Raw genomic sequence first — 57,671 nt, 5'->3', positions numbered from 1 at the left:
CATCGCCTCGGCGCCGACGTCGACCCGCACCCCGGCGACCTCGCCGGAGCGCAGCTTGCCGCCCGGGCGGTCGGTCGCCTCGAGGACGAGCACCTCGTGACCGGCCTCGGCGAGGTCGCGGCCCGCGGTCAGGCCGGCGACCCCCGCTCCCACGACGATGGTGCGGCTCATGGGCCCAGCCTAGAGAACGGCCCTCAGGCCTGGGTGGCGACCCGGTCCTCGAGCAGCGAGGCGGACACGTCACCGGTGACCCCGCGCGAGGCAGCGGCCCGGCCGACCACGAACACGTAGGCGAGGAAGACCAGCTCGGCGACGACGCCGATCGCGATCCGGGCCCACGTGGGCAGCGGCGACGGCGTCACGAAGCCCTCGATGATGCCGCTGACGAACAGGCACACGGCCAGCCCGAGCGCGACGGTGACCGACGTCCGTCCGGCCCGGGCGAGGGACTGGGCGCGCGAGACCTGCCCGGGTTCGACCCACGACCAGAACAGCCGCAGGCCCACGCCACCGGCGACGAAGACGCAGGTGAGCTCCAGGAGGCCGTGCGGGAGGATCAGGCCCCAGAACAGGTCGCCGCGGTCGTGGCGCATCATGATCGACCCGACGATCGCCAGGTTGGCGATGTTCTGGAACAGCAGGTACAGCACGGGCAGGCCGAGGATCCCGAGCGCGATGCACAGCGCGCTCACCCACGCGTTGTTCACCCACACGTGGGTGGCGAAGGCGCCGGCGGCGTTCTCGCTGTAGTAGCTCTCGAAGTCGTTGCCGACCAGCTGGTCGATCTCCTGCGGGGAGAGCAGGTTCTGCTCCACCTGGGGGTGCTGGCCGAGCCAGACCATCATCACCGCGGTGACCACGACGTTGCCGGCCAGGCAGCCCAGCCACCACCAGCGCAGCTGGTAGAGCGCCGCCGGGAACCGCTCGGTGAAGAAGCCCGCGAACCCCCGCCAGCTCGGCACCCGGGAGGCCAGCATCGCGATCCGCGCGCGACCGAGCAGCGACGACAGGTGGGCGACCAGCTCGCCGTCCGGCGCCGACGTGCGGACGACGGACAGGTGGGTCGCCACCTGCTGGTAGCGGTCGACGAGCTCGTCGGCCTCGGCCCCGGTCCGGTGCCGCTGGCGCACCAGCTGGTCCAGCCGCGCCCACGAGCCCCCATGGGCGGCGACGTAGGCGTCGAGGTCGATCCGGGGCACGTGGTGAGGCTATCTCCTAGGGTGGGTGGCGATGCCCACCTCCGACTTCGCCACCGTCACCGCCGACGACCTCGTCACCGGCGAGGGCGTGGCGCTCGACCTGCCGGCCGCCTCGCTCGGCCTGCGGATGGCGAGCGGGCTGATCGACGTGGTGCTCACCTTGCTGACGCTCGTCGTGCTCTCGATCCTTCTGGTGGTCGGGGCGTCGGTCGCCCGGGACGAGGCGCTGGTCGGCGCGGGCGTGGTGCTCACGTCCGTGGTGGCGTTCCTGGTCGTGCCGACCGCGCTGGAGACGCTGACCCGCGGCCGCTCGGTCGGCAAGCTGGCGCTGGGCCTGCGCACGGTCCGCGACGACGGTGGCCCGATCAGCTTCCAGCACGCGCTGGTCCGGGCACTGATCGGGTTCGTCGAGATCTATGCGTTCTCGGGCGCGCCGGCGTTCTTCTCGATCATGCTCAGCACCCGCGGCAAGCGGCTCGGCGACTACGCGGCCGGCACGTACGTCGTGCGCGAACGGGTGCCGCTGCGGCTGCCTCCGCCGCCGCCGATGCCGCGCGAGCTGGCGGCCTGGGCGCGTCGCCTCGACCTGGCCACGCTGCCCACCGGCACCGCGCTCGCCGTACGCCAGTTCCTCGGCCGCCTCTCGACCCTGGACCCGGCGTCCCGCGACCGCGTGGGCCGGACGCTGCTGGCCGACGTCCTCCCCTACCTCGCCCCCGCTCCGCCGCACGGGGCGCCGCCCGAGCTGGTGCTGATGGCCGTGGTCGCCGAGCGCCGCGAGCGCGACCTGGCCCGCCTGCGGCGCGACGACCAGCTCCGCGAGCGGCTGCTCGCCGAGGGTCCTGCGCACCAGGGGTGATCCGCCCGGCCGCTGGGTAGGTTAGGCGCCATGACGCAGGTCAACGAGTCGCCGACCCACCCCGCCGGCTCCCCGCGACGCGCTCCCGCCGACCCGTCCACCCCGCTGACCACCGACGAGCTGGCGCACGCGACCGAGGCGGTCGGCCGGATCTCCGAGGCGTTCTCCAGCCGGGTCGTGGGCCAGCACCAGGTCCGCACGGCGCTGCTCGTCACCCTGCTCGCCGAGGGCCACGTGCTCCTCGAGAGCGTGCCCGGCCTGGCGAAGACGCTGGCCGCCTCGACCCTGTCGCAGGCCGTGAGCGCCCGGTTCGCGCGGATCCAGTGCACGCCGGACCTGCTGCCCAGCGACATCATCGGCACCCAGGTCTACGACCCGCGCCGCCACGAGTTCGAGACCCAGCTCGGTCCCGTCCATGCCAACTTCGTGCTGCTCGACGAGATCAACCGGGCCAGCGCGAAGACCCAGTCGGCGCTGCTCGAGGCGATGCAGGAGCGGCAGACGTCGATCGCCGGCACCATCCACCCGCTGCCCGACCCGTTCATGGTGCTGGCCACCCAGAACCCGATCGAGGAGGAGGGCACCTACGTCCTCCCCCACGCGCAGATGGACCGCTTCCTGCTCAAGGAGGTCATCGACTACCCCACCGACGAGGACGAGCTGCTGGTCCTCGAGCGGATCGACGACGGCACCCTCGGCCAGCACATGAGCGACGTCGCGCCGGTGGTCACCCCGCAGCAGGTCGCCGACCTGCAGGGCCTGGTCCGGCGGGTGTACGTCGACCCGGCGATCCGCCGCTACATCACCTCCCTGGTCCGGGCGACCCGCGACGCCACCCGGCTGCTCGGCCCCGAGCTCGGCAACTACGTCGAGATCGGCGCGAGCCCCCGCGGCTCGATCGCGTTCTTCCAGGCGGCGCGGGCGATGGCGGTCGTCCAGGGCCGTCACTACGTCATCCCCGAGGACGTGCGCGAGCTGCGGCACAGCGTGCTGCGGCACCGGCTCCACCTCAGCTTCGAGGCGCTCGCCGACCGAGTCCGCCCGGAGACGATCATCGACGCCGTGTTCCGCGCCGTACCCACCCCGTGAGCCGCGGATGACCGCGCACCTCACCCGGATCAGGTCCCGCCTGGCCATCCACGCCCACCGCAAGGTGTGGGGCCTGCTGGAGGGCGAGTACGCCGCGATCCACGTCGGGCGCGGGATCGACTTCAACGACCTGCGCGAGTACGTCCGCGGCGACGACGTGAAGGACATCGACTGGAAGGCGTCGGCACGCAGCCGACAGCTCCTGGTCAAGAGGTACGTCGCCGAGCGCAAGCACACGGTGCTGCTGTGCGTCTCGACCGGCCGCAGCATGGCGGCCCTCAACGACGCGGCGGTGGCCAAGCGCGAGCTCGCGGTCCTGGCGGCGGGCGTGCTGGGCTACCTGGCCGTCCAGCACGGCGACCTCGTCGCCCTGGTCCACGGTGACGCCGAGCGCCACCACGCCGAGCGCCCGCGGGCCGGCGAGCTCCACCTGGAGCGGCTGCTCGCCTCGGTCCACGACGCGATCACCCCGGACGGTCCCCACAGCGACCTGCCCGCCCTGCTGCGCCACGTCGTGCGCTCGGTCCGCCGGCGCACGATCCTCGTCGTCGTCTCCGACGAGGTCGTCCTCACCGAGGAGTCGGCGATGCTGCTGCGCCGGCTCACGGCCCAGCACGAGGTCCTGTTCCTGACCGTCGGCGACCTCGACCCGACCCGCCGCGAGATGGCCGGCCGGCGGCTCGTCGACATCGACGCCGACGCCGAGGTGCCCGGCTGGCTGCGAGGCGATGCACGCCTGCGCGCCGAGTACGCCGCGCTGGTCGACGAGGAGGGCCGGCGGATGCGCCGCCGCCTCGACCAGCTCGGCATCGCCCACGAGGCGGTCCGCGACCCCGACTCCGCGATCACCGCCGTCTTCCGGCTGCTCGAGAGGCACCGCCATGCTCGCCGGCGTTGAGGTCCTCGCGGTCGAGCTGCCCGAGGAGTTCACCGGTCCGGTCGGGTACGCCGAGCGGTGGGTGTGGATCGGCATCGGGCTCGCGGCCGCCGTGGTCCTCTACTACCTGGGTGTCTGGTGGTTCACCCGCGCGCCGCGGCAGCCGGACCTCGCCCGGCCCGGCGTCGCGCTGCCCGACGTACGCCAGCAACACCTGGCCCGGATCGACCGGATCGGCGCCCGCGTCCGGGCCGACGAGATCACGCCGCGCGAGGGCCACCAGCAGCTCAGCGAGGTGGTCCGCGACTACGTCGGCACGGTGACCACCCTGCCGGCCAGGACGATGGCGCTCGCCGACTTCCGCGGCCGGGCGCCGGTCCCGCTGGTCGAGGTGCTCGAGCTGGTCTATCCGCCGGAGTTCGCGCCCGACGACGAGGTGGCACGCGACCTGTTCGAGACCGCCGTCTCCCGGGCCCGAGGCCTGGTGGCGACCTGGAACCCGGTCTGGAGCGCGGCCTGATGTGGGACACCGAGACGACGACGTTCCGCTGGCCGTGGCTGGCGCTGGCGCTCGGCGCCCTGGTGCTGGTGCTGCTCGTGGTGTGGCTGCGACCGTGGCGGCGACCGCCCCGGGCCGGGACGGCGTACGTCGCCCACACGGCGCGGCTGCAGTCCCTGCCCCGCTACCGGGTGCTCGTCCGGCGTCAGGTCGTCCTCGGCGCATGCCTGACCCTGGCGTCCCTGGTCGCCTGCACCGGCGCCGTGCTGCTGGCCGGGCGGCTGCAGCAGCGGCAGACGATGACCCAGGAGGACCGCACCCGCGACATCGTGCTGTGCCTGGACGCGTCCGGGTCGATGGCCGAGGTCGACGCCCAGGTGCTGCGGGAGTTCCGCGACATCATCGCCGGGCTGCGGGGCGAGCGGATCGGGCTGACGATCTGGAGCGGGGCCGCGATCACGGTGTTCCCGCTCACCGACGACTACAGCTATGTGCTCGAGCAGCTCAACGCCGCCGAGAAGGCGTTCGCCTCCGGCGACGTCTACAGCGACGACTACGCGATCTTCACCGCCGGCACCGTGCTCGACTGGGACATCCAGTCCCAGATGGGCGACGGGCTGGCCTCCTGCGTCCAGCGCTTCGACCGCAGCGAGGAGGACCGCAGCCGCGCGATCGTGCTGGCCTCCGACAACGAGCCGATCGGCACGGGCATCTTCAGCGTCCCCGACGCGGCGGCGTACGCCCGTGAGAAGAAGGTCGTCGTGCACGGCATCGCCGCGCCGGCCACCGGCGAGCGCCCCGACGCCGCGCGGCAGTTCGAGGCCGCCGTGACCAGCACCGGCGGCACGTTCTCGCTGCTCGGCGCCGACGGGAGCACGAAGGCGGTGATCGACGCGATCGCCGACCTGGACGCGAAGCCGATCGAGCGGCCTCCGCTCGTGCAGGTGCTCGACCGGCCCCAGCTCGGCACCGTCGTCGTCGGCATCGGCCTCGGCGGGCTGGTCCTGCTGTGGGTGGCCCAGGGCGTGCTCGTGCTGCGCGACCGCGGCGCGGCGCGCGGCGGGGAGGACAGCCGATGACCACCTCGACCGCGCTCGTGCTCGCCCGGCGGATCGGGATCGTGCTGCTGTTCGTCGTCATCCTGCTGCGTCCCGGTGTCGGGCGCACCGAGGTCCCGACGCAGCTCTCCGACCTCGACGTCGTCGTCGTGATCGACCGGACCCGGTCCATGGCCGCGCTCGACTACGACGGCAACCAGCCCCGCATCACCGGCGCCAAGGCCGACCTCACGGCGCTCGCCGCGGCCCTGCCCGGCGTCCGGTTCGCGATGCTCGCCTTCGGCACCGACGCCCGGGTGGTGCTACCCCTCACCTCCGACAGCGCGGCGTTCGACGCCGCGGTCGAGACGCTCTACCTCGAGAAGCCGAAGGACGGCATCGGCTCGCGGGCCGACCGCCCGGTGCCGGAGCTGAAGGACCTGCTCGAGCGGGCCGCCCAGAAGGCCCCGCAGCGGCGGCGGATCGTCGTCTACGTCGGCGACGGCGAGGACACCACGAGCGAGGGCCGCGACGAGACCTACACCGACGTGGCCGACCTGGTCGCCGGCGGCGTGGTGCTCGGCTACGGGACCGCCGACGGCGCCCCGATGCCCGAGGACGACGAGCTCGACGGCGACCTGGGCCTGGTCCAGGACCCCGAGACAGGTGACACGGCACAGTCGCACGCCGACCTCGGCAACCTCGAGCAGGTGGCCGACGAGCTCGGCGTCCCGCTCGAGCACCGCACCCGCCCCGGCGGCGTCGACGAGCTCGCGGCGGCCTTCGCGGCGTCGTACTCCGACGGCGCCGGTGACCGCACCCGCCCCGCCCAGCACGACCTGACCTGGCTCGCCGGGGTCCTGCTCCTCGCCCTGTTGCTGCTCGAGCTGCACGCCGGCTGGCGGGCGGTCTGGGCGTCGCGGACCGTGCTGGCCCCGCCCCGTCCCGCCCGGAAGGAGGCGGCCCGATGAGCGCCCCCCGCCCGCACCTGCGGCGGACCCTGCTCCTGGCCGGGTTGCTGCCGGTGCTGCTGCTGGCGGCGTACGCCCTCAAGGTGACGCTGATGCTGCAGGCCAACGCGTCGGGCCGCGACGCCTTCGACCGCGGCGACCTCGACGGGGCGGCCGCCGAGTTCGCCGGCACTCGCAGGCTGAACTGGTTCGAGTCCTGGGTCGCGGCGTTCGACGAGGGCGCGGCCGACCACGCCCAGGGCGAGTACGACGACGCGATCGCCTCCTACCGGGCGGCGCTCGCGGACGTGCCGCACCGCGACGAGTGCACCGTCCGGATCAACCTGGCGCTGGTCCACGAGGCACTCGGCGACGCCGCGCTCGAGGCCGGGGCGGGCGAGGACGCCCGCAAGGCCTTCCAGGAGGGCATCGACGTCCTCGCGGCCGGCGAGTGCCCGCAGGACTCCGGACGCGGCGCGGAGCAGAGCGCCGACGCGGGCGCGGTCGACGAGCGGCTGCGCACCAAGCTGGAGCAGAACCCGGACGAGCCGCAGGACTCCGACCAGCAGCCTCCGGAGCAGCAGGAGCAGCCGCCCCAGGATCCCGGGACGCCCGACGACCCTCGTCGCGACCGACTGCAGGAGCAGAACGACCGCGGCGCCGACCAGCGCCACGAGGACCAGGGCCTCTACGACAACGACGACTACACCCGCCCCGACGCCTGGTGAGCGCCCGCCCGCCGCGAGAGCGCGACGGGCGCTCGCTCAGCGGTGGCGGCAGCGGCGCAGCAGGGCGATCCCGACCACCACCGCCAGCACGGCGGCGATCTGCTTGCCGTAGGTCTTGACCAGGATCGGCAGCACCGCCGAGCCGAGGTCGAGGGCGTCGTCCTCGGCCGCTCGTGGTGCCGCGCCCCATGCGTTCTGGTCGGGTTTCGGCGCGTTCGAGGACGAATCCGCATGGGGTGCGGTGGGTACCGCGGCCGCCGGCTCGGGATCGGTCCCGGCGGCCGCGGTGTCGGTGGGGCCCCCGGCACCCGCAGCAGCGCCGGCAGCCGCAGCGGGCGCGGCCTCGCCGGCGAGACGCTGCTCGAGGCAGGACACGAACTGTCCGAGCAGCTTGTCGGACACGTCCTGCATCACGCCCCGCCCGAACTGGGCGGGCTTGCCGGTGATCGCGAGGTCGGTGACGACGTCGACCTGGGTCGCCTCGCCCGTCCCGGCGGCCGCCATGGTCACGGTGACCGTGGCGCCCGCCGTACCGTTGCCGCGCTTGTCACGGCCCTTCGCGTCCACGACGAACCGGCGCCCGGCCTCGTCGCGCTCGACGAACCTGCCGGAACCGGCGTAGACGAGCGCGATCGGGCCGAGCTTGACCTTGCAGGTCCCCTCGAAGGTCGGGGCGCCGTCGTCGTCGGCGCCGACCGAGGTGACCTGGGCGCCCGGGAAGCACTCGGCGAGGGCGCCGATGTCCTGGAAGTGCGCCCAGGTCGCGTCGAGCGACGTGGGGACGGTGAAGGAGTGGCTGAGGTCCAAGGTCAGCCCCTCCCGGCCGCGGTGAGCACGGCCCGCCGGGTGAGCACCGTCGCCAGGTGGCGGCGGTAGTCGGCGTCGCCGTTGAGGTCGCTCGGCGGGTTGGTGCCGTCGGCGGCGAGGGCGGCCGCTCCGGCGATCCCCTCCTCCGTCGCCGGTACGCCGACCAGCGCGGCCTCCGCGGCCCGGGCACGCACGGGCGTGGAACCCATGTTGGTCAGGCCGATCCGTGCCTCCGCGATGGTGTCGCCCTCCATCCGCACGGTCGCCGCGACCGCGACGATCGGCCACTGGTGGGCGATGCGCACGAACTTCTCGTACGCCGCCCCCCAGCCGTCGTACTTCGGGACCCGGACCTCGGTCAGGATCTCGTCGTCGGAGATCGCGGTCTCGAAGAGGTCGACGAAGAAGTCGGCGGCGGGGACCTCCCGGGTGCCGCCGGGGCCTTGGACCACGAAGGTCGCGTCGAGGGCGAGGGCGGGCGCCCCGAGATCGCCGGCCGGGTCCGCGTGGGCCAGGGCGCCGCCGAAGGTCCCGCGGTGGCGCACCTGCGCGTCGGCGAGGTGCGTGATCGCCTTGCTGATGAGCAGCGCGTGCTCGTGGACCAGCGGGTCCTGGCCGACGTCGTGGTGGGTCGTCATCGCGCCGATGGCGAGATGGTCCCCCCCGTCGCGGACACCCCGCAGCGAGGCGATCCGGCCGAGGTCGATCACCCACTCCGGCGCGTTGAGCCGCATCCGGAGCACCGGCAGCAGGCTCTGCCCGCCGGCGATGATCTTGGCGTCGTCGCCGTGCTCGGCGAGCGCGGCGAGCGCCTCCTCCACCGAGGCCGGGGCGACGTACTCGAAGGCTGCGGGGATCACTGGGCTGCTCCTTCCGACTCGTCGAAGTGGGGCGCGGCAGCCTGGGTCGTCTCTCCCCCGGGCCCGCCGCTGTTGATCGCTCGCCAGACCCGTTCGGGCGTGCAGGGCATCGCGACGTCGTGGACGCCGTACGGACGCAGTGCGTCGACGACCGCGTTGACCACCGCCGGGGTGGACGCGATCGTGCCGGCCTCGCCGACCCCCTTGGTGCCGAGCGAGTTGGTCGTCGCCGGCGAGGTGGTGTGGTCGAGCTCGAAGCTGATCGTGTCGGCCGCGGTGGGCAGCAGGTAGTCGACGAACGACCCGGTCACCAGGGTGCCGTTGTCGTCGTACACCGCCTCCTCCCACAGCGCCTGGGCGATGCCCTGGACCAGGCCGCCATGGACCTGGCCGGACACGATGAGCGGGTTGATGACGTTGCCGATGTCGTCGCAGCAGGCGTACTTCCGCATCCGGACCTGCCCCGTCTCGGTGTCGATCTCGACCGCGCACAGGTGGGTGCCATGCGGGTAGTTGAAGTTGACGGGGTCGTAGGTCGCCTCCGAGTCGATCGACGCCTCGACGCCGTCGGGGAGGTTGTGGGCGGCGAAGACGGCGGTCGCGACCTCGGTGATCGCGACGCCGGAGTCGGTCCCCCGGACGGTGAACCGACCGTCGGCGAACTCGAGGTCGTCGGCGGAGGCCTCGAGCAGGTGGGCCGCGACCGGCCGCGCCTTCTCGATCACCTTGTCGACCGCCCGCACCAGGGCCTCGCCGCCGACGACCAGGCTGCGCGACCCGTAGGTGTCCAGGCCCTTGTGGGAGATCTGCGTGTCGCCGTGCAGCACCTCGACGTCCTCGAAGGGCACGCCGAGCCGGTCGGCCACGATCTGGCTGAACGCCGTCTCGTGGCCCTGCCCGTGGGCGGACGCCCCGGTCACGACCTCGACCTTGCCGGTCGCGAGCATCCGGACCTCGGCGTGCTCCCAGCCGCCGGCGCCGTAGTTGAGGCTGCCGAGCACCCGGGAGGGGGCCAGGCCGCACATCTCGGTGAAGGTCGAGACGCCGATCCCCAGCTGGACCCGGTCGCCGCGGGCGCGCCGCTCGGCCTGCTCGGCCCGGAGCGCGTCGTACCCGAACATCTCCTTGGCTCGCGCGGTCGCGGCCTCGTAGTTGCCGGAGTCGTACTCGAGGCCGGCCACCGTGGTGAACGGGAACTCCTCGTGCTTGATCCAGTTCATCTCGCGGACCTTGAGCGGGTCCTTGCCGAGCTCGTGGGCGAGCTCGTCCATCAACCGCTCGATGGCGAACGTCGCCTCGGGCCGGCCGGCGCCGCGGTAGGCGTCGGTCCAGGTCTTGTTGGTCAAGACGTTCGTGGTCTGGAACTGGTAGGCCGGGAACTTGTAGATCGCGTTGAACATGAACGCCCCGAGCACCGGCACGCCGCCGCCCACGATGGCGACGTACGCGCCGAGGTCGGCGAGCAGGTCGACCTTGAGGCCGGTGACGTGGCCGTCCTTCGTCGCCGCGAGCGTGAGCCGCTGCCACTGGTCGCGGCCGTGGTGGGCGGTGAGGAGCGACTCGCTGCGGGTCTCGGTGAACTTCACCGGCTTGCCGAGCTTGCGGGCCACCGCGAAGGTGATCATCTCCTCCGGCGTCTGCTGCAGCTTGCCGCCGAAGCCGCCGCCCACGTCGGGGGCGATCACCCGGATCTTCGACTCCGGTACGCCGGTTGTCGCGGCGATCGCGAAGCGCAGGATGTGGGGCACCTGGGTCGCCGACCAGACGGTGATCTGCTCGCCGGTCGGGTCGACGACGGTGCTGCGCGGCTCCATGAACGCGGGGATCAGCCGCTGCTGGCGGTACTCCCGCTCGATCACGATGCCGTTCTCACGGGCCTCGGCGATGGCCTGCTCGACGTCGCCGCCCGTGCCGGCCTCGGCCGAGTCGAAGCGCCACACGGCGCTCACGTTGGTGCCGAGGTCCGGGTGCGCGAGGACCTTGTTGTCCGCCGACTCCTTGAGGTCGAGCGCGGCCGGCAGCTCGTCGTAGTCGACCTCGACCAGCTCGGCGGCGTCGCGGGCCTCGGCGGCGCTGCGGGCGACCACGACCGCGACCGTCTCGCCCGCGAAGGCAACCCGGTCGGTCGGCATCGGCAGGTGCGCCGGCGTCACCTGGTCGGGTACGACGGGCCACGCGTTGATGCACGCGCCCTGGCCCTCCCCCAGGTCGGCGCCGGTGAACACGGCGACCACGTTGGGCGCGGCCTTGGCCGCCTCGGTGTCGATCGAGGTGATCCGGGCGTGCGGGAACGGGCTGCGGACCATCGCCAGGTGCAGCATCCCGGGCAGCGTGATGTTGTCGGTCCAGCGGGTGCGGCCGGTGATGAGGCGCTGGTCCTCCTTGCGACGGCGGTCGCGGCCGATCTCGCCCCGCGTCGGCTCCTGGGTGGCGGTCATGCCGACGCCCCCTCCGCCGTACCCGCGGCGTGCTGCACCGCGCGGACGATGTTGTGGTAGCCGGTGCACCGGCACAGGTTGCCCTCGAGGCCGAGCCGGATCGCCTCCTCCGACGGGCTGGGGTTCTCGGCCAGCAGGTCGACGGTCTGCATGATCATGCCGGGCGTGCAGAACCCGCACTGCAGGCCGTGGCACTCGCGGAAGGCCTCCTGCACCGGGTGCAGCGTGCCGTCCGCGCCGGCCAGCCCCTCGATCGTGGTGACCTCGGCGCCGTCGGCCTGGACCGCCAGGACGTTGCAGGACTTCACGCTCCTGCCGTCCAGGTGGACCGTGCAGGCGCCGCAGTTGCTGGTGTCGCAACCGATGACGGTGCCGGTCTTGCCGAGCTTCTCGCGCAGGTACTGCACGAGCAGCATCCGCGGTTCGACGTCGTCGACGACGTTCTGGCCGTCGACGGTGAGGCTGATCCGGGTCATGACTCTCCCTTGAGCGTGAGGGACCTGTGACCTGGCTCACGCTAGGGAGGCGTGGTTGGCGGCGGGTTGGTGGCCGCCTCTCCACAGCCACCGTGGGAGGTGGGGGCCCAGCGGGCCGGCGCCTGCCAGCCTCCTGGGATGCCGCGCCACCTCGACTTCAACCATCCCGCGCTCCAGCAGCTGCTGCGCTGGGAGCAGAACGGTGTCGTCGCCCGCACCCAGCTGTGCGAGCTCGGCGCGACCGACCAGGACATCGCGCGGATGATCCGTCGTCGCGAGCTGCACCCGGTCGAGCCCGGGGTGTACGTCGTCCACAACGGCGCCCTCGACCGCGCCCAGCGTGAGTGGGTCGCAGTCCTCGCCTGCGCTCCCGCGGCCCTCTCCCACGACTCCGCCACCCCCGGCCTCGCCCCGGGCCAGGTCCATGTCGTCATCGCTGCGACCCGCACGGTGCGGCCGATGGCGAGCGTCGTCGTACACCGCTCGCGGCACCTCGACACCCGGGTGGAGTGGAACCAGCGACCACCGCGCGTGCGACCCGTCCACGCCACGATCGACGTCGTGGAGGACCGGATCCGGGACGGCGACGTCGCCGGCGCCTATGCCGCGCTCGCCCGAGCCACCCAGACCCGGCAGGTCTGGCCCCGGGTCCTGCGGGAGGCGGTCGAGGAGCGCGCACGGATGGTTCGCCGCGACCTGGTCACCGCGATGATCGACGACATCGAGTCCGGAGCGGACTCGGTCCTCGAGCGCGGCTATCTCCAGCTCGTCGAGCGCGCGCACGGCCTGCCCCGCGGGAAGCGTCAGCAGTCCAGCCGGTCGACGGGTCGGCGCACCTACATCGACGTGCACTACGAGGCGTACGGCGTCATCGTCGAACCCGACGGCCGCGCCTTCCACGACTCCCCGGAGGCGCGCAACGCCGACGCCCGCCGCGATCTTGCCGAGCGCGCCGTGCGGGACGCGGTGACCGTCCGGGTCACCCACGCCCTGGTCTTCGACGAACCCTGCGCGACCGCGGGCCGGCTGGCGGTCATCCTGGCCCGACGCGGGTGGACCGGTCCCGGGAAGCGATGCCCGCGGTGCCCGTGAAATGCCTTGTGCTGCGCTCAGCACTCACCTGGTGAGTGCCGAGCGCAGCACAGTGGCCCGAGAGTCGGATCTCAGCCGAGGTCGACGATGGCGGCGACCGGGCCGCCGCCCTCCGGGCCCTGGTGGGCGGCGGAGACCGAGACGAAGACCGCCGGGTCGCCGGTCACGGCGGCGGTGACGCCACCGACGCACGACTTGATCTGACGGTGCCAGTGCACGTCGGAGTCGTCGAGCATCGCGTTGCGGCGGCCGCGGACCTCGCCGTTCTGGGACGCCTCGCACTTGAGGAAGACGTTGACCAGGCGGCCCTGCAGGTCCGAGGAGTGCGGGCGCTCGGGCAGGTCGAGGCCGGCGTCCTTGATGGCGTTCCAGATGCCGTCCTGGTCGAGGGCGTCGTTCATCACCGAGTGGCCGATCCGGTAGCGGCCGCCGACGCCCGTGGCGTTGCCGACCACGACGATCTGGGCCACGTCGAGCTCGACACCCGAGGAGCAGGAGGCGACCGAGGAGTACAGCGCGCGGTTGTTCATGACGTCGGCGTCCGTCGGCATCTCGATCTCGCCGAGCGCGACGGCGATGCCGAGGCCGGTGACGCCGTTGGAGAGGTCCATCGACTCGTGGGTGTGCTCGGTCCAGACCTGCTTGCCGCGGCTGTGCGCGTCGCGGATGGTGTGGATGGTGAGCAGCGGGGTCTTGGTCTGGACGTAGTGGACGTCGGCCGGGTCGGTGATCCCGGCGCGCTCCATGGCGACCTTCACGCCGGCGGCGACCTTCTCGATCATCGCGACGTACCCGATCTCCTCGGGCAGGATCGGCTCGCTCATCGCGAAGCCGACGGTGAGACGCTGCTCCTCGCGGCTCGGGTCGTCCTCGGCGACGTCGACGGTCGCGAAGATGGTCGCGTGGGGGCTGATCACGCCGTCGGTGCCACCCGACCACACGATCGGGACCTGCTTGACCTGGTCGGCCGGGGCGCCCTTGTCGACCAGCACCTCGCGGAAGGCACGGTCGGCGATGATCCGGGTGTAGTCGTTCACCCCGCCGTTGCCCTCGGTCTTGCCGATGATCGCGATGACGCGGTCCGCCTTGAAGACGCCCTCGTCGATGAGCTTGGCCAGCTCGGAGGCGTCGGCGACGGAGTGGATCGGGACCTTGCGGACCTCGATGGCAGAAGGCATGGTCGGGTTCCTTTCGGGGTTCTTCAGTTGGGGGTGACGATGGTTCCGGCGCGGCCGTCGGCGGCCGCGAGGATGCTGTGCAGGTCGGTGATGACGCCGCGGCGCCCGGACGCCTCGACGAAGCGGCAGACCGCGTCGACCTTGGGACCCATGGAGCCGCCGGCGAAATGACCGTCGGCGGCGTAGGTCCGCATCTGGTCGAGGGTGACCTCGCCGATGTCCGCGGCCTCGGGGGTGCCGAAGCCGAGGACGGCGTGCGCGACGTCGGTGGCGATCACGAGCAGGTCGACGTCGATCGCCCGGGCGAGCAGGGCGGCGCCCAGGTCCTTGTCGATGACGGCCTCGACGCCGCGCAGGCTGCCGTCGGGGTCGCGCACCGTCGGGATGCCGCCGCCGCCGTTGGCGATCACGACGAAGCCGGCCTCGACCAGGGCGACGGCCGCGGGGGCGTCGATGACCTCGAGCGGCTCCGGCGAGGCGACCATGCGCCGCCAGCCGCGCTCGCCGCGCTCCTCCCAGGTCTCGCCGTGGTCGATCATGGTGCGCGCCTCGTCGGCCGGCAGGTACCGGCCGACGGGCTTGCTCGGCTTCGCGAACGCCGGGTCGTCGGCGTCGACGCGGGTCCGGGTGACGAGGGCCGCGGTGGGCCGGGTCAGTCCGCGGGCGGCCAGGGCGCCGTCGAGGGCGTTCATCAGGATGTCGCCGAGGGTGCCCTGGGTCTGGGCGCCGCACCAGTCGAGCGGGACCGGCGGGACCACCGTCGCGGCGAGCTCGTTCTTGACCAGCAGGTTGCCGACCTGGGGGCCGTTCCCGTGCGTGATGACGACGTCGACACCGGCCGCGACCAGGTCGGCGACCGCGTCCATCGCCTCGGTCGCGGCAGCGATCTGGTCCTCCGGTCGGGCCTTGCCGTCCGGGGACGTCATCGCGTTGCCGCCGAGCGCCAGCAGGATCCTCATGAAGCGAACCTAGTGAGCCGGATCACCGTCGTTCATCGTGAGGAACAGCCAACTCCGGCGGTCAAGGCTGGCAACACCTGCCAGCCGGGAGCTCCCGGGCCAGGACGTCGGCGACCGACGCCGGGCGACGCCCGAGCAGGGCGGCCAGGGGGACACCGCCGGTGGGCAGGCCGTGGGCGTCGTAGTAGTCGAACATCGCCCGCAGCCAGGGATGCACGTCGGCCCCGGCCGGGATCCGGCGGGCGGTGGTGCCGGCCGCCGCGGCCACGTCGGCGACCGAGACGAGGGCGGGGCCGCCGAGCTCGTAGGTCGCCCCGACGTGCCCGGCGCCGGTCAGCACGGCCGCGGTCGCCGCGGCGACGTCGCGCAGGTCGACCATCCCGAACAGGGTGTCGACGGAGTACGGGACGTCGAGGGTGCCGGTGCGCAGCCCGGGCAGCAGGTTCTGCAGGTAGGCGCAGGGCTGCAGGATCGTCCAGTCCAGCCCGGAGCGACGGACCAGGTCCTCCGACTCCGCCTTGCCGAGGTGGTGCGGCATGGCGGGGACGTACGGCGAGGCCACCGAGTGGTAGCTCACCCGCCCGACGCCGACCCCGGTGGCGGCGGCGAGCACCGTGGCGACGTACGCCGGCTCGTCGGGGTGCAGGTTGGGGGCGATGACGTGCACGGCGTCCGCGCCGGCCAGGGCGGCCGGGAGGTCGTCGAACGCGGCCCGACCCAGGGGGCGTGTCGCCACGCCCGCCTGGGCCAGGGCCGCGCCGACGGCGCGACCGGTCTTGCCCGATCCCCCGAGGATCGCGACCTTCATGTGTTCCCCGCGCTTCCTCAGAGCACGTCGACCGCGGCGGCCGCGGCGCCACCGGCGAGCACGCCGTAGCCGGGGCCACGGTCGAAGAACGCGTCGTCGGCGGCCGGCACCGGACGGGAGGCCCGCTCGGCGGCGGTCGCGTCGGCGTCGTACCCGAGGGTGTCGTCGTCGAGGGAGCCGGTGAGGACCACGCCGTAGTCGGCGAGCGCCGCCTCCGGGGAGACCTTGCGCCACACGACGTCGCGCACGACCAGGGCCGGGTCGCGGTCGGCCGGGTTGCCCCAGCCGCCACCGCCGGTGGTGCGGATCCGGATCACCTCGCCGGTCACGACCGGCTCGGAGTCGGCGAGGGCGTCGACCTCACGCTCGTTCGGGCCGCCCGGGTCGATGGTGACCTGGAACGGCTTGCCGGCCTTGCCGCCCTTGACGCCCCAGCAGGCGAGGATCGAGCGGTCGGCGATGGACATGAAGTTGGCGTCCTTGAGCATCCGGATGTGCTTCTCGTAGCCCAGGCCGCCGCGGAACTGGCCGGCGCCGCCGGAGTCCATGGCGAGACCGAGCGACTCGACCACGAACGGGAAGCGCGACTCGGTGAACTCCGTGGGCAGGTTGCGCGAGTCCGGGACGACGTGGATGGTGTCCTCGCCGTCGGCGTAGTAGCGCCCGCCGGACCCGCCGCCGAGCACCTCGCGCATGAGGTACGAGCGGCCGTCGAGGTCCTCGCCGTAGACCCCGGTGTAGCGGATCGTCTCCTGGTCGGCGGGCATCTTGCCGTCGACCGCCTTGGCGATCACACCGGCGAGCACGCCCAGCAGGCGCAGGATGACGAAGGTGCGGGCGTTCGTCGGCGCCGGGAAGACCGGCGTCAGCAGCGTGCCCGGCGGCGGGAACCGCATCTCGATCAGCGGCACCACGCCCTCGTTGACGTCGAGCTCGGCCATCCGCTCCGGGGTGTCGGCCAGGTTGCGCAGGATCGGCGCCAGCCACTTCTTGAGGAAGACGCCGTCGGAGTAGTCGCCGCAGTGGTTGATCGGGCCCTTGGCCTGGGGACCGGTGCCGTCGAAGTCGAGGATCAGCCGCTCGCCCTCGGGGTCGTCGGCCGGCGTACGGGTCAGCGTGATCCGCTGCGTGTGCAGCTGCGGCTCGTCGACGCCGTCGTGCTCGGCGTAGTCCTCCCAGGTCCAGGTGCCGACCGGGATCTTGGAGAGGATCTCGCGACGGTAGGTCTCGGTGGAGCGGTCGATGATCGCGTCGAAGCAGGCCTCGACGGTCTCGATGCCGTAGCGGTCGAACAGCTCGCCCAGGCGCCGCGCGCCCATCAGGCAGGCCGAGCACTCGGCGTCGAGGTCCGCGGCCAGCGACTCGGGCATCCGCGAGTTGCGGGTCATGATCCGCAGCGCCGCCTTGTTGGGCACGCCGGCGTCCCACAGCTTGATCGGGGGAACGGCGAGGCCCTCCTCGAACACGCTGGTGGCGTGCGAGGGCATCGAGCCGGGCACCGCGCCACCGATGTCGTCGTGGTGGCCGAAGGCCTGGATGAAGCCGACCACACGGCGCTCCCCCTCCGGCCCGGCGAACACCGGGACGGTCACGCACAGGTCGGGGAGGTGGCCGATCCCGCCCTCGGAGAGGTAGACGTCGTTGTGGAAGAAGACATCCCCCTCCTGCATCTCCTCGATCGGGAAGTCCCGGGCGACGGGGTGCACGAGCGCGGAGTACGAGCGGCCGGTCAGCTTGCGCAGCAGGCGGTCGTGGATGCCGGCGCGGAAGTCGTGCGCGTCGCGGATCATCGGGCTGCGGCTGGTCCGCGCGATGGCGGTCTCGACCTCGTGCTCGACGGCGGCGAGCGAGCCCTGGACGATCTCGACGAGCACCGGGTCGGCGCTGCGGCCGGCGTCGGCGGTCAGGGTGCCGAACGGGAACTGGGTGGGCGCCCGGCGCGACCCGGACTCCGCGTCATGGGTGTGCCCGGCCGGCGTGGTGCCGTTGTGGACGGTCTGGCAGCTCAGGCACATGTCAGCTCTCCTCCGAGCGCGTCACGATGATGTTGGCGTAGTCGTCGACCCGGGCGGTGAAGCCGGGGTGGATGGGCACGGTGGAGCCGAACTCCTCGATGATCACCGGGCCGGTGAGCACCTGGCCCGCCGGCAGGTCGGTGCGCCAGAAGACCGGCGTGTCGACGTACCCGGCCTCGGCGTCGAAGCAGATCGAGCGCGAGCCCGTCTGCTGCGGCAGCGGCTTGGCGCCGTCGGCCCGCAGGATCTCGGGGCGCTTGATCGGTCCGACGCCGGAGACGCGCAGGTTGACGACCTCGACCTGCTGCGAGGCGTCGCCGGAGAAGTCGTAGCCGTAGAGCACGCGGTGCTCGGCGTGGAAGCGCTCGGCCACCGTGGCGAGGGTGTCCTCGGTGATCGGCCCGTCCGGTACGCCGACGCGCACCTCGAAGGCCTGGCCGAAGTAGCGCACGTCGGCGGTCCGCACGAACACGTGGTCGGCCGCGGCGAAGCCCTCCTTGGTGAGGGCCTCGGCGGCACGGGCGGTGAGGACGTCGTACTCCTGCTGGAGGTCGGCCGGGTCCAGGTTCTCCTGGAGCGCGACGTGGGTCTGCACGTAGTCGTTCTTGACGTCGACCGTCAGCAGGCCGAACGCCGAGACGTTGCCGGGGTTCGGCGGCACCAGCACGGTCGGCACGTTGAGGATGTCCATCAGCCGGCACAGCAGCAGCGAGCCCGAGCCGCCGAACGTGGTGAGGGTGAAGTCGCGGACGTCGAGGCCGCGCTTGACGGTGACCTGGCGCAGCGCGTTGGCCTGGTTCCACGCGGAGATCTCGAGGATGCCCGTGGCGCAGGCCTCGGCGGAGATGCCGAGCTTGCCGGCCAGCTGCTCGATCGCCGCGCTCGCGGCGTCGACGTCGAGCGGGATCTCGCCACCGAGCAGGTGGGGAGGGATCCGGCCGAGGAAGACGTGCGCGTCGGTGATGGTGACCTCGGACCCGCCCTTGCGGTAGCAGATCGGGCCCGGGTCGGCGCCGGCCGAGTGCGGGCCGACCTTGAGGGTGCCCTCGGGCGAGAGCCACGCGATCGAGCCGCCGCCCGCGCCGACCGTGACGACGTCGATCATCGGGATCTTCGAGGGGTAGACGCCCACGCTGCCCTCGGTGGTCAGCGTCGGCTCACCGTCGATGACGACCGAGACGTCGGTCGACGTACCGCCGCCGTCGGAGGTGAGCACCTTGTCGAAGCCCGCGACCTTGGCGATCAGCGCGGCGCCGAGGGCGCCCGCCGCCGGGCCGGACAGCACGGTGGTGATCGGCTGGTGCACGACCTCGTCGGCCGAGAGCACGCCACCGTTCGACTTCATCACGTAGAACGGGACCGCACGGGGGGCTTCGCCCCCCGTGGCCCCCCCAACCCCCTGGGCGGCTGCGGCCTGCTGCGCAAGGCGGTCCTTGATGTTGTTGACGTAGCGGCTCAGCTTCGGCTTGACCGCGGCGTCGACCAGCGTGGTCATCGAGCGCTCGTACTCGCGGTACTCGCGCAGCACCTCGCTGGAGATGGAGACGACCGCATCCGGGTGCTCCTCGGCGATGATCTCGCGCATCCGCTCCTCGTGCGCCGGGTTGGCGTACGCGTGCAGGAAGCACACGCCGAGCGTGTCGATGCCCTTGTCCTTGAACCAGCGCGCGACCGCGCGGGCGCCGTCCTCGTCGAAAGGGCGGATCTGCGCACCGGTGAAGTCGAGCCGACCACCGACGCCCTTGACCAGGTCGCGCGGGACGATCCGGTCCGGCTTCACCCAGAAGTACGAGTTGCCGTAGCCGTCCGGCACCGACTGCCGGGCGATCTCGAGCATCGCCTCGTAGCCCTCGGTCGTGATGAACCCGAGCGCGTCCACCTTGCCCTCGAGGAGCTGGTTGGTCGCGACCGTGGTGCCGTGGCTGACGGCCACCACGTCGTCGAACTGCGCCCCGGCGATCCCCAGCACCTTGTCGATGCCGGCCAGGAACCCGTCGGCCGGGTTCCCCGGCGTGCTCGGGGTCTTGGTCGTGACGACCTCACCGCTGTCCTCGTCGAAGGCCACCACGTCGGTGAACGTGCCGCCCGTGTCGATGCCGATCCTGATCCGCCTCGCTGTCATGACTCACATTCAAGTGAGCCACGTCGCCAGGCACGATGGCATCATCTGCCGAGGGACGGGCCGATCGTGGGCAGATGTTGACCGCTGGTCGGTGAGTGGGCCGGAGACAGTTTCACCGGCCGGCCGGTGATTCTGTCTTTTTCCCCGCCCAGATCAGCCCGCAGCCAGCCCCTCCACCGCGAGCGCCACCTCGAGCAGCTGCCGGTCGGCACCGTGGCGGGCGACCAGCTGGACGCCCACGGGGAGCCCCGAGGAGGTGGTGCCGAAGGGGACGGAGATGGCGGGGCAGCCGGTGACGGTGATGAAGTACGCCGACCGCATCCAGTCGAGGTAGGTCGCCATCGGCTTGCCGTTGATCTCGGTGGGGAACTCGCTGGTCGCCGGGAACGGCGGGACCTGTGAGACCGGGAGCACGAGCACGTCGTGGTCGCCGAAGAACGACCGCATCGTCTCGGACAGGGCCGTGCGCTGGGTGTAGGCGCGAGCGACGTCGGCACCGGTCAGCGCCTCCCCCAGCCGGATGTTGTCGGCGAGCGAGGGCTTGAAGGCGTCGGGGTGCGCGGCGAGCAGGGAGCCCAGCTTGGCCTGGAAGTGCCAGGCGCGCAGGGTGCGGAAGGTGTCCTCGGCGAGCGTCAGGTCGGGGTACGACGCCCCGACGGCCGCGCCCGCCCCGGCCAGGGCGCGCCCTGCGGCCTCGACGACGGCCGCCACCTCGTGGTCGACCTCGAGCGCGCCGCCCAGGTCGACGCTCAGCGCGACCCGCAGTCCGGCCAGTGGGGCCGGCACCGGCGCGGCGAACGACGCCCCCGGATCGCCCAGGGCCTGTGGGGCCCGCGGGTCGGGGCCGGCCATGACGGAGAGCAGCAGGGCGAGGTCCCCGACGTTGCGGGCCATCGGTCCGCCGACCGATGTGGTCTCCCACTGGTTGTACAGCGGCCACTCGGGCACCCGCCCGAGGCTGGGCCGCATCCCGACGACGCCGCAGAAGGACGCGGGGTTGCGCAGCGAGCCGCCCATGTCGGAGCCGTCGGCGAGGGGGACCATGCCCGCCGCCAGGGCGCAGGCCGCTCCCCCGCTCGACCCGCCGGCGGAGCGGGTGGGGTCGACCGGGTTGAGCGTGGTGCCGAAGACCTTGTTGAAGGTGTGCGACCCGGCCGCGAACTCCGGCACGTTGGTCTTGCCGATCGTGAACGCGCCCGCGGCGCGCACCCGCTCGACGATCAGCTCGTCGCGCTCCGGCACGTTGTCGGCCATCACCGTGGATCCGTACGTCGTGCGCCAGCCGCCCACCGCGTGGGTGTCCTTGAACGCGAACGGCAGGCCGTGCAACGGCCCGACGTCGGCACCCGACGCGAGCAGCTCGTCGGCGGCGGCGGCGCCGGCCCGGGCACGCTCCTCGTCGAGCGAGACGATCGCGTTCAGCTCGGGGTTGCGCGCGGCGATCCGGTCGAGGTGCAGGTCGAGCAGCTCCCGGGCCGAGATCTCCCGACGACGTACGGCGGCCGCCTGGTCCCGTGCCGTCGAGTCGACCGACAGCGAGGCCGTGGGGTGGCTCATCGCCGACGGCCCAGCAGCCCGCCCACGATGACGCCGGCGAGCACGAGGCCGCCGCCGACGGCGACGCCGAGCAGGAACGACTCGCCCCCGGCAGCGGACGGAGCAGCAGCCTTCGGCGCCGCCGCGTAGACCGGCGCACCCTCGGCGGAGACGGCCGGCTCGGCGGCCGCGACGGCGGCGGGCAGCCCGCCGGCGATCACCTTCTCCACGTTGCCGAAGAACTCGGCGGCCATCCGGCGCGAGACGCTGGTGAGCATCCGCTGGCCGACGCCGCCGATCATGCCGCCGACGACCGCGTCGGCGTCGTAGGAGAGCACGGTCTGGGCGCCGTCGTCCTTGAAGCTCACCAGGACCGTCGCGTCGATCGTGCCGGGCGCACCGGCGCCCTTGAGCTTCATGGTCAGGCCCTCGCCGTGGCGCAGGTCCTGGAGCAGGCAGGAGCCCGAGTAGGTGCCCTTGATCGCGGCGACGCCGGCGCTGACCGTCATGGCGTAGGCGTTCTCGCCGGTGGCCTCGAGCTGCTCGCAGCCGGGGATGGTCGCGACCAGGACCCGCGGGTCGAGGATCGCCTCCCAGACCTTGTCGACGGGGGCGGCGATGGCGTTCTGACCGGAGATCTTCACTTCGACTCCTGAGCGTGGGGGGCGTGGGTCGCGCGGAGCGCGAACAGCTCCGACGGCGAGATGGGCATGGCGGTGATGGGCAACCGCTCGGCGTCCTCGATGGCGGCGGCGAAGGCGGCGGACCCGGGGATCACGCCGGCCTCCCCGGCCCCCTTGATGCCGAGCGGGTTGAGTGGGGACGGGGTCTCGAGGTGGTCGATCTCGATGCTGGCCGGCACCTCGGTGACGTAGGGCATCAGGAAGTCCATGAAGGAGGCGTTGAGCAGCTGGCCGGACTCGTCGTACGCCATCCGCTCGTAGAGCGCCCCACCGACGCCCTGCGCGACGCCGCCGTGGATCTGGCCCTCGACGATCATCGGGTTGATCAGGTGGCCGCAGTCGTGGACGACGGCGTACTTGAGGATCCGGATCTCCGCGGTCTCCACGTCGGTCTCGACGATCACGGCGTGCATGCCGGAGGCGAAGGTCGAGCGTGGCGGCGAGTAGAAGTCCTTGCCCTCCAGGCCCGGCTCGTCGTCCTCGGCGACCGGCGGCTTCGTCGGGTCGCCGACATTGAACTGCGTGGCGGCCTTGGACGCCTCGTCGAAGGCGTAGCGCAGCGGGTTGGACAGCACGGCGACGGTCCCGAGCGGGATCGAGCTGTCGGTGCCCTTGACGCTCACGACGCCGTCGACGATCTCGAGGTCGTCGACGTCGGCCTCGAGCGCGTCGGCCGCGATCCGCAGCGCCTTCTCCTTCGTGCGCTTGGCGGCGAGGTGGATGGCGGAGCCGCTCATCACCGCCGCGCGCGAGGCGAAGGTGCCCACGGCGTACGGCATCCGGCGGGTGTCGCCGGTGGTGATCTCGACGTCCTCGAACCGGACGCCGAGCTCGTCGGCGACGATCTGCGCGAACGCGGTCTGGTGGCCCTGGCCCTGCGAGGTGAGGCCGGTGGCGACCTTGACCTTGCCGGAGGTCTCGATGTGCACGTGCGCGCCCTCGTAGGGACCGACGCCGGTGCCCTCGACGTAGCAGGCCAGGCCGAGGCCGACCCGCTTCCCCTCGGCGGCCTTCGCGGCACGGAAGTCCTCGAAGTGGTCCCAGTCGACGAGCTCCTTGATCTTGGCGAGCATGGCCGGGTAGTCGCCGGAGTCGTACTTCAGCTCGCGCCCGTCCTGGAAGATCAGGCCCTGGTCGTAGGGGAACTCGTCGGGCTGGATGAAGTTCACGGCCCGCACGTCGGCCCGGTCCTTGCCGAGCTCGGCGGCGATCGCGTCCATGGTCCGCTCCATCACGAAGCAGCCCTGCGGCCGGCCGGCGCCGCGGTAGGGCGTGACGATCACGGTGTTCGTGTAGAGCGAGTCGAACTGCACGTGGTAGGCGCCGGGCTTGTAGGGCCCGAGCAGCTGCGTGGAGGTGATGATCGGGACGATCAGGCCGTACGGCGTGTACGCGCCGTGGTCGTGCCAGAACCTCACGTCGAGCCCGAGCACCCGGCCCTCGTCGTCGAAGCCGACCTCGACGTGGTGCATCTGGGCGCGCTCGTGGGCCGAGGAGATGAAGTGCTCGCGCCGGTCCTCGGTGAACTTCACGGCCCGGCCGAGCCGCTGCGCGGCGAGCGGGACGAGGAGCTCCTCGGGCCACGGGTGCACGATCTTGACGCCGAAGCCGCCGCCCACGTCGGGCGTGATCACGTCGACCTGGCCGAGGTCGAGGCCGAGCTTGGCCGCGACGGCGGCGCGGACGCCGGTCGAGGTCTGGGTCGAGGTCCACACCTGCAGGCGGTTCTGGTCGGGGTCCCAGCGGGCGACGGTGCCGCGGCCCTCCATCGGCATGCAGGCACTGCGCTCGATCTTCAGGTCGAGCGAGAGCGTGTGGGGCGCGGCGGCGATGGCCGCGGCCGCGTCGCCGTTGGACTGCTCCATCCGGGCGGCCACGTTGCCGGGGACGTCGTCGTGGACCAGGTGGGTGGCCGTGCGGGCGGCCTCGATACCGACGACGGCGGGCAGCAGCTCGTACTCGACGACGATCCGCGCGAGGGCGTCCTCGGCGACGTACCGGTCGTCGGCGACGACGAAGGCGATCGCCTCGCCGACGTGGTTGACCTCGTCCTTGGCCAGCGCGTACTGGGTGCGGCCGTGGGTCAACGTGGGGTGCGGGATGAGCAGCGGCAGCGGCTCGGCCATCGCGCCCTCGAGGTCCTCGTGGGTCCACACCGCGTGCACGCCCTCGACGTCGAGGACGGCGTCGACGTCGATCGACACGATCCGCGCGTGGGCGTGGGGGCTGCGCAGCACCGCGGCGTGCAGGGCGTCGGGGGCCACGTCGTCGACGTAGCGTCCGGTGCCGCGCACCAGGCGGTCGTCCTCGACCCGCTGGACCTTGGCGCCCATCATCTTGGTCGTCACCGGACGGCCTCGCTCTCACGGGCGATCTCGGCGGCGCGGCACACGGCCTTGACGATGTTCTGGTATCCCGTGCAGCGGCACAGGTTGCCGGCGACCATGTCGCGCGCCTCGTCCTCGGTGGGATCCGGGTTCTCGGCGATGCCGGCGGTGATCGTGGTCAGGAAGCCGGGGGTGCAGAAGCCGCACTGGAGGCCGTGGCACTCCCGGAACGCCTGCTGCACCGGCCCGAGCTCGCCGTCGGGCCGGGCGAGGCCCTCGACGGTGGTGATCTCGTGCCCCGCAGCGGAGACCGCGAACATCAGGCAGCTGCGCATCGGCTGGCCGTCGACCAGGACGGTGCAGGCGCCGCAGACGCCGTGCTCGCAGCCGACGTGGGTGCCGGTGAGGCCGAGGTCGTGGCGCAGCGCGTCGGACAGCAGCCGCCGGGCGGGCACGGCCGCCTCGTGCTCGACGCCGTTGACGCTGAGCCTGATCTCATGGGTCTGCTCGGTCACGACTGCTGCTCCTCGCGTGCGTTCTCGTAGGCCGCGGTCACGACCCGCGCGGTGAGCACCCGGGCGAGGTGCGCGCGGTAGTCGGCCGTGGCGTGGATGTCGGTCTCGGGGTCGAGCTGCTCCAGCGCGACGTCGGCGGCCGCGGCGAGGGCCGTGTCGTCGACCGATCCGTCGAGCGCCTCGGTCAGGTCGACCACGGTCGGGATGTCGGAGACGGAGAGATAGCCGGCCGACGCCTTCACCACCCGGTCGCCCTCGACGGCGACCACGGCCGCGACGCCGCACATGGCGTAGTCGCCGTGCCGGCGGGCGATCTCCTCGAACGCCACCCCGCTCCCGCCCGGCAGCGCCGGGAAGAACGCCTCGACCGCGATCTCGTCGTGGTGGAGGCTGGACTCGAGCGGGCCGACGTAGAGCTCGTCGGCGGGGATCGTACGGCGGCCGCCGGGGCCGGCGACGTCGAGCGAGCCCTCGAGCAGCCGCAGCACCATCGGCATCTCCGCGGCCGCGTCGGCGTGGACCAGCGAGCCGACGGTGGTGCCGCGGTTGCGGATCGTCGCGTGCGCGACGTTGGCCAGCGCGAGCGGCACCAGCGGCTGCACCCGGGCGACGTCGGGGTCGCGCAGGACCGCGGCGTGCCGGGCGAGGGCGCCGATCCGGACGCCGTCGGCGACGACCCGGACGTGGTCGAGGTCGGGCAGGTCGTTGATGTCGACCAGCACGGCCGGTGCGGCCAGCCGCATCGAGAGGAGCGGGACGAGGCTCTGTCCTCCGGCGAGGACCTTGGCCTCCGGGTGCCCGGCCAGGGCCTGGAGGGCTTCCTCCAGGGTCCCCGGCCGGACGTAGTCGAACGGTGCGGGCTTCACAGCCTCTTGGTCACCTCTCCCGATGTGGCGTCGGCGGTGCGTCCCTTGACGGCGTGGAAGAAGACGATGACGAGGATGGTGCCGAGGGCGATGCCGCCGAGCTCGAAGTCGTCGGTGATCTTGAGCGTGACGCCGCCGATGCCGGCGATCAGACCGGCGGCGAGGCCGACCATGTTGACCGGGTTGCCGAAGTCGACCTTGTTCTCGACCCAGATCTTGGCGCCGACCAGGCCGATCATGCCGTAGAGCACGACGGTGATGCCGCCGAGGACGCCGCCCGGGGTGGCGTTGACGATCGCGCCGAACTTCGGGGACAGCCCGAGCAGGATCGCGACCGCACCGGCGACGTAGTAGGCCGCGGTCGAGTAGACCTTGGTCGCGCCCATGACGCCGATGTTCTCGGCGTAGGTCGTGGTCGGCGAGCCGCCGAAGAGGCTCGCCAACGCGGTCGCGGCACCGTCGGCGCCGATCGCGCGGCCCATGTAGGGGTCGAGGTTCTCGCCGGTCATCTCGGCGACGGCCTTGACGTGGCCGGTGTTCTCGGCGATGAGGGCGATGACGCCGGGCAGGACCAGGAGGATGAAGGTCAGCGAGAAGCTCGGGCCGTGCACGACCGACACCCCGTCGGCGAGCTGGCCGCTCGGGAAGCCGATCCAGTCGGCGGCCTTGACCGCATCCCACGAGACGCGGTCGTGGGCGACGGCCTCGGTGGCGCCGCCGGGGACCGAGGTGATCTGGCCGAAGACCTTGTCGGCCACCACCGAGGCGACGAAGCCGAAGACGAGGGCGAGGAAGACCGCGATCCGCGACCAGAAGCCCGGCAGCAGGACCGAGGCGCAGACCATGAACGCCGCGGTGGCCAGCGCGATCCACTGGTCCTGGGGCCAGTAGACGCCGGCCACGACCGGGGCCAGGTTGAAGCCGATCAGCATGACGACCGCGCCGGTCACGGCGGGCGGCAGGATCTTGTGGATCAGTCCGGCGCCGGCGAAGTGGACGGCGACGCCGATCGCGGCGAGCACCAGGCCGGCGACCAGGATCGCGCCGGTGACGTCGGCCGAGTCACCGCCCTGGGTGCGGATGGCGGCCACACCGGCGACGAAGGAGGCGCTGGTGCCAAGGTAGCTGGGCACCTTGTTGTTGCAGATCAGCAGGAAGCCGATCGTGCACAGCCCCGAGAACATGATGGCCAGGTTCGGGTCGAGACCCATGACGAGCGGGAACACGAAGGTGGCGCCGAACATGGCCACGACGTGCTGAGCGCCCAGGCCGACGGTCCGGCCCCACGGGAGTCGCTGGTTCGGCGCGACCGGTTCGCCGGGGGCCGGGTTCACGACCTCCCACTTGAACATCGACATGCTGGATCCTCCTGAACTGGGGGGTGCACTGCTGGGGCTCCGAGAGGAACCAACCTATTGAGGGCCAGATCACACCTCACTGGCCACATTCGCCAAAGGATCCCGGGGAACTGCTGGCGGAAGTTGCCCGCGATTCCGCGCCGGTTCACATCGACGACATCACGCCGTTCACCGGCTGACGACCTCGAGCACCTTGAGCGCGACCGCGACGTCGAGGCGCAGGTTCTGGTCGGACGCGACCGGCCCGAGCATCCGCTCGAGCTTGCCCACCCGGTAGCGCATCGTGTTGTAGTGGAAGAACTGCGTGCGAGCGGCCTCGGCCACGTTGAAGTTGGTGTTGAGCAGGACCTGCAGGGTCTCGCGCAGGGTCACCGCCTCCTCCGACGACCCGGCCAGCTCGCCGAGGACGTCGTGGGCGAAGGCCCGCAGCTCCTCGGTGTCGGGCACCATCGCGATCAGCCGGTGCAGGCCGAGGTCGTCGAACCAGGTGGTGGTGCTCGTGCCGCGGAACCGGCGACCGACCTCGAGCGCGCGACGTGCCTGGGAGTAGCTCTCCGGCAGCCCGGACGGGCTCGACGCGGCCCGCCCGACGCCCGCGGTGAAGGGGCGGCGACCGCCGCCCTTGTCACCGGCGACGGCGACCACGAGTCGTCGTACGAGCGCGGTGGCGGCCTCGGGGTCCTCGGCCGGCAGCACTGCCACCACCTCGGAGCCGAAGTCGGCGATCGGGATGGACCGGTCCACCGACGCCGCCACCTGGCGCCAGGCGTTGGCGAAGCGCTCCTGCCAGTGGCGGCGGTCCTCGATCGACGCCGGGGGCTGGTACGACGGCTGCGGGTCGATCTGCGCCGCCAGCACGACCGTCGGCCCGGTCAGGTCCCAGCCGAACCCGGCCACGTGCTCGCGCACGAAGTCGTCGGTTCCGGCGCGGCCCAGGAAGGCGTCGCGCAGGAAGTCGCCGCGGTACTTGTGCTCGACGGCCGAGACCGCCTGCTCGCGGGTGATCGAGAGCGAGACCGCGGTGCCCGCGCGCTGCAGCGCGACGACCTGCTGGGGGGCCATAGCGCCCTCGGCGATCGCGACCAGGTGGCCGAGGGCCTGGTTGGGCGCGGCGAGCGGCTCACGGTGGACGTGGGCGTCGGTCACCGGCTGGCCCTCGTGACCGCCGCGGTCCCCCAGCCACTCGACCCGCAGCCGCCCCGTCTCGTCGGTCAGCCCGGCGGCGGTGATCCGCTCGCGCATGGCCGCGTCGATGCGCGCCGCGAGCTCGCGCCCGTCGGTCGTCGTGACGGCCACGTGCACGCCGAGGGCGTCGCCGATCGCGGCGACCAGGTCGCCGAGGTCGGCTCCGGCCAGCACCAGCTGGGCGAGCGACTCGGCAAGCTCCTCGACGTCCATGACGCCATCGTGCGCGACACCGCCGCCCGCGGTGGCTATCAACTCTTGCCCGACTTCTGCTCGGACGTTGGCAATGCTCACCATTCGATGCACCTTATCCCTGCCGTTAGCGTCCCAGAGGTGCAACGGGTCGATCAGGTCGTCGGGAGTGCCGCTTCGCCGGCGCTACGCGCCCTGCTCGACGGCCCGCGGACGGCCGGGCGGGTCGTGCACGCCGGTCGCCAGGCGGTGTACGCCGACCTCGGCTCGCGGGTCGTCGGCGTGCTGGCCCGCGGCGCGGTGCACGTCCCCTGCGCGGCGCAGACCGCGCTCACCGACCTCCCCGAGGTCGCCCTCGGCGCCCCGGTCGTCGCGGGGGCCGGCCTGCTGCGGGTCGGCCCGTTGACCGTGGCCGTGACCCGCCTGGTCCGGTTCGCGGTCGCGCCGCTCGGCCCCGGCGCGGCGCGTCGGCTGAGGGCCGTGCCCGCCGACCTCTCCCCCGCACGCGACCAGCTCCCCGCCGGGGCCCTCGACCGGCTCGCCTGCGGCGACCCGGCGGCCGTGCCCGCCCTCGTCGGCCGCGGCGACGGGCTCACCCCGGTCGGCGACGACGTGCTGGCCGGCTGGCTGGTGGCGACCCGCGCGGCCGGCGGCGACACCGGCGCCGTCGCAGAGGCGCTCGCCGACCAGCTGCCCCGCACCACCGGCCTGTCCGCCGCGCTGCTGCGGCACGCGGCCGACGGCGAGGCGATCGCACCCTTCCGCCGCGCCCTCGCCACGGGCGACGCCGACGCGGTCGCCGTACTCCTCGCGGTGGGGCACACCTCGGGCGCCGGGATGCTCCTCGGCGCCCACCTCGCACTTTCCGCATCCATCACCCACGAAGCCCTTGAAGGGAGCACTCGATGACGCATCAGCACGTCGAGATCCGACCCGGTGCCTATGCCGACAGCGTCGCGCTGCTGCAGGTCAGCCGGGACGTCGCCGCCACGCCCGGTGTCGCCGCCGCACAGGTGGCGATGGCCACCGAGCTGAACGTGGAGGTGCTGCAGGGCATGGGCTTCACGCTGCCCGCCACCAGCACCAACGACATGGTGGTGGCGCTGCGGCTCGACGACGAGGCGGCGCTGCCCGCGGCCCTGGCGGCCGTCGACGCGGCGCTCGCCGCGGCCCGCAAGGGCTCCTCGGGCGGCGCGGTCACCGAGCCGCCGCGCACCACCGGCTCCGCGCTGCGGCGTGCGGGCGGCGACCTGGCGCTGGTGTCGGTGCCCGGCGCCTCCGCGCTGGTCGAGGCGATGGACGCCCTCGACGCCGGGGTCGACGTGATGATCTTCAGTGACAACGTCCCGGTCGAGCAGGAGCTCGCGCTCAAGCGGATCGCCCGCGACCGCGGCCTGCTGGTGATGGGCCCCGACTGCGGCACCGCGGTCGTCGGCGGTGTCGGCCTCGGCTTCGCCAACACCGTCACCCCGGGCAGCGTCGGCATCGTCGCCGCGTCCGGCACCGGCTGCCAGCAGGTCCTCGCGCTGCTCGACGCCGCGGGCGTCGGGGTGGCCGCGGCGCTCGGCGTCGGTGGCCGCGACCTGTCCGCCGCGATCGGCGGCATCTCCACCACCACCGCGCTGCGGCGCCTCGACGCGGACCCGAGCGTCGAGCACGTCGTGGTCGTCTCCAAGCCGCCGGCCGCCGAGGTGGCCGCGGCCGTCGAGAAGGACGCCACCGACCTCGCCACACCGGTGCGGTTCGCGCTGCTCGGCGCCGGCCAGCCCGACCTCACCACGCAGGTCGAGGCGCTGCTGGGCGACCTCGGGGTCGCCGTACCGCAGTGGCCGGTGTGGGGCACGCCCGCCGTCCGCAGCGCGTCGGGCGGGAGCGCCCTGCGCGGCCTCTTCGTCGGCGGCACCCTGTGCGACGAGGCGATGCTGATCGCCGCGGCCGACCTCGGCCCGATCCGCAGCAACATCCCGCTGTCGCCCGAGCTCGAGCTCGATGCCGGTCTGCTCAGCCCGGGGCACCTGATGATCGACTTCGGCGACGACGGCCTCACCCGCGGCCGGGCGCACCCGATGATCGACCCGACGCTGCGCCTCGAGCACCTCGCCAAGGTCGCCGCCGACCCCGAGACCGCTGTCGTCCTGCTGGACGTCGTGCTCGGCCACGGCGCCCAGGACGACCCGGCCGCCGAGCTCGCGCCCGCGATCGCCGCGGCCCGTGCCGTGCGCGACGTGCCCGTCGTCGTCGCCTGCGTCGGTACGTCGACCGACCCGCAGGGCCTCACCCGTCAGGCGGAGGCCCTGGCCGCCGCCGGCGCCGAGGTCCACCTGTCCAACGCCGCGGCGACCCGCCGCGCGATCGCTCTCGTGAACGGAGCCGCCCGATGACCGCCTTGCCCAGCGTCGCCCCCACCGCCGTCGCCGCGGTCGGCGCCGACATGTTCGCCACCGCCGTCGCCGGCCAGGCCGTGCCCGTGGAGCGGGTCGACTGGAAGCCGCCGATGGACGGCACCGCCGACGACCTCGCGACCGTCGCCGCCGACCCGCTGCGCCGCGACGCCAACGCGCTCGCGGTCTCCCGGATGCTCGACGTGCAGGCGATGCTCGTCGGCGTCGCGCCCGCCTCCGAGCTGCTCGGCCTCGAGAAGGGCCAGTTCCTGCACGCCGGCCCGCCGATCGAGTGGGCCCGCGCGTCGGGTCCGCTGCGCGGCGCGCTGATGGGCGCCGCCGCGTTCGAGGGCCTGGTCGAGGACCCGGAGGACGCCGAGGCGCTCTTCGCGTCCGGCACCGACGTCTCGCTGGAGCCGTGCCACCACCGCGGCGCGGTCGGCCCGATGGCCGGCGTGGTCTCGCCGTCGATGTGGATGTTCGTGCTGGAGGATCCGGCCACGGGCCGGCGTACGTACTGCTCGCTGAACGAGGGCCTCGGCAAGGTGCTGCGGTACGGCGCCTACGGCCCCGAGGTGCTCGAGCGGCTGCGCTGGATGCGCGACGTGCTCGGGCCGCTGCTCGGCGAGGCCGTCTCGGCGGCCGGTCCGGTGGACGCGACCGCGATCCTCGGCCAGATGCTGCAGATGGGCGACGAGGCGCACAACCGCAACCGCGCCGGGACCCTGATGCTGCTGCGCGACATCGCGCCGTCGCTGGTCCGCTCGTCGCGGTCCGCGGAGGAGGTCGCCGAGGCGTTCGCCTTCATGGGCGGCAACGACCACTTCTTCCTCAACGTCGCGATGCCGGCCTGCAAGCTGGCCCTCGACGCCGCTCGCGACGTCCCCGGCTCGACGATGGTCGTCGCGATGGCCCGCAACGGCACCGACTTCGGCATCCAGGTGTCGGGCACCGGCGACCAGTGGTTCACCGGTCCGGCCCAGCTCGCCGACGGCCTCTTCCTCGGCGACTACGGCCCGGACGACGCCAACCCCGACATCGGCGACTCCGCCATCACCGAGACCGCCGGCATCGGCGGCTTCGCGATGGCCGCGGCCCCCGCGATCGTCCGCTTCGTCGGCGGCACCGTGCCCGACGCGCTGGCCACGAGTCGCCGGATGCGCGAGATCACGATCGGCGAGAACAACCGCTGGCCGATCCCGGTCCTCGACTTCGCCGGCGCGGCCACCGGCATCGACGTCACCTCGGTGTGCCGCACCGGCATCCTGCCGCAGATCAACACCGGCATGGCCGGCAAGGTCGCCGGTGTCGGCCAGGTGGGGGCCGGCCTGGTCACCCCGCCCGCGTCGATCTTCCCCGCGGCGCTGGCCGAGCTGGCCCGGCGTACCCGGGAACGGGGCTGACCGAGGTCGTCGAGTAGCCGCGAGCGCCAGCGAGCGGCGTATCGAGACGCCTCGCCGTGCTGCCGGACCTGTCCATCGACAGTTCCGGCAGCACCTCGCCGGGTCTCGTGACGCGTCACGACCTCGCTTGCTCCGCGGCGCGAGCTCGCCGACGCTCCTCGACCTTCGGCCGTTCACCGCGGCTTCGCAAGGTCACCCGCGGACGGCCTCGATGACCAGCGGACCAGGTGTGTACGTCGTCCCGGGGGCCGCGACGTCGTAGCCACCCTCCAGCGAGGCCAGCGCGCGCTCGAAGCGCTCGGGGGTGTCGGTGTGCAGCGTGAAGAGCGGCTCCCCCGCCCGGACGGTGTCACCCGGGCGGGCGTGCCACACGACGCCGGCACCTGCCTGCACCGGGTCCTCCTTGCGCTCGCGGCCGGCGCCCAGGCGCCAGGCGGCGATGCCGACGGACAGGGCGTCGAGCCGGGTGAGCACACCGTCGGCGGGCGCCACCACGACATGCTGCTCGCGCGCGACGGGCAGGTCGGCGTCGGGGTCACCGCCCTGCGCCTGGATCATCCGCCGCCAGGCGTCCATCGCCGACCCGTCGGCGAGCTTGTCGGCGGGGTCGATGTCGCCGCGGCCGGCCGCGGCGAGCATCTCGCGGGCCAGGGCGAGGGTCAGCTCGACCACGTCGGCGGGGCCGCCGCCGGCGAGCACCTCGACGGACTCGGCGACCTCGATCGCGTTGCCGGCGGTCAGACCCAGCGGCACCGACATGTCGGTCAGCAGCGCGACCGTCCTCACCCCGGCGTCGGTGCCGAGACCGACCATCACCTCGGCCAGCTCGCGCGCCCGGTCGACGTCCTTCATGAACGCTCCGCTGCCGACCTTGACGTCGAGCACCAGCGCGCCGGTGCCCTCGGCGATCTTCTTGCTCATGATCGACGACGCGATCAGCGGGATCGCCTCGACGGTTCCGGTGACGTCGCGCAGCGCGTAGAGCTTCTTGTCGGCCGGTGCGAGACCGTCGCCGGCCGCGCAGATCACGGCGCCGACGGACTCCAGCTGCGCCAGCATCTCCTCGTTGGACAGCTGCGCGCGCCAGCCCGGGATCGACTCGAGCTTGTCCAGCGTGCCTCCGGTGTGGCCCAGGCCCCGCCCGGACAGCTGGGGTACGGCGACCCCGCACGCCGCGACGAGCGGCGCGAGCGGCAGCGTGATCTTGTCGCCCACGCCGCCGGTGGAGTGCTTGTCCGCGGTCGGGCGGGACAGCGCGGTGAAGTCCATCCGCTCACCGGACGCGATCATCGCCGCGGTCCAGTCGGCGATCTCGCGACGGTCCATGCCCCGGAGCAGGATCGCCATCAGCAGCGACGACATCTGCTCGTCGGCGACGGCGGCGCGGGTGTAGGCGTCGACCATCCAGTTGATCTGGCTGGTGGTCAGGGTGCCACCGTCACGCTTGGCGTGGATGACCTCGACGGCGTCGTGCGTGCTCACGAGGCGTTTGTACCAGTCGTGTCCACGCGGGCCACACCGTCGGCGGCGCGGTCGAGGTCGGCGGGGCCGAACGCCTGCGGCAGCACGGCGTCCATCGCCAGCACCCCCGTCGGGGTCAGCACCTCGAGGGCGGCGCCGCCGTTCTCCCACAGCAGCTGGCGGCAGCGCCCGCACGGCATGATCACCTCGGCGTCGCCCTGCGAGTCGCGGGTGACGCACACGAAGTGGGTGAGCCGGCCGCCCCCCGTGGCGTGCAGCTGCGACACGAGCCCGCACTCGGCGCACAGCGTGACGCCGTACGCCGCGTTCTCGACGTTGCAGCCGACCACGAGGCGACCGTCGTCGGCGAGCGCGGCGGCGCCCACCCGGAAGCCGGAGTACGGCGCGTAGGCCCGTGCGGCGATGTCCCGCGCCGCCTGCGTGAGGATGTCCCAGTCGACCACGCGGTCACGCTAGGCCATTTCCCGTTCTCGCGAGGATCTTGCGCGTGGGCAGGTCTCGACGGGAAATGTCCCAAGTTGGTAACCGTTTCGACGAATGCGCTTCCCGCCGGGCGGTCCTTGGGTGAGGATGCACCCGGGATACCAGAACCAACGCTGTGCGAACCGAAAACAAGCTGCCCTGCCGCTCGGAGCCGGGCGCCGACCTGGAGGACATCTGTGAAGACCTGGAAGAGGACGACGGCCGCCGCGGCCGTGGCGCTCATGGCGAGCGCGGCCCTGGCCGCATGTGGCGACGCCCCCGACGAGGACAAGAAGGGCTCGGCCAAGAGCGACTTCCTCCCCTGCATCGTCTCCGACGCGGGCGGCTTCGACGACAAGTCGTTCAACCAGCTCAGCTACGAGGGCCTGAAGGACGCGGCCAAGGAGCTCGGCACCGACTACAAGGACGTCCAGTCCAAGACCGACCAGGACTACGCCCCCAACCTCGAGAACCTCGTCGGCCAGGGCTGCGACCTGATCGTGACCGTCGGCTTCGCGCTCTCCGCCGCGACCATCGAGTCGGCCAAGGCCAACCCCGAGATCGAGTACGTCCTCATCGACGACGCCGCTGACGGTGGCGCCGACGGCAAGACCTTCGACGGCAAGGCCGACGCCCCCAACATCAAGCCGATCCTCTACGACACCGCGCAGGCCGCCTTCCTGGCCGGCTACGCCGCGGCGGACTACACGAAGACCGGCACCGTCGGCACCTACGGCGGCCAGCCGTTCCCGACCGTCACGATCTTCATGGACGGCTTCAAGCAGGGCGTGGACTACTACAACCAGCAGAAGGGCAAGGACGTCAAGCTCATCGGCTGGGAGGGCAACGACAAGGGCGTCTTCACCGGTGGCTTCGACGCCAACGAGAAGGCGACCAACACCGCCAAGTCGATCCTGGACAAGAACGCCGACGTGATCCTGCCGGTCGGTGGCCCGATCTACCAGGGCGCGCTCACCGCGATCGAGGACTCCGGCAAGGACGTCGCGCTGGTCGGTGTCGACGCCGACTTCTACGAGACCGACCCCAAGACCCAGGCGCTGGTCCTCACCTCGATCCTGAAGAACATGAAGACCTCCACCATCGAGGCCGTCGTGGCCGCGGGTGAGGGCAACTTCGACCCGACGCCGTACGTCGGCACGCTCGAGAACGACGGGGTCGGCATCGCGCCGTTCCACAACTTCGAGTCGAAGGTCTCCCCGACGCTGCAGTCCGAGCTCGACACGGTCAAGGCCGGCATCATCGACGGCACCATCCCGGTGACGTCGTACCTCAACCAGAAGTGAGCACCGTCCCGCGCTAGCGGGGTCCGGGGGAGGTCGGTTCCCGACCTCCCCCGGATGCTTCCCTGCCCCGGAACGCCGTGGAATCGCCGCGGCGTTCGCGACGCACCTGCTGGCAACTTCTCGTCGGCTCCGAGAGGATCCCTCCATGACGCTCGAACTCCGGGGCATCACCAAGCGCTTCGGCCCCCTGGTCGCCAACGACCGGATCTCCCTCACCGTCGGCGAGGGCGAGATCCTCGCCCTGCTCGGCGAGAACGGCGCCGGCAAGTCGACGTTGATGAACGTCCTCTACGGCCTCTACCAGGCCGACGAGGGCGAGATCTTCCTCGACGGCGCGCCCCTCCGGCTGTCCGGCCCCGGCGACGCCATGGCCGCCGGCATCGGCATGGTCCACCAGCACTTCATGCTGGTCCCCGTCTTCACCGTCGCCGAGAACGTGATGCTCGGCCACGAGGCCACCGGGTTCGCCGGCACCCTCGACCTCGACGCCGCGCGCCAGCGGGTCCGGGAGATCTCCCAGCGCTTCGGGTTCGACGTCGACCCCGACGCCCTGGTCGAGAGCCTGCCCGTCGGCGTCCAGCAGCGCGTCGAGATCATCAAGGCGCTCTCCCGCGACGCCCGGGTCCTCGTCTTCGACGAGCCGACCGCGGTGCTCACCCCGCAGGAGACCGACGAGCTGATGGGGATCATGCGTCAGCTCCGCGCCTCGGGCACCGCGATCGTCTTCATCAGCCACAAGCTGCGCGAGGTCCGCGCGATCGCCGACCGGATCACCGTCATCCGTCGTGGCGCGGTCGTCGGCGAGGCCAGCCCCACCGCCACCAACGCCGAGCTCGCCGCCCTCATGGTCGGCCGCCCGGTCGAGCTGACGGTGCACAAGGAGCCGGCCCAGCCGGGACCCGACATGTTCGTCGTGCGCGACCTCCGCGTCACCGACGACGCGGGCCACGCCCACCTCGACGGGATCAGCTTCACGATCGCGCGCGGCGAGGTGCTCGGCGTGGCCGGCGTCCAGGGCAACGGCCAGACCGAGCTCACCGAGGCGATCATGGGCCTGCAGGCCCACGTCCACGGCTCGATCCGGCTCGCCGACCACGAACTGGTCGGTCGGTCGGTCCGCAAGGTCCTCGACGCGGGCGTCGGGTTCATCCCGGAGGACCGTCAGGTCGACGGCCTGGTCGGCGAGTTCACGATCGCCGAGAACCTGATGCTCAACCGCAGCCACGGCAAGCCGTTCGTGTCCGCGGGCACCATCCGCTCCGGCTACCTCGAGGACTTCGCGCAACGCACCCTCGAGGAGTACGACGTCCGCGCGTCCGGGATCCAGGCCAAGGCGGGCCAGCTCTCGGGCGGCAACCAGCAGAAGGTCGTCGTGGCCCGCGAGCTGTCGCGCGACCTCAACCTGCTGGTCGCCGCGCAGCCGACCCGCGGCGTCGACGTCGGCTCCATCGAGTTCATCCACAAGCAGGTGGTGGCCACGCGCGACGCCGGCGTACCGGTGCTCCTGGTCTCCACCGAGCTCGACGAGATCGTCGCCCTCTCGGACCGGATCATGGTCCTCTACCGCGGACAGGTCGTCGGCATCGTCCCGGCCGACACACCTCGCGAGACCCTCGGCCTGATGATGGCCGGCGAGCGCCCGGAAGGAACGGCCGCGTGAGCACGAACGACGAGACCCAGCCGGCCCCCGCCGGGGCGCCGGCAGCCGGCGCGGTGAAGGACCCGAAGGAGCCGCCCCAGCAGCCCGGCCGCTTCGACGGCGTGCTGCGCGAGATCGTGGCCGGCAACGCCATGGTCGCGGTCCTGTCGGTCTTCTTGGCGGTGGTCGTCGGGTCGCTGATGATCCTGCTGACCGACGAGAACGTCCGCGACACGGCCGGCTACATCGGCGCCCGGCCCACCGACTTCTTCAGCGCCGTGTGGACCTCGATCTCCGACGCCTACAGCGCGCTGTTCCGCGGCGCGGTCTACAACACGAACCTCGAGGGCTTCCAGGGCCGGATCCGCCCGCTGACGGAGACCCTCAAGTTCGCCGGCCCGCTCATCCTCGCGGGCCTCGGCGTCGGCCTGGCCTTCCGGGCCGGCATGTTCAACATCGGTGGTCGCGGCCAGATGCTGCTGGCCGGCGCCGCCGCCGGCTGGGTCGGCGTCAGCGTCGACCTGCCGACGGTGCTGCACCTGCCGCTCGCCGTGCTCGCCGGTGCACTGGCCGGCGCCCTGTGGGCCGGCATCGCGGGCTTCCTCAAGGCGCAGAGCGGCGCGCACGAGGTGATCGTCACGATCATGCTCAACTACGTCGGCTACTACCTGGTCTTCTACGCACTCTCCAAGCAGGGCCTGCTGCAGGCGCCGGGCTCGTTGAACCCGAAGTCGCAGCCGATGCCGGAGTCGGTGGTCCTGCCCAAGCTGCTCGGCGACCGGTTCAACCTCCACGCCGGCTTCCTGATCGCGCTCGTCGCGGTGGCCGTGGTGTGGTGGCTGCTGAACAAGTCGGCGCTCGGCTTCCGGTTCCGGGCCGTCGGCGAGAACCCCGACGCCGCGCGCGCCGCCGGCATCAACGTGGGCCGCACCTACCTCGTGGTGATGCTGATCGCCGGCGGTCTGGTGGGCCTGGCGGGCGTCAACCAGATCCTCGGTACGACGACCAGCGGCGTCACCGTCGACCTCGACGCCGGCATCGGGTTCGATGCCATCACCGTCGCCCTGCTCGGCCGCTCGCGCCCGCTCGGCATCCTCGCCGCCGGCCTCCTGTTCGGCGGGCTCAAGGCCGGTGGCTTCTCGATGGCCGCCGCCGAGGGCATCCCGGTCGAGATCGTGCTGGTCATCCAGTCCCTCATCGTCTTGTTCATCGCCGCTCCCCCGCTGGTGCGAGCTATCTTCCGGCTGCCGAAGGAGGCGACGGCATGACCACGACCGCCAAGGTCCCGGTCCCGATCGACAAGTCCGCCGAGCCGGTCGCCGTCCCGCGGCGGGCCGCGCTCAAGGCCCCGATCATGCTGGGCGTCGTCACGCTGCTGGTGGCGCTGCTGGTCGGCCTCGGTGCGCGCGCCGGCGACACCACCTTCCAGCTGGCGACCGACACCGACTTCTTCGACCTGCCCGAGATCACGCTGCCCTCGACGGCGACGGTCTGGACGCTGGTCGTCCTGCTCGCCGCCTGCACCGCCGCCTCCGCGCTGCTCGCCAGCCGCGGGCGCCGTACGCCGCTGTGGCTGGTCGGCCTCTTCGCCCTCCTCGCGATGACGGCCTTCCTCACCTGGGCGGCCGCCGACGAGAGCCTGACCGTCATCGGCCTGCTCGGCGGCTCGATCACGCTCGCCGTACCGCTGGTGTTCGGCGCGCTCGGCGGCGTTCTCGGCGAGCGCGCGGGCGTGGTCAACATCGCCATCGACGGCCAGCTGCTCTTCGGCGCCTTCGCCGCCGCCATGGTCGGCACCCTCGTCGGCTCGCCGTGGGGCGGCCTGGTGGCCGCGATGCTCGCCGGGGCCCTGGTGGCGCTGGTGCTCGGCTTCTTCGCGATCACCTACTTCGTCGACCAGGTCATCGTCGGCGTCGTCCTCAACGTGCTCGTGATCGGCCTGACCAGCTTCCTGTTCGGCCAGGTTCTCACCGAGAACCCCGACACCCTCAACGCGCCCGAGCACTTCTCGCGGCTCCCGATCCCCGTCCTCGGCCAGATCCCGGTGATCGGCCCGGTCCTGTTCCGCCAGACGATCCTCGTCTACCTCATGTACGTCGCCGTCGCGGTCGTCGCCTGGGCGCTCTACCGCACCAAGTGGGGCCTTCGGGTACGCGCGGTCGGCGAGCACCCGAAGGCGGCCGACACCGTCGGCATCAAGGTCAACCGGACCCGCTACACCACGCTGCTGATCGCCGGCCTCGTCGCCGGGGCCGGCGGCGCGACGTACACGCTGGTCTCGGTGCCGCAGTTCGGCGAGGAGATGACCGACGGCGCCGGCTACATCGCGCTCGCCGCCGTCATCTTCGGCCGCTGGGACCCGATCCGCGCGACGCTGGCGGCGCTGCTGTTCGGCTTCGCGTCGAACCTGCAGCTGGCGCTGTCGGTGATCGGCTCCCCGGTGCCCAGCCAGTTCATGCTGATGCTGCCCTACGTGGTCACCATCATCGCCGTCGCCGGCCTGGTCGGCGCCTCGCGGGCTCCCGCGGCCGACGGCGTGCCGTACCGCAAGGAGTGAGGCCGCCCGCGGGTGAGCCTGCGAACCCGCGGTGAGCGGCCGAAGATCGAGGAGCGCCGGCGAGCTCGCGCAGCGAAGCAAGCGAGGTCGTGGCGCGTCACGAGATCGGGTGAGGTGCTGCCGGGACGGTGACCGGGCGCGGCGCGGCCTGCGAGCCCGCGGTGAGCGTCAGCCGCGGCGGTGCACCCGCACCACGTTGTTGGCGCCCTTGACCCGCACCTTGGTGGTGCCGACGCGGACCTTGACCGTGTTGTTGGGGCCGCGGACGACGACCGCGCGCAGCGAGCGGTACGTCACGCGGTTGTTGGCGCCCCGGACGGTGACCTTCGTGCCCTTCTCGCCGACCACCGCGTTGTTGGCGCCGACGAGCCTCGCCCGACCCAGCGTCGGCACCCGCACCAGCACGTTGCTCGCCTCCACCCGGACGGTCGGCACCGCGGTGGCGTGCACGACCGTGTTGGCTCCGGTCACGGTCAGCGACGCGGCCGTGGTCAGCGCGACCGTGACGTTGCTGCCGGTCACCACGACGTCGCCGCAGGCACCGGTCAGCACGTAGTCCTCGGTGCTGTCGGCCAGGGTGAGCGGACCGGTGGTGCAGTCGAGGGTCACCGCGGCGTGGGCGGACGCCGGGAGGAGGGCGGCGGTGGGGGCCGCAACGACGAGGGCGGCGAGGCCGGCGAGGGCGCGGGGGGTGCGGGGCATGGGTGCACCCTTGCCGGGCGTGGCCGGGCCGAAACCCGCTCAGAGGCCCCCGAGGGCGTTGACCGCGACACCGGCGAGCATCCGGGCGCCGCACCCGATCGCGGCCTCGTCGACCTCGAAGTCGCCCTGGTGCAGGTCGTAGGTCGGGCCACCGGGGCTGCGGGTGCCGAGGCGGAACATCGCGCCGGGAACCTGCTCGAGGTACCAGCCGAAGTCCTCTCCCCCGAGACTCTGCTCGACCTCGGTGCGGTGGTGGAGGCCGAGCAGTTCGTCGGCGGCCGCGGCGAGCATCGCGACGCTGACCCGGTCGTTGACGACCGGCGGGACGCCCTGGAGGTAGTCGACGTTGGCGGTGACGCCGTAGGGCCGCACGATGTCGAGCACCGCCTCGCGGACCACGGCCTCGCACGAGGCCCAGGCCTCGGCGTCGAGGATCCGCACGGTACCGCTGGCGATGCCGCGGTCGGGGATGACGTTGGCGGCCGACCCGGCACGGAGCATGCCCCACACGACGCTGACACCGGCGCGCGGGTCCATCCGCCGGCTCAGCACCGCCGGCAGCTCGCTGGTGATCTTCGCGAGCGCGAAGGTCAGGTCGCCGGTCAGGTGCGGGCGGGAGGTGTGCCCGCCGCTGCCCTCGAGCCGTACGTCGATCCGGTCGGCCGCGCTCGTGATCGGGCCCGAGCGCAGGCCGACCGCGCCCACGTCGACCGACGGGTCGCAGTGGAGGGCGAAGATCCGGTCGACACCGTCGAGGGCGCCGTGGTTGATCAAATGACGCGCGCCGCCCGGCATGACCTCCTCGGCCGGCTGGAACAGCAGCCGGACCCGGCCCCGGAGCAGGCCCTGGGCGTGCAGCTCGGCGAGCGCGTGGCCGGCCCCGACGAGGGCGCTGGTGTGGACGTCGTGCCCGCAGGCGTGGGCGAGCCCGGGGACGGTGCTGGTCCACGGGTGGTTGGTCAGGTCGGCGACGGGCAGCGCGTCGAGGTCGGCCCGCAGCGCGACGGTGGGACCGCTCTCCCCCAGGTCGGCGATGACGCCGCTGCGCGGCACCCGGCTGATCCGCCAACCGTGCCGCTCGAGGTGCTCGACCACCCGATCGGACGTGCGCTGCTCCTGCCAGGACACCTCGGGGTGGCGGTGGAGGTCACGACGCAGCTGGACCAGCTCGTCGTCGTACTTGTCGACGACGGAGGCGACGAGCGCCAGCGCGTCGGGGCTGTCGGGAAGATCGGCGGACACATGACAAACCTACGCCTCGGAGCCCGTCCGGGACCGCGTAGGGACGCTCCCGTCGCTGGCACAATGCGCCCATGGTGCGCAGGTGGCTGTCCTCGCTGGTCCTGCTGGCCGCTGTGCTGCCGGCTGCTGCCTGCGTCCGCGACGTGGCCCCCTCGGATTCCCGCGCGCCGCAGTGGGACGGATCCGGTTCGCTCCCGGTCGGCAGGTCGGAGCACAGCATGTCCGTCGACGGCATCGACCGTGCGTTCGTCGTCTACCGTCCCGCCGGCACGACCCGGGACTCGCCCACCGTGCTGGTGCTGCACGGCGGCTACGGCACCGGAGCCCAGTCGGAGTCGCGGTACGACTGGGATGCGGCCGCCGAGCGGCACGGCTTCGTCGCGGTCTTCCCCGACGGGTGGCGCCGTTCCTGGAACGCGGGCGGCGGCTGTTGTGGCGCCGCGGGTCGCGAAGGCGTGCACGACGTGGCGTACCTGCAGGCCCTGGTCGCCAGCCTGCCCGTCGACCAGGGGCAGGTGTACGCGGTCGGGATGTCCAACGGCGGCATGCTCGCCCAGCGCCTCGCCTGCGAGACCGACCTGCTCGCCGGTGTGGCGGTGGTCGCCGCGACGGCGCTCGTCGAGTGCCGGGCCCCGGCCGCCCTGTCGGTCCTCGACCTGCACGGCACCGACGACGAGGTCGTGCGCTACGACGGCGACCGGGGTGATCCCTACGGACCGCGCAGCGACCCGGTCGACGGGCTCCCGGTCGAGGAGCTGCACGACCGGTGGCGCCGGGCGGGTGACTGCGGTCCGGACACGCTCTCCCACGACGGTGACGTGATCGTCCGCACCGCCGCCTGTCCGTCGGGCCGCCGCGTCGTGCTGCGCACCTACCCGGGGCTCGGGCACGCCTGGCCCGACGACGCCACCGAGACGATCTCGTCGTTCATCGCCGGCCGCGGGTGAGCACGCGCTCGCCCCTCAGCCGCCGTCGTAGGCCGCCAGCAGCCGGTCCGCCGCGAGGGGGGCGGTGAGCTCGCCGGCGAGCAGGGCCGCGCGTACGTCGGCCTGGACCGCCTTGACCCCGGCGCTGTGCCGCAGCCGCTGGTCGAGCTCGTCGCGCACCAGCGCCCAGGTGAAGTCGAGCTGCTGCTCGGCCCGCTTGTGGGCGAGCCCGTCGGCGCCGAGGTGCTCGCGGTGCAGCAGGACCTGGGCCCACACCTCGTCGACCCGGGCACCGGTGAGACCGGAGCAGGTGACGACCGGCGGCGCCCACTCGGCGTGTCCACGGACCAGGCGCAGCGCCCCGGCCAGGTCGCGCGCGGCGACCCGGGCCTCCTGCTCGCGCGCCGGGTCGTCCGGGTCGGCCTTGTTGACCGCGATGACGTCGGCGATCTCCAAGATGCCCTTCTTGATGCCCTGCAGCTGGTCGCCGGTGCGGGCCAGGGTGAGGAACAAGAAGGTGTCGACCATGCCGGCCACGGTCACCTCGGACTGACCGACGCCGACGGTCTCGACCAGCACGACGTCGTACCCGGCGGCCTCGAGGACCGCCATCGCCTGGGTGGTCGCGCGAGCGACGCCGCCGAGGGTGCCCGCGGACGGCGAAGGCCGGATGAACGCGTTCGGGTGGGCCGAGAGCGTGGCCATCCGGGTCTTGTCGCCGAGCACCGAGCCGCCGGTGCGCACCGAGGACGGGTCGACGGCGAGGACACCGACCTTGTGCCCGGCGGCCGTCAGCTGGCCGCCGAGCGCCTCGATGAAGGTCGACTTGCCGACGCCGGGCACGCCGGAGATGCCGACCCGGACGGCGGGCGGCCGCCCCGCGGTCGAGGCGTCCGCCGCCAGTCGGGTGAGCAGCTCCCGCGCGGTCTGCCGGTGGCGCGGCGCGGTCGACTCGACGAGCGTGATGGCCCGCGCCATGGTGGCGCGGTGCCCGGCACGCAGCCCGTCGAGCAGGTCGTCGACCTGCATCACCATCAGTGACCGAGCGACGCGCGCAGCCTCGCCAGCAGGTCGAGCGCGGACTCCGCGATCACCGTGCCGGGAAGGAACACCGCGGCGGCGCCCATCTCCTTGAGGGTCGGGACGTCGTCCGGCGGGATCACGCCTCCGATGACGACCATGATGTCGTCACGGCCCTGCTCGGCCAGCGCCTTCTTCAGCGCGGGGAGCAGGGTGAGGTGGCCGGCGGCGAGCGACGACACACCGACGATGTGCACGTCGGCGTCGATCGCCTGCTGCGCGACCTCCTCGGGCGTGGAGAACAGCGGGCCCACGTCGACGTCGAAGCCGAGGTCGGCGAACGCCGACACGACGACCTTCTGGCCGCGGTCGTGGCCGTCCTGGCCCATCTTGGCCACCAGGATGCGGGGCCGGCGGCCCTCGTCCTCGGCGAACTCGTCGGTCGCCTGCCGGGCCTGCGTGACGAGGGTGTCCCCCTCGCCGTCGTTGGCCAGGTTGGCCTCGTCGCGGTACACGCCGCTGATCGTACGGATCACGGCCTGGTGCCGCCCGTAGACCTTCTCGAGAGCCTCGGAGATCTCGCCGACCGTGGCCTTGGCGCGCGCCGCGCCGACGGCCAGGTCGAGCAGGTTGCCGTCGCCGCTCTCGGCGCTGCGGGTGAGCGCGTGCAGGGCGGCCTCGACGTCGTCGCTGTCGCGCTCGGCGCGCAGCCGCTCGAGCTTGGCGACCTGCTGGCGGTAGACCTCGTCGTTGTCGACCTTGAGGACCTCCAGCGGGTCCTCGGCCGGCAGCCGGAAGGTGTTGACGCCGATGACCTTCTGCGAGCCCGAGTCGATCCGCGCCTGGGTGCGGGCGGCGGCCTCCTCGATGCGCATCTTGGGGATGCCCTGCTCGATCGCGGCGGCCATGCCGCCGGCGGCCTCGGCCTCCTGGATGTGCGCCCACGCGCGCTCGGCGAGGTCGTGGGTCAGCTTCTCGACGTAGTAGGAACCGGCCCACGGGTCGATGGAGTACGTCGTCCCGCTCTCCTGCTGCAGCAGCAGCTGGGTGTTGCGGGCGATGCGGGCGGAGAAGTCGGTCGGCAGCGCGATCGCCTCGTCCAGCGCGTTGGTGTGCAGCGACTGGGTGTGGCCCTGGGTCGCGGCCATCGCCTCGATCGCCGTCCGGCCGACGTTGTTGAAGACGTCCTGGGCGGTCAGCGACCAGCCGGAGGTCTGCGAGTGGGTGCGCAGCGACAGCGACTTCGGGTTCTGCGGGTCGAACTGGCGGACCAGCCGGCTCCACAGCGCCCGGGCCGCGCGCATCTTGGCGACCTCCATGTAGAAGTTCATGCCGATCGCCCAGAAGAAGCTGAGGCGGGGCGCGAACTGGTCGATGGTCAGGCCCGACTCGAGACCCGCGCGGATGTACTCGACGCCGTCGGCCAGCGTGTAGGCGAGCTCGAGGTCGGCGGTCGCCCCGGCCTCCTGCATGTGGTAGCCGGAGATCGAGATCGAGTTGAACCGCGGCATCTTCTGGCTGGTGAACGCGAAGATGTCGGAGATGATCCGCATCGACGGAGCCGGCGGGTAGATGTAGGTGTTGCGGACCATGAACTCCTTGAGGATGTCGTTCTGGATGGTCCCGCTCAGCTGCTCCGGCTTCACCCCCTGCTCCTCGGCCGCCGCGATGTAGAGCGCGAGCACCGGGAGGACCGCGCCATTCATCGTCATCGACACCGACATCTGGTCAAGCGGGATGCCGTCGAACAGGGTCCGGGTGTCGTAGATGGAGTCGATCGCCACGCCGGCCATGCCGACGTCGCCGCGCACCCGCGGGTGGTCGGAGTCGTAGCCGCGGTGGGTCGCGAGGTCGAAGGCGACCGAGAGGCCCTTCTGGCCGGCCGCGAGGTTGCGGCGGTAGAAGGCGTTGGACTCCTCCGCGGTGGAGAAGCCGGCGTACTGCCGGATCGTCCACGGCTGCGTGGTGTACATGGTCGGGTACGGCCCGCGCAGGAACGGGCTCAGGCCCGGGTAGGTGTCGAGCGCGTCGAGGCCCGCGAGGTCCTCAGGGCCGTACGACGGCGCGATCTCGATGCCCTCGGGACTCTTCCAGGCCTCGGCGTGGGCAGGTGACGGTGCGAGCTTGCGAGCCTCGGAACCGCCGAGCGGGAGTCCCGCGAAGCTCTTCGGAATCGTCATGCCAGCTTCTCCCTCGTCGCAGTCAGGAACGCCAGGGCGTCGACACCCAGGGCGGCGGCGTCGTCGACCTCCGCGTCCACGGCGTCCGGCTTGCCGGCGATGATCACGTGCTGGGCACCGGCCTCGCGCAGGGCGGCGATCGCGGCGGCACCCCACTCCCCGTAGGCGGCGTCGGTGCCGGCCAGGCACACGACCGGCTGCCCGGCGTACGCCGCCACCAGCTCCTCGACGCCGGAGGTCGCGCCCGCGACCTCGACCGCGATGCCACCGGCGGCGAGCAGGTTGCTCACGAAGGTGGCGCGGGCGGTGTGCTGGGCGATGGTGCCCAGCGTGGCGAGGAAGACCGGCTGGGTGGCCGGCTCGTCGCGCAGCGCCTCGAAGGAGGCGCCGTAGCGGCGGACCCGGTCGTTGAGCGGGTCGGCGGCGCGCTCGGGCAGGGTCTCACCGAGGTTGGGGAACTCGCTGAGGCCGGTCAGGGGGCGCTTGCGACGCGCGATGTCGGCCTCCCGCTTCGCGACGACGGCGGCGATCCGGGCCCGGAACGGGTCGAAGTCGTGGCCGTCCTCCCACTCGGACTCGAGCTGCTGGAACTCCGCCCAGCCGGCCGCGGCGAGGTCGGCGGTGAGCTGCTCGACGGCGTACGCACCGCCGGCCGGGTCGGCGACCGCGGCGACGTGGGACTCGTCGATGAGCAGGTGGTTGACGTTGCGGGCGATCCGGCGGCCGAAGGCGTCGGGACGGCCGTTGGCGCTGTCGAACGGCAGCACCGTGACCGCGTCGGCGCCGCCGACTCCGGCGGCGAAGGCCGCGACGGTGCCGCGCAGCATGTTGACGTAGGGGTCGTACTTGCTGAGCATCGGCCGGCTGGTGACAGCGTGCTGGCGCTGGGCGACCGGCGCCTCGACCCCGCTGAGCTCGAGCACCCGCGCCCAGAGCACGCGCGCCGCGCGCAGCTTGGCGATGGTCGGGAACTGCTCGTCGGTGGCGGCGTAGCGGAACTCGACCTGGTGGGCCGCGTCCGCGACCGAGAGGCCGTGGTCGGTCAGCCAGCGCAGGTAGGCGACGCCGACGGCGATCGACCAGCCGAGCTCCTGCGCGTCACTGGCGCCGAGGTCGTGGGCCGCGGTGGCGTCGACGACGATCGCACGGACGTCGTTCTGGTTCGCCTTGCGAGCCAGCGTCTGCAGCTCCGCGACGGCCTCGTCGACCGCCAGCGGGATGTCGCGCAGCATGACGCCGAGCGGGTCGATGCCGAGGTTGCTGTCGGGGTGCTTGGCACCGGGCAGGGCCAAGAAGGCCTCGGCGACCGCGGTCGTGGCCGACGGGGCGTCGAGGACGACGGGCGCGAGGTCGAGCAGCACGTCCTTCAGCGTCGCGGCCACGTCGGTGTCGGCGTCGGCTGCCAGCCACAGGCTGGTCACGCCACCGTCGAGGTCGACCAGGGCCGCCTCGTTGGCGAGCCTGGCGTCGGGGCCGGCGACCAGGCTGCGGATGTCCCACGCGCCGTGGCGGGTGGGACGCACAGCCGTTGCGGGAGCGCCGGGCAGGCCGAGCGGCGTGATGCCGATGCCGTCGAGGGTGGTGCGGGTCAGCCTGTCCCACACGGCGCTGTCGGGGTCGCTGTCGCCGAGCTTGCGCGTCTTGCGCAGCACGGCGGCGGTGGCGGCCTCCCACTCGGCGCGCGTGTGCGCGTCCTCGGGCTGCGCCAACGTCAGGGGCGAGTCAGTCACAAGGGGCAAGCCTATCCGTGACAGCGCCTCTGTCACCGAGGTGTGAGATATCTCCGGCTACCCGGTGGTAGCCGGAGGGCTGCCAAACGGCCGCTAGGTTCTGTCCATGAAGGTGCGCGATCCCGAGGGCCGGACCTGGCGGGTCACCCGCCGCTGGCTGCCCTGGCGGCCGCGCCGCCGTGGGCTCGGTCCCGAAGAGCCCGCGGCGCCACCGCCCACCCCCTACGATCCACCGCGTGAAGGTGCGTGACCCCGAGGGCCAGACCTGGCGAGTGACGCGGCGCTGGGTGCCGTGGCGGCGACGGCTGCGGGCGCCGGACTCCGGTCACTTCGACGGGCTCAACGGCCTCGGCGACGACCCGGTGAGCGCGATCATCGCGATCATCCTGCTGATCATCGCGCTGCCGTTCATCCTCCTGGCGCTGTTCGTGGCCTTCGAGTTCCTGCTGCTCCTGCTGCTCATCCCGTTCGCCGCGCTCGCCCGGGTCACGTTCGGCGCGCACTGGACGATCGAGGCGCGCCGGGGCTTCACCATCTGGTGGGACGCCCCGTCCGGTGGCTGGCGCGAGAGCGGCGAGCAGATCCGCACGCTCGCCCGTGCCATCGAGGCGGGCCAGCTGCCGGCACGGACCGTGGGCGGCGAGTGAGAGGCTGATCCACCGGTCCGGCTGGTGGGTGTCAGCGGGTTGCGATGTCGCAAGAGCCGCATGATCTGGTGATCGCGGTGGATCGCGTCAACCTGGTTGATGGGATCAACCGCGCTACCCGGAACGGGACGAAAGCCGGCCGCGCGCGAACCGGCGGCCTCAGGCGTTCGCGGACCAGTCGGGCAGCTGCTGGAGCGACCACCGGTTGCCGTCCGGGTCGGCGAAGGAGACGAAGCGTCCCCACGGCAGGTCCTGCACCGGCGTCACCTCGATGCCGCGCCCGGTGAGGTCCGCGCGGGTCGCGTCGGCATCGGCGACCACCATCTGCAGGTTGTCCAGCGACCCCGGCGCCATGCCCGTCAAGCCCTTGCCGATCGCGATCGAGCAGGCTGAACCGGGTGGCGTGAGCTGCACGAACCGGACCTCCTCGCTGACCGTGTGGTCGTGGTCGGCGTGGAAGCCGGCCCGGACGTAGAACTCCTTGGCCCGGTCGACGTCGGTCACGGGAACGGTCACCAGCTCGAGCTTCATGTCCATGGCCACCACGCTAGGCATGAGCACCGACAACCGTTCACCCCGACGCAACCCGGCCGGTGGCGTCCCGCCATGTCGACCGCGCAGCGTTGGCGCCATGAGGATCGTCCTGGCCACCGAGTCGTTCTACCCGGCACTCGACTGCACCACCACGACCCTGAAGGCGACGGTCGACCGGTTGGTCGACCGGGGCCACACGGTGCGGATCATCGCGCCGGGCCCGGGCCTGGCGAGCTACCGCGGCTGCGACGTGGTCCGCGTCCGCCCGCTCGAGCCGACCGGCGCCCAGGTGCGCGACGCGATCGAGGAGTTCGCGCCCGACCTGGTGCAGGTCCACTCCCCCCGTGCCGTGGGCCGCAAGGCGCTCAAGCACGCCGGCCGCGCGGGCGTCCCGACCCTGGCCGTCGAGCAGTCGCCCGTCCTCGACCTGGCCGCCGACTACTGGCGGGCCAAGGTCGCCGACCGCGCCGACCGGGTCCTGGTGACCTCGTCGTGGATGGTGGGCCGGGCCGCCGAGCTCGGCGTCGAGGCCACGCTCTGGGAGCCGGGCGTCGACCCGCTCGCGTTCACCCCGACCCTGCGCGACCCGTGGCTGCACCAGTCCTGGTCGCGGTCGAGGTCCGGCACCGGCCAGGTCGTCGTCGGCTACGTCGGCGGGCTGCACAAGGCGGCCGGCGTACGGCGCTTGGCGGCGCTGGCCGACGTCCCCGGCATCCGGCTCGTCGTGGTCGGCGCCGGCCCGGACCGCGAGTGGCTGGCCCGGCGCCTGCCCCACGCCCGGTTCACCGGCCCGCTGTCGGTGGGTGACCTGACCGTCGCGCTGCCGACTCTCGACATGCTGGTCCACCCCGGCGAGCACGAGACCGACTGTCACGCGCTGCGCGAGGCGGGCGCGTCCGGTGTTCCCGTCGTCGCCCCGCGGGCCGGCGGTGCCGTCGGGGTGGTCGACCACCTCGAGACCGGCGTCCTGTACGACGCCGGCGACTCCCGCGACCTGGTCCGGGCCGTGGCCGCGGTGGCGGCCGACCCGCACCGCCACCTGCTGGGTGCGGCCGGCCGGGAGCGGGCGTTGCGCCGTACCTGGGCCGACGCGGTCGACGAGCTGGTCGCAGCGGCGTACCCCGCTCCGGCGCCGGTCGTCGCCTGAGCCCGGGCGCGCCGGACCCGTCAGCTGACGATGCCCACGACCAGGTTGATGGTCGTGGCGATGATCGCCGCGCCGAAGACGTACGAGAGCAGACAGTGCCGCAGCACCACCGCGCGGATCGCTCCGTTCTGCACGGCGGTGTCGGAGACCTGGTAGGTCATCCCGAGGTTGTAGCTGAAGTAGAGGAAGTCCCGGAACGCCGGCGGCTCGATGGTGTTGAAGTCGATCCCGCCCGGGACGTCGGTGTAGTAGAGGTGCGCGTAGCGGGTGGAGTACATCAGGTGCAGGGAGGCCCAGGCGGCGAACACCCCGCCCAGTGCGACGGCCGCGTCCGCACGGCCGGTGACCGAGCTGCCGGCCAGCAGCAGGGCGACCACGCCGCCGAGGCCACCGAGGGCCGCCGCACCGATGACGACCTCGTCGACGCCGGGGCTGAGGTCCTCGTGGGTGGCGTTGACCCGGGTGGCCGCGGCATCCATGGGCCACAGCACGACCCAGCCGAAGACCACGTAGACGAGTCCCGCGACGGCGATGGCCAGGAGCACGCCCAGCTGCATGTCGACGAGCGAGCCGAGCAGCGCCGCCCCGCCACCGGCTCCCACGGCCGACAGCAGCCGCGGCCATGCGGTGGCGATCAGGGGCGGGCGCTTCACGCCACCGAGACTAGGGCGTGCGAAGCGGGCTGCGCCGTAGGGTGACGGCCATGCTGCTGCGCCGCCTGGAGTACCTCGCCGCGCTGGCGCGCGAGGGCCACTTCGGCCGGGCCGCCGAGGCCTGCCACGTGACCCAGCCCGCGCTGTCGGCGGGCATCCGCAAGCTCGAGCAGGAGCTCGGCGTGCAGGTCGTCAAGCGGGGCCAGCGGTTCGAGGGCTTCACTCCCGAGGGCATGCAGGTCCTGCACTGGGCGCAGCGGATGCTGGCCGAGCGCGACTCCTTGGACCAGACGATCGCGGCCATGCGGGGCGGCCTCACCGGCACCCTGCGGATCGGCGCGATCCCGACCGCCCTCACCGTGGCCTCGCAGCTGACCACGCCGATGCGCGAGCAGCACCCGCTGACCACGTTCTCGCTGCTGTCGATGTCGTCGCGCGAGATCGTGCGCCGGCTCAACGACTTCGACATCGACGTCGGCATGACGTACGTCGACGGCGAGCCGCTCGGCAAGGTGCGCGTCGTGCCGCTCTACCGGGAGCGCTACCACTTCCTGACCCCGGCCGACGGCGAGCACGGAGCGGCCGAGTCGGTGACCTGGGAGGAGGCCGCCCGCGCACCGCTGTGCCTGCTGACCGCCGACATGCAGAACCGGCGGATCATCGACGGCCACCTCGCCGACACCGGCATCGACAGCACCGTCGTGGTGGAGACCGACACCGTGTCGGCGCTCTACGCGCACGTCGCGTCGATGGGCCTGTCCAGCGTGGTGCCGCACGCCTGGCTGCCGACCTTCGGGGTGCCCGAGGGGCTGCGGGTTATCCCGCTGCCGAAGCCGCGGCGTACCCACCAGGTCGGCCTCGTCCTGCCCGGCCACGGACCGGAGTCGCTGCTGGCCCGGGCGCTGGTCGAGGCCGCGCGCGGGATCGACCTCAGCGGCTGAGGGCCGGCTCCAGCCGCACGATCACGCCCTTGGACGTGGGCGTGTTGCTGACCTCCGCCACGCTGTCCAGCGGGACGAGCACGTTGGTCTCCGGGTAGTAGGACGCTGCCGAGCCGCGCGCCGCCGGGTAGGCGACGACCCGGAAGCCCTCGGCCCGACGCTCGCTGCCGTCGGTCCAGATGCTGACGATGTCGACCAGGTCGCGGTCGGCGAGGCCGAGCTCGGCGAGGTCGTCGGGGTTGACCATGACGATGCGGCGGGCGTCGTGGATGCCGCGGTAGCGGTCGTTCATCGCGTAGGGGATGGTGTTCCACTGGTCGTGGGAGCGCAGGCTCTGCAGCACCAGGTGCCCGGGCGGCGGCGCGATCATGTCGAGGTCGTTGCAGGTGAAGACGGCCTTGCCGCTCGGTGTCGGGAAGCGGTTCTCGTTGACCGGGTTCGGCAGCCGGAAACCGCCCGGTACGGCGACGCGCGCGTTGAAGTCGTCGAAGCCCGGCACCACGCGGGCGATCCGGTCGCGGATCGACGCGTAGTCGGCCTCGAATTCCTCCCAGGGGATGGCGCCGCCCTCGCCGAGGGTGCGCCGGGCCAGCCGGCTGATGATCGCGACCTCGCTGAGCAGGTCGGGCGAGGCGGGGTCGAGCCGGCCGCGGGACTGGTGGACCTCGCTCATCGAGTCCTCGACGGTCACGAACTGCTCGCCGCTCGCCTGGACGTCGCGATCGCTGCGGCCCAGTGTCGGGAGGATCAGCGCGGTCTCGCCGCACACGGTGTGCGACCGGTTGAGCTTGGTCGAGATCTGCACGGTGAGGGAGCACGCCCGCAGGGCGGCCTCGGTCACGTCACTGTCAGACATGGCCCGCACGAAGTTCCCGGCCACGCCGACGAAGACACGCGCCTTCCCGTCGCGCATCGCGCGGACGCCCGCGACGGAGTCGTAGCCGTGGTGACGCGGCGGCTCGAAGGAGAACTCGCGGCCCAGCGCGTCGAGGAAGCTGTCGGGAGCCCGCTCCCAGATGCCCATCGTCCGGTCGCCCTGGACGTTGCTGTGCCCGCGCACCGGGCACACGCCCGCGCCGGGACGGCCGAGGTTGCCGCGCAGCAGCAGGAAGCTGACCAGCTCGCGGATCGTGGGGACGCCGTGCCGGTGCTGGGTCAGGCCCATCGCCCAGCACACGATGACCTTCTGGGCGGCGAGCACCTCGCGGTGCACCCCCTCGATCTCCGCGCGGGTCAGCCCGGTCGCCTCGAGGACGTGCTCCCAGGTGACGGTGCGGGTGTGGGCGGCGAACTCCTCGAAGCCGATCGTGTGGGCTCCGATGTAGGCGTGGTCGAGCACGGTGCCGGGAGCCGCGTCCTCGGCCTCGAGCAGCAGCCGGTTGAGCATCTGGAACAGGGCGAGGTCGCCGCCGGGGCGGATCTTGAGGAAGACGTCGGCGATCGGCGTACCGCGGCCGACGACGCCGCGCGCCTTCTGCGGGTTCTTGAACCGGATCAGGCCGGCCTCGGGCAGCGGGTTGACCGCGATCACCCGACCGCCGTTGCGCTTGGTCTCCTCGAGCGCGGTCAGCATCCGGGGGTGGTTCGTGCCCGGGTTCTGGCCGACGACGAAGACCAGGTCGGCCTCGTGGATGTCGTCGAGCGAGACGCTGCCCTTGCCGACGCCGAGGGTCTCCCCCAACCCGGAGCCGCTCGACTCGTGGCACATGTTCGAGCAGTCCGGCAGGTTGTTGGTGCCGTAGGAGCGGGCGAAGAGCTGCAACAGGAAGGCGGCCTCGTTGCTGAGCCGGCCCGAGGTGTAGAACATCGCCTCGTCGGGCGAGCCGAGCGCGTTGAGCTCGTCGGCGACGAGGCCGAGGGCCTCGTCCCAGCCGATCGGTTCGTAGTGGGTCCCGCCGGGCCGCTTCACCATCGGCTCGGTCAACCGGCCCTGCTGGTTGAGCCACATGTCGGACTTGGTGTCGAGCTCCGCCACGGAGTGCGCCGCGAAGAGCTCCCGGGTCACCCGGCGGGTCGTGGCCTCGTCGGTGACGTGCTTGGCGCCGTTCTCGCAGTACTCGTTCTTGTGGCGGTGCTTCGGGTCCGGCCACGCGCAGCCCGGGCAGTCGATGCCCTCGGATTGGTTGAGGCTGAGCAGGGTGAGCAGCGTCCGCCTCGGGCCGGCCTGGGCCAGGGAGTACTCCATCGCGTGGGCGACGCCGGGGACGCCGGCGGCGTAGGTCTTCGGCGGGGTGACCGTGAGGTCGTCTGGGGGATCCACGTCCGGCCGCGTCTTGCTCACCCCCGCAGGGTCTCTCGCACGATCCGCCTCGTCAAACATCACTGGTCCCATGGCTTGATAAGCAACGTTGATCGCGATCGGCGTGCTCGCCGGAACGCTCGCCGGGCGAGTAAGGCTTGCCTTACGTGCCTATCTCACATGATCCGCGTCACCTACCGGTCAGTAGCGGGAGTAGCGTGGCCCCCCGTGGCATCGACGACGCGTCCTCAACTGGTGAAGGGCAGCCGTGCAGCACGCACGACCATCGCCCTGAAATTGCTCATGGCCGTGAGCGGCCTGCTGTTCATCGGCTTCGTGCTGGGGCACATGTACGGCAACCTCAAGGCCTTCGCAGGGGAGGACTCGTTCAACGAGTACGCCCACCACCTGCGCGAGCTCGGGGAGCCGATGCTCCCCCACGAGGGCTTCCTCTGGATCATGCGCGTCGGCCTCATCGTCGCCGTCATCGTGCACATCGCGTGCGCGGCGATCCTCGCCAGCCGCGCGGCCAAGGCCCGCCCGGTGAAGTACGTCGTCAAGAGGAACGCCGGCTCGTCGCTCTCCTCGCGCACCATGCGCTGGGGCGGCGTCGCGATCCTGTTCTTCATCGTGTGGCACCTGCTCAACTTCACCATCGTCAAGATCAACCCGAGCAACGGCGACACCGGCGGCACCAACCCGTACGCCCTCGTCGTCGACACCTTCGACACCTGGTGGATGACGGTCATCTACCTGCTGGCGATGGTGGCCCTCGGCCTCCACCTCCACCACGGCACCTTCAGCTCGCTGCAGACGCTGGGCTTCACCAACTCGGCCACGTCGCGGGCCCGTGCCCGCGCGGCCGGCTGGGTCGTCGCCATCGTGGTCGCCGGCGGCTTCTCGCTGGTCCCGCTGTCCGTGCTCGTCGGCATCATCGAGAAGTAAGGGGCCAACGAACATGGCTGCAGGAACTCACTACCTCCCCGGTCTCACCCCGACCAACGAGCCGTCGGTCCAGACCTCCGACGACGCCGCGGGCTACTACGAGCTCGGCGAGAAGCTGGTCGACACCAACGCGCCCACCGGCCCGATCGCCGAGCGCTGGACCACCCGCAAGTTCGAGAACCGCCTGGTCAACCCGGCCAACCGCCGCAAGCTCGACATCATCATCGTCGGCACCGGCCTGGCCGGTGGCGCCGCCGCTGCCACGCTCGGCGAGGCCGGCTACAACGTGAAGTCGTTCTGCTACCAGGACTCCCCGCGCCGGGCGCACTCGATCGCCGCCCAGGGCGGCATCAACGCGGCCAAGAACTACCGCGAGGACGGCGACTCGACGTACCGCCTCTTCTACGACACCGTGAAGGGCGGCGACTACCGCTCGCGCGAGTCGAACGTCTACCGCCTCGCCGAGGTCTCGGCCAACATCATCGACCAGTGCGTCGCGCAGGGCGTCCCGTTCGCCCGCGAGTACGGCGGCCTCCTCGACAACCGCTCCTTCGGCGGCGTCCAGGTCTCCCGCACGTTCTACGCGCGGGGCCAGACGGGCCAGCAGCTGCTCATCGGCGCCTACCAGGCCATGGAGCGCCAGGTGGCGGCCGGCACGGTCGAGCAGTTCACCCGCCACGAGATGCTCGACCTGATCGTGATCGACGGCAAGGCCCGCGGCATCGTCGCGCGCGACATGGTGAGCGGCGAGATCGAGACCCACCTCGCCGACGTCGTCGTGCTCGCCTCCGGCGGCTACGGCAACGTCTTCTACCTGTCGACCAACGCGATGGGCTCCAACGTGATGGCGGCGTGGCGTGCGCACCGCAAGGGCGCCTACATGGCCAACCCCTGCTACACGCAGATCCACCCGACCTGCATCCCGATCTCGGGCGCGCACCAGTCGAAGCTGACGCTGATGTCGGAGTCGCTGCGCAACGACGGCCGGATCTGGGTGCCCAAGAAGGCCGAGGACTGCGACAAGGACCCGCGCGACATCCCCGAGGAGGACCGCGACTACTACCTCGAGCGGATCTACCCGTCGTTCGGCAACCTGGTCCCCCGCGACATCGCCTCGCGGGCGGCCAAGTACATGTGCGACGAGGGCCGCGGCGTCGGTCCCGCGATCGAGGAGCAGCAGCCCGACGGCACCACCAAGATGGTGCGCCGCGGCGTCTACCTCGACTTCGCCGACGCGATCAAGCGTCTCGGCAAGGACGGCGTCGAGGAGAAGTACGACAACCTCCTCGACATGTACGAGCGGATCACGGGCGAGAACCCGTACGAGGTGCCGATGCGCATCTACCCCGCCGTCCACTACGTCATGGGCGGCCTGTGGGTCGACTACGAGCTCCGCTCCAACATCGACGGCCTGTTCGTGACCGGTGAGGCCAACTTCTCCGACCACGGCGCCAACCGCCTCGGCGCCTCGGCCCTGATGCAGGGACTCGCCGACGGCTACTTCGTCCTCCCGAACACCATCCGCGAGTACCTCGCCGACGGCCCGTTCGAGAAGATCGACGACAGCCACCCCGAGGTCAAGGCCGCGCTGGACGCGGTCAACGAGCGCGTCGCCAAGCTGATGTCGATCAACGGAACCCGCTCGGTCGAGTCGATCCACAAGGAGCTCGGCGCGATCATGTGGGAGTACTGCGGCATGGAGCGCACCGAGGAGGGCCTCAAGCTCGCGATCGAGAAGATCAAGGAGCTCCGCAAGGAGTTCTGGACCAACGTCCGCGTGCTCGGCTCCCCCGACTCGCTCAACCAGGACCTCGAGAAGGCCAACCGCGTCGCCGACTTCATCGAGCTCGGCGAGCTCATGTGCATCGACGCCCTCAACCGGCGCGAGTCCTGCGGCGGTCACTTCCGGGCCGAGTCGCAGACCGAGGACGGCGAGGCGCTGCGCCACGACGAGGAGTTCGCCTACGTCGCGGCGTGGGAGTGGGGCGGCGACTCCAACGAGGGTGGCAAGCCGGTGCTGCACAAGGAAGACCTGATCTACACCGCTATCGAGCTCAAGCAGAGGAGCTACAAGTGAAAATCACGCTCAAGGTCTGGCGTCAGGAGAACGCCGCAGCCAAGGGTGCGATGCACACCTACGAGCTCGACGGCGTCTCCTCCGACATGTCCTTCCTGGAGATGCTCGACCTGCTCAACGAGCAGCTGGTCACCAGCGGCGAGGAGCCGGTCGCGTTCGACAGCGACTGTCGTGAGGGCATCTGCGGCATGTGCTCGCTGATGATCAACGGCCAGGCGCACGGCCCGGAGGTCACCACGACCTGCCAGCTGCACATGCGCTCGTTCAACGACGGCGACACCATCACCATCGAGCCGTGGCGCGCCGAGCCGTTCCCGGTGCTCAAGGACCTGGTCGTCGACCGCTCCGCGTTCGACCGGATCATCCAGGCCGGCGGCTACATCTCGGCCAACACCGGCTCGGCCCCCGAGGCCAACTCGGTGCCGGCGCCGCGCGACAAGGCGATGCGGGCGTTCAACGTCGCGACCTGCATCGGCTGCGGCGGCTGCGTCGCCGCCTGCCCCAACGGCTCCGCCTCGCTGTTCCTGGGTGCGAAGATCACCCACCTCGGCGAGCTGCCGCAGGGGCAGCCGGAGCGCTGGTCGCGCGTCGTCGACATGGTCGGCCAGCACGACCACGAGGGCTTCGGTGGCTGCACCAACATCGGTGAGTGCGCCGCGGCCTGCCCGAAGGAGATCCCGCTCGACGTGATCTCGCAGCTCAACAAGGACCTGCGCACCGCGCTGAAGAACGGTCACTGACCGCTCCCCGTCCGCGGCCGGGCCCGCGCCGCCCCGTGGGGCCGGGGCGGGCGCCCTGTTTCACA

The 57,671-nt window shown here is 72.3% G+C and carries 50 protein-coding genes (1 of these 50 running past the window's edge); 22 read left to right on the top strand and 28 right to left on the bottom strand.

What is annotated here, in order from left to right:
• Positions 1-171 carry the 5' portion of a protoporphyrinogen/coproporphyrinogen oxidase gene (locus KU893_RS11820; protein ID WP_218234567.1) on the bottom strand. It extends 1,173 nt beyond the left edge of the window, so 171 of the gene's 1,344 nt are visible here — the first part of the coding sequence; its start codon is at positions 169-171; its stop codon lies off the left edge, out of view.
• Positions 172-194: 23 nt separating this feature from the next.
• Positions 195-1,199, bottom strand: a complete 1,005-nt coding sequence (locus KU893_RS11815) for a stage II sporulation protein M (RefSeq protein WP_257441609.1) — start codon at positions 1,197-1,199, stop codon at positions 195-197.
• A gap of 31 nt (positions 1,200-1,230) precedes the next feature.
• Between KU893_RS11815 and KU893_RS11810 the strand changes: the two genes are divergently transcribed.
• Genes KU893_RS11810 through KU893_RS11780 form a run of 7 tightly spaced genes read left to right on the top strand, consistent with a single transcriptional unit; the run spans position 1,231 to position 7,238 of the window.
• Positions 1,231-2,058, top strand: a complete 828-nt coding sequence (locus tag KU893_RS11810; protein WP_218234566.1) for an RDD family protein — start codon at positions 1,231-1,233, stop codon at positions 2,056-2,058.
• A gap of 30 nt (positions 2,059-2,088) precedes the next feature.
• Complete coding sequence (locus KU893_RS11805) at positions 2,089-3,147, top strand: AAA family ATPase (RefSeq protein ID WP_218234565.1); 1,059 nt, start codon at positions 2,089-2,091, stop codon at positions 3,145-3,147.
• A 7-nt stretch (positions 3,148-3,154) separates the two neighbouring features.
• Positions 3,155-4,045: a DUF58 domain-containing protein gene (locus tag KU893_RS11800; RefSeq protein WP_218234564.1), complete on the top strand. Its 891-nt coding sequence runs from the start codon at positions 3,155-3,157 to the stop codon at positions 4,043-4,045.
• Positions 4,029-4,544, top strand: a complete 516-nt coding sequence (locus KU893_RS11795) for a hypothetical protein (RefSeq protein ID WP_218234563.1) — start codon at positions 4,029-4,031, stop codon at positions 4,542-4,544. The genes KU893_RS11800 and KU893_RS11795 overlap by 17 nt, the downstream gene beginning before the upstream one ends.
• Positions 4,544-5,602: a VWA domain-containing protein gene (locus KU893_RS11790; RefSeq protein WP_218234562.1), complete on the top strand. Its 1,059-nt coding sequence runs from the start codon at positions 4,544-4,546 to the stop codon at positions 5,600-5,602. Before KU893_RS11795 ends, KU893_RS11790 begins: the two co-directional genes overlap by 1 nt.
• A complete protein-coding gene (locus tag KU893_RS11785) occupies positions 5,599-6,531 on the top strand; it encodes a VWA domain-containing protein (protein ID WP_218234561.1) in 933 nt (310 codons plus the stop codon). Before KU893_RS11790 ends, KU893_RS11785 begins: the two co-directional genes overlap by 4 nt.
• Complete coding sequence (locus KU893_RS11780; protein ID WP_218234560.1) at positions 6,528-7,238, top strand: tetratricopeptide repeat protein; 711 nt, start codon at positions 6,528-6,530, stop codon at positions 7,236-7,238. The genes KU893_RS11785 and KU893_RS11780 overlap by 4 nt, the downstream gene beginning before the upstream one ends.
• 36 nt (positions 7,239-7,274) lie before the next feature.
• On the opposite strand, the gene KU893_RS11775 is transcribed toward KU893_RS11780, so the two are convergent.
• From KU893_RS11775 to KU893_RS11760, 4 genes are read right to left on the bottom strand one after another with little or no spacing between them, the layout of a single operon-like run.
• Positions 7,275-8,045, bottom strand: coding sequence for an SRPBCC family protein (locus KU893_RS11775; protein ID WP_218234559.1), 771 nt, complete (start codon positions 8,043-8,045; stop codon positions 7,275-7,277).
• Between the two features lie 2 nt (positions 8,046-8,047).
• Positions 8,048-8,905, bottom strand: coding sequence for an FAD binding domain-containing protein (locus tag KU893_RS11770; protein ID WP_218234558.1), 858 nt, complete (start codon positions 8,903-8,905; stop codon positions 8,048-8,050).
• Complete coding sequence (locus tag KU893_RS11765; RefSeq protein WP_218234557.1) at positions 8,902-11,343, bottom strand: xanthine dehydrogenase family protein molybdopterin-binding subunit; 2,442 nt, start codon at positions 11,341-11,343, stop codon at positions 8,902-8,904. Before KU893_RS11765 ends, KU893_RS11770 begins: the two co-directional genes overlap by 4 nt.
• Complete coding sequence (locus KU893_RS11760; protein ID WP_218234556.1) at positions 11,340-11,819, bottom strand: (2Fe-2S)-binding protein; 480 nt, start codon at positions 11,817-11,819, stop codon at positions 11,340-11,342. The genes KU893_RS11765 and KU893_RS11760 overlap by 4 nt, the downstream gene beginning before the upstream one ends.
• A 138-nt stretch (positions 11,820-11,957) precedes the next feature.
• On the opposite strand from KU893_RS11760, the gene KU893_RS11755 reads away from it, so the two are divergent.
• On the top strand, positions 11,958-12,911 hold the full coding sequence (locus tag KU893_RS11755) for a putative endonuclease domain-containing protein (protein ID WP_218234555.1): 954 nt from the start codon (positions 11,958-11,960) through the stop codon (positions 12,909-12,911).
• A gap of 71 nt (positions 12,912-12,982) precedes the next feature.
• Here the strand turns inward: KU893_RS11755 and bar are convergent, their stop codons facing one another.
• The 12 genes from bar to KU893_RS11695 form a co-directional block, all read right to left on the bottom strand.
• Positions 12,983-14,089, bottom strand: coding sequence for a barbiturase (bar, locus tag KU893_RS11750; protein ID WP_218234554.1), 1,107 nt, complete (start codon positions 14,087-14,089; stop codon positions 12,983-12,985).
• A gap of 23 nt (positions 14,090-14,112) precedes the next feature.
• Positions 14,113-15,048, bottom strand: a complete 936-nt coding sequence (locus KU893_RS11745) for a carbamate kinase (RefSeq protein WP_218234553.1) — start codon at positions 15,046-15,048, stop codon at positions 14,113-14,115.
• Positions 15,049-15,109: 61 nt separating this feature from the next.
• Positions 15,110-15,856, bottom strand: coding sequence for an SDR family oxidoreductase (locus KU893_RS11740; RefSeq protein ID WP_218234552.1), 747 nt, complete (start codon positions 15,854-15,856; stop codon positions 15,110-15,112).
• 17 nt (positions 15,857-15,873) lie between these two features.
• A complete protein-coding gene (locus tag KU893_RS11735; RefSeq protein WP_218234551.1) occupies positions 15,874-17,871 on the bottom strand; it encodes a hydantoinase B/oxoprolinase family protein in 1,998 nt (665 codons plus the stop codon).
• A gap of 1 nt (position 17,872) precedes the next feature.
• The gene (locus KU893_RS11730) at positions 17,873-19,993 is read right to left on the bottom strand and encodes a hydantoinase/oxoprolinase family protein (protein ID WP_218234550.1); all 2,121 of its coding nucleotides are present in this window, start codon (positions 19,991-19,993) and stop codon (positions 17,873-17,875) included.
• 153 nt (positions 19,994-20,146) lie between these two features.
• Complete coding sequence (locus KU893_RS11725; RefSeq protein WP_218234549.1) at positions 20,147-21,550, bottom strand: amidase; 1,404 nt, start codon at positions 21,548-21,550, stop codon at positions 20,147-20,149.
• Positions 21,547-22,173 carry an SRPBCC family protein gene (locus tag KU893_RS11720; protein ID WP_218234548.1) on the bottom strand — a complete coding sequence of 209 codons (627 nt, stop codon included), beginning with the start codon at positions 22,171-22,173 and terminating at the stop codon, positions 21,547-21,549. The genes KU893_RS11725 and KU893_RS11720 overlap by 4 nt, the downstream gene beginning before the upstream one ends.
• Positions 22,170-24,560, bottom strand: a complete 2,391-nt coding sequence (gene cutA, locus KU893_RS11715; protein WP_218234547.1) for an aerobic carbon-monoxide dehydrogenase large subunit — start codon at positions 24,558-24,560, stop codon at positions 22,170-22,172. The genes KU893_RS11720 and cutA overlap by 4 nt, the downstream gene beginning before the upstream one ends.
• Complete coding sequence (locus KU893_RS11710) at positions 24,557-25,054, bottom strand: (2Fe-2S)-binding protein (protein WP_218234546.1); 498 nt, start codon at positions 25,052-25,054, stop codon at positions 24,557-24,559. Before KU893_RS11710 ends, cutA begins: the two co-directional genes overlap by 4 nt.
• A complete protein-coding gene (locus KU893_RS23600; protein WP_218234545.1) occupies positions 25,051-25,920 on the bottom strand; it encodes an FAD binding domain-containing protein in 870 nt (289 codons plus the stop codon). Before KU893_RS23600 ends, KU893_RS11710 begins: the two co-directional genes overlap by 4 nt.
• Positions 25,917-27,278 (bottom strand): uracil-xanthine permease family protein, encoded by a 1,362-nt coding sequence (locus KU893_RS11700; protein ID WP_218234544.1) that lies wholly within the window; start codon positions 27,276-27,278, stop codon positions 25,917-25,919. The genes KU893_RS23600 and KU893_RS11700 overlap by 4 nt, the downstream gene beginning before the upstream one ends.
• Before the next feature lie 168 nt (positions 27,279-27,446).
• The gene (locus KU893_RS11695) at positions 27,447-28,676 is read right to left on the bottom strand and encodes a PucR family transcriptional regulator (RefSeq protein ID WP_218234543.1); all 1,230 of its coding nucleotides are present in this window, start codon (positions 28,674-28,676) and stop codon (positions 27,447-27,449) included.
• Between the two features lie 120 nt (positions 28,677-28,796).
• On the opposite strand from KU893_RS11695, the gene KU893_RS11690 reads away from it, so the two are divergent.
• The 3 genes from KU893_RS11690 to KU893_RS11680 are packed head-to-tail and all read left to right on the top strand — an operon-like array spanning position 28,797 to position 32,439.
• Positions 28,797-29,564 (top strand): oxamate carbamoyltransferase subunit AllH family protein, encoded by a 768-nt coding sequence (locus tag KU893_RS11690; RefSeq protein WP_218234542.1) that lies wholly within the window; start codon positions 28,797-28,799, stop codon positions 29,562-29,564.
• A complete protein-coding gene (locus tag KU893_RS11685; RefSeq protein ID WP_218234541.1) occupies positions 29,561-31,036 on the top strand; it encodes an AllF/FdrA family protein in 1,476 nt (491 codons plus the stop codon). The genes KU893_RS11690 and KU893_RS11685 overlap by 4 nt, the downstream gene beginning before the upstream one ends.
• Positions 31,033-32,439: a YlbE family protein gene (locus tag KU893_RS11680; protein WP_218234540.1), complete on the top strand. Its 1,407-nt coding sequence runs from the start codon at positions 31,033-31,035 to the stop codon at positions 32,437-32,439. The genes KU893_RS11685 and KU893_RS11680 overlap by 4 nt, the downstream gene beginning before the upstream one ends.
• Before the next feature lie 192 nt (positions 32,440-32,631).
• Here the strand turns inward: KU893_RS11680 and KU893_RS11675 are convergent, their stop codons facing one another.
• Both KU893_RS11675 and KU893_RS11670 read right to left on the bottom strand, forming a co-directional pair.
• Positions 32,632-33,921, bottom strand: a complete 1,290-nt coding sequence (locus KU893_RS11675; protein ID WP_218234539.1) for a thymidine phosphorylase — start codon at positions 33,919-33,921, stop codon at positions 32,632-32,634.
• A complete protein-coding gene (locus KU893_RS11670; protein ID WP_218234538.1) occupies positions 33,918-34,364 on the bottom strand; it encodes a cytidine deaminase in 447 nt (148 codons plus the stop codon). Before KU893_RS11670 ends, KU893_RS11675 begins: the two co-directional genes overlap by 4 nt.
• Before the next feature lie 216 nt (positions 34,365-34,580).
• Between KU893_RS11670 and KU893_RS11665 the strand changes: the two genes are divergently transcribed.
• From KU893_RS11665 to KU893_RS11650, 4 genes are all read left to right on the top strand, one after another.
• Positions 34,581-35,687, top strand: a complete 1,107-nt coding sequence (locus KU893_RS11665; RefSeq protein ID WP_257441606.1) for a BMP family lipoprotein — start codon at positions 34,581-34,583, stop codon at positions 35,685-35,687.
• Between the two features lie 145 nt (positions 35,688-35,832).
• Entirely contained in the window at positions 35,833-37,347 is a 1,515-nt protein-coding gene (locus KU893_RS11660; RefSeq protein WP_218234537.1) for an ABC transporter ATP-binding protein, read from the top strand.
• A complete protein-coding gene (locus tag KU893_RS11655) occupies positions 37,344-38,594 on the top strand; it encodes an ABC transporter permease (protein WP_257441605.1) in 1,251 nt (416 codons plus the stop codon). Before KU893_RS11660 ends, KU893_RS11655 begins: the two co-directional genes overlap by 4 nt.
• A complete protein-coding gene (locus tag KU893_RS11650; RefSeq protein ID WP_218234536.1) occupies positions 38,591-39,883 on the top strand; it encodes an ABC transporter permease in 1,293 nt (430 codons plus the stop codon). The genes KU893_RS11655 and KU893_RS11650 overlap by 4 nt, the downstream gene beginning before the upstream one ends.
• Positions 39,884-40,051: 168 nt before the next feature.
• Here the strand turns inward: KU893_RS11650 and KU893_RS11645 are convergent, their stop codons facing one another.
• Both KU893_RS11645 and KU893_RS11640 read right to left on the bottom strand, forming a co-directional pair.
• A complete protein-coding gene (locus KU893_RS11645) occupies positions 40,052-40,585 on the bottom strand; it encodes a DUF3060 domain-containing protein (protein ID WP_218234535.1) in 534 nt (177 codons plus the stop codon).
• Positions 40,586-40,624: 39 nt separating this feature from the next.
• On the bottom strand, positions 40,625-41,827 hold the full coding sequence (locus KU893_RS11640; RefSeq protein ID WP_257441604.1) for an amidohydrolase: 1,203 nt from the start codon (positions 41,825-41,827) through the stop codon (positions 40,625-40,627).
• Positions 41,828-41,898: 71 nt separating this feature from the next.
• Between KU893_RS11640 and KU893_RS11635 the strand changes: the two genes are divergently transcribed.
• Complete coding sequence (locus KU893_RS11635) at positions 41,899-42,774, top strand: CE1 family esterase (RefSeq protein ID WP_218234534.1); 876 nt, start codon at positions 41,899-41,901, stop codon at positions 42,772-42,774.
• 15 nt (positions 42,775-42,789) lie between these two features.
• On the opposite strand, the gene meaB is transcribed toward KU893_RS11635, so the two are convergent.
• The 3 genes from meaB to KU893_RS11620 are packed head-to-tail and all read right to left on the bottom strand — an operon-like array spanning position 42,790 to position 47,683.
• Positions 42,790-43,782, bottom strand: coding sequence for a methylmalonyl Co-A mutase-associated GTPase MeaB (gene meaB, locus KU893_RS11630; RefSeq protein ID WP_372449693.1), 993 nt, complete (start codon positions 43,780-43,782; stop codon positions 42,790-42,792).
• Positions 43,783-43,787: 5 nt separating this feature from the next.
• The gene (gene scpA, locus KU893_RS11625; protein WP_218234532.1) at positions 43,788-45,953 is read right to left on the bottom strand and encodes a methylmalonyl-CoA mutase; all 2,166 of its coding nucleotides are present in this window, start codon (positions 45,951-45,953) and stop codon (positions 43,788-43,790) included.
• Positions 45,950-47,683, bottom strand: coding sequence for a methylmalonyl-CoA mutase family protein (locus KU893_RS11620; protein WP_257441603.1), 1,734 nt, complete (start codon positions 47,681-47,683; stop codon positions 45,950-45,952). The genes scpA and KU893_RS11620 overlap by 4 nt, the downstream gene beginning before the upstream one ends.
• 236 nt (positions 47,684-47,919) lie before the next feature.
• On the opposite strand from KU893_RS11620, the gene KU893_RS11615 reads away from it, so the two are divergent.
• Positions 47,920-48,330: a hypothetical protein gene (locus KU893_RS11615; protein WP_218234530.1), complete on the top strand. Its 411-nt coding sequence runs from the start codon at positions 47,920-47,922 to the stop codon at positions 48,328-48,330.
• Between the two features lie 159 nt (positions 48,331-48,489).
• Here KU893_RS11615 and KU893_RS11610 read toward each other — a convergent pair whose 3' ends face one another.
• A complete protein-coding gene (locus KU893_RS11610; protein WP_218234529.1) occupies positions 48,490-48,867 on the bottom strand; it encodes a glyoxalase superfamily protein in 378 nt (125 codons plus the stop codon).
• A gap of 94 nt (positions 48,868-48,961) precedes the next feature.
• Here KU893_RS11610 and KU893_RS11605 point away from each other — a divergent pair, with 94 nt between their 5' ends.
• Positions 48,962-50,011: a glycosyltransferase gene (locus KU893_RS11605; RefSeq protein ID WP_218234528.1), complete on the top strand. Its 1,050-nt coding sequence runs from the start codon at positions 48,962-48,964 to the stop codon at positions 50,009-50,011.
• Positions 50,012-50,031: 20 nt separating this feature from the next.
• Here KU893_RS11605 and KU893_RS11600 read toward each other — a convergent pair whose 3' ends face one another.
• Complete coding sequence (locus KU893_RS11600; RefSeq protein ID WP_257441601.1) at positions 50,032-50,664, bottom strand: DUF1345 domain-containing protein; 633 nt, start codon at positions 50,662-50,664, stop codon at positions 50,032-50,034.
• Between the two features lie 50 nt (positions 50,665-50,714).
• On the opposite strand from KU893_RS11600, the gene KU893_RS11595 reads away from it, so the two are divergent.
• A complete protein-coding gene (locus tag KU893_RS11595; protein WP_218234527.1) occupies positions 50,715-51,605 on the top strand; it encodes a LysR family transcriptional regulator in 891 nt (296 codons plus the stop codon).
• Here the strand turns inward: KU893_RS11595 and KU893_RS11590 are convergent.
• A complete protein-coding gene (locus KU893_RS11590) occupies positions 51,595-53,886 on the bottom strand; it encodes an FdhF/YdeP family oxidoreductase (RefSeq protein ID WP_257441600.1) in 2,292 nt (763 codons plus the stop codon). The two genes, KU893_RS11595 and KU893_RS11590, sit on opposite strands and share 11 nt — an antisense overlap.
• A gap of 186 nt (positions 53,887-54,072) precedes the next feature.
• Between KU893_RS11590 and KU893_RS11585 the strand changes: the two genes are divergently transcribed.
• The 3 genes from KU893_RS11585 to KU893_RS11575 are packed head-to-tail and all read left to right on the top strand — an operon-like array spanning position 54,073 to position 57,606.
• On the top strand, positions 54,073-54,789 hold the full coding sequence (locus KU893_RS11585) for a succinate dehydrogenase cytochrome b subunit (protein ID WP_257441599.1): 717 nt from the start codon (positions 54,073-54,075) through the stop codon (positions 54,787-54,789).
• Positions 54,790-54,802: 13 nt separating this feature from the next.
• Positions 54,803-56,866: a fumarate reductase/succinate dehydrogenase flavoprotein subunit gene (locus KU893_RS11580; RefSeq protein WP_218234524.1), complete on the top strand. Its 2,064-nt coding sequence runs from the start codon at positions 54,803-54,805 to the stop codon at positions 56,864-56,866.
• Positions 56,863-57,606 carry a succinate dehydrogenase/fumarate reductase iron-sulfur subunit gene (locus KU893_RS11575; RefSeq protein ID WP_218234523.1) on the top strand — a complete coding sequence of 248 codons (744 nt, stop codon included), beginning with the start codon at positions 56,863-56,865 and terminating at the stop codon, positions 57,604-57,606. The genes KU893_RS11580 and KU893_RS11575 overlap by 4 nt, the downstream gene beginning before the upstream one ends.
• Positions 57,607-57,671 lie beyond the last annotated feature (65 nt).

Source organism: Nocardioides daeguensis, from assembly GCF_019192965.1.
GTDB classification, from domain to species: domain Bacteria; phylum Actinomycetota; class Actinomycetes; order Propionibacteriales; family Nocardioidaceae; genus Nocardioides; species Nocardioides daeguensis.
Note: the sequence above shows the minus strand (reverse complement) of the source record. Positions and strands in the feature narration are given on the sequence as shown.

Bases quoted from the DNA above. Each gene is read 5' to 3' on its own strand.
- KU893_RS11810 (WP_218234566.1), top strand. From the start codon at position 1,231: ATGCCCACCTCCGACTTCGCCACCGTCACCGCCGACGACCTCGTCACC.
- KU893_RS11805 (WP_218234565.1), top strand. From the start codon at position 2,089: ATGACGCAGGTCAACGAGTCGCCGACCCACCCCGCCGGCTCCCCGCGA.
- KU893_RS11800 (WP_218234564.1), top strand. From the start codon at position 3,155: ATGACCGCGCACCTCACCCGGATCAGGTCCCGCCTGGCCATCCACGCC.
- KU893_RS11795 (WP_218234563.1), top strand. From the start codon at position 4,029: ATGCTCGCCGGCGTTGAGGTCCTCGCGGTCGAGCTGCCCGAGGAGTTC.
- KU893_RS11790 (WP_218234562.1), top strand. From the start codon at position 4,544: ATGTGGGACACCGAGACGACGACGTTCCGCTGGCCGTGGCTGGCGCTG.
- KU893_RS11785 (WP_218234561.1), top strand. From the start codon at position 5,599: ATGACCACCTCGACCGCGCTCGTGCTCGCCCGGCGGATCGGGATCGTG.
- KU893_RS11780 (WP_218234560.1), top strand. From the start codon at position 6,528: ATGAGCGCCCCCCGCCCGCACCTGCGGCGGACCCTGCTCCTGGCCGGG.
- KU893_RS11765 (WP_218234557.1), bottom strand. From the start codon at position 11,343: ATGACCGCCACCCAGGAGCCGACGCGGGGCGAGATCGGCCGCGACCGC.
- KU893_RS11760 (WP_218234556.1), bottom strand. From the start codon at position 11,819: ATGACCCGGATCAGCCTCACCGTCGACGGCCAGAACGTCGTCGACGAC.
- KU893_RS11755 (WP_218234555.1), top strand. From the start codon at position 11,958: ATGCCGCGCCACCTCGACTTCAACCATCCCGCGCTCCAGCAGCTGCTG.
- bar (WP_218234554.1), bottom strand. From the start codon at position 14,089: ATGCCTTCTGCCATCGAGGTCCGCAAGGTCCCGATCCACTCCGTCGCC.
- KU893_RS11745 (WP_218234553.1), bottom strand. From the start codon at position 15,048: ATGAGGATCCTGCTGGCGCTCGGCGGCAACGCGATGACGTCCCCGGAC.
- KU893_RS11740 (WP_218234552.1), bottom strand. From the start codon at position 15,856: ATGAAGGTCGCGATCCTCGGGGGATCGGGCAAGACCGGTCGCGCCGTC.
- KU893_RS11735 (WP_218234551.1), bottom strand. From the start codon at position 17,871: ATGTGCCTGAGCTGCCAGACCGTCCACAACGGCACCACGCCGGCCGGG.
- KU893_RS11730 (WP_218234550.1), bottom strand. From the start codon at position 19,993: ATGACAGCGAGGCGGATCAGGATCGGCATCGACACGGGCGGCACGTTC.
- KU893_RS11725 (WP_218234549.1), bottom strand. From the start codon at position 21,550: ATGAGCCACCCCACGGCCTCGCTGTCGGTCGACTCGACGGCACGGGAC.
- KU893_RS11700 (WP_218234544.1), bottom strand. From the start codon at position 27,278: ATGTCGATGTTCAAGTGGGAGGTCGTGAACCCGGCCCCCGGCGAACCG.
- KU893_RS11695 (WP_218234543.1), bottom strand. From the start codon at position 28,676: ATGGACGTCGAGGAGCTTGCCGAGTCGCTCGCCCAGCTGGTGCTGGCC.
- KU893_RS11685 (WP_218234541.1), top strand. From the start codon at position 29,561: ATGACGCATCAGCACGTCGAGATCCGACCCGGTGCCTATGCCGACAGC.
- KU893_RS11680 (WP_218234540.1), top strand. From the start codon at position 31,033: ATGACCGCCTTGCCCAGCGTCGCCCCCACCGCCGTCGCCGCGGTCGGC.
- KU893_RS11660 (WP_218234537.1), top strand. From the start codon at position 35,833: ATGACGCTCGAACTCCGGGGCATCACCAAGCGCTTCGGCCCCCTGGTC.
- KU893_RS11650 (WP_218234536.1), top strand. From the start codon at position 38,591: ATGACCACGACCGCCAAGGTCCCGGTCCCGATCGACAAGTCCGCCGAG.
- KU893_RS11645 (WP_218234535.1), bottom strand. From the start codon at position 40,585: ATGCCCCGCACCCCCCGCGCCCTCGCCGGCCTCGCCGCCCTCGTCGTT.
- KU893_RS11635 (WP_218234534.1), top strand. From the start codon at position 41,899: ATGGTGCGCAGGTGGCTGTCCTCGCTGGTCCTGCTGGCCGCTGTGCTG.
- meaB (WP_372449693.1), bottom strand. From the start codon at position 43,782: ATGCAGGTCGACGACCTGCTCGACGGGCTGCGTGCCGGGCACCGCGCC.
- scpA (WP_218234532.1), bottom strand. From the start codon at position 45,953: ATGACGATTCCGAAGAGCTTCGCGGGACTCCCGCTCGGCGGTTCCGAG.
- KU893_RS11610 (WP_218234529.1), bottom strand. From the start codon at position 48,867: ATGGACATGAAGCTCGAGCTGGTGACCGTTCCCGTGACCGACGTCGAC.
- KU893_RS11605 (WP_218234528.1), top strand. From the start codon at position 48,962: ATGAGGATCGTCCTGGCCACCGAGTCGTTCTACCCGGCACTCGACTGC.
- KU893_RS11595 (WP_218234527.1), top strand. From the start codon at position 50,715: ATGCTGCTGCGCCGCCTGGAGTACCTCGCCGCGCTGGCGCGCGAGGGC.
- KU893_RS11580 (WP_218234524.1), top strand. From the start codon at position 54,803: ATGGCTGCAGGAACTCACTACCTCCCCGGTCTCACCCCGACCAACGAG.